Annotated in this window: 49 protein-coding genes, 1 pseudogene and 1 other annotated feature (2 of these 51 cut by a window edge); of the genes and pseudogenes, 18 read left to right on the top strand and 32 right to left on the bottom strand. The window is 56.3% G+C overall.

The window, feature by feature from the left end:
* Positions 1-538, top strand: partial view of a thiamine ABC transporter ATP-binding protein ThiQ gene (gene thiQ, locus IM314_RS09485; protein ID WP_041911253.1) — the 3' portion only. Its footprint begins 164 nt before the window's first position; the window shows 538 of its 702 coding nt (coding positions 165-702); the start codon falls outside the window, past its left edge; it ends in the stop codon at positions 536-538.
* Between the two features lie 43 nt (positions 539-581).
* Here the strand turns inward: thiQ and IM314_RS09480 are convergent, their stop codons facing one another.
* Together IM314_RS09480 and araC are read right to left on the bottom strand one after the other, a co-directional pair.
* Complete coding sequence (locus IM314_RS09480) at positions 582-1,349, bottom strand: DedA family protein (protein WP_060573309.1); 768 nt, start codon at positions 1,347-1,349, stop codon at positions 582-584.
* 118 nt (positions 1,350-1,467) lie between these two features.
* Positions 1,468-2,313, bottom strand: a complete 846-nt coding sequence (araC, locus tag IM314_RS09475) for an arabinose operon transcriptional regulator AraC (protein WP_028015490.1) — start codon at positions 2,311-2,313, stop codon at positions 1,468-1,470.
* Between the two features lie 335 nt (positions 2,314-2,648).
* On the opposite strand from araC, the gene araB reads away from it, so the two are divergent.
* From araB to rluA, 6 genes are all read left to right on the top strand, one after another.
* Entirely contained in the window at positions 2,649-4,358 is a 1,710-nt protein-coding gene (gene araB / locus IM314_RS09470; protein ID WP_193358525.1) for a ribulokinase, read from the top strand.
* 10 nt (positions 4,359-4,368) lie between these two features.
* Positions 4,369-5,871 carry an L-arabinose isomerase gene (araA, locus tag IM314_RS09465; protein WP_041911255.1) on the top strand — a complete coding sequence of 501 codons (1,503 nt, stop codon included), beginning with the start codon at positions 4,369-4,371 and terminating at the stop codon, positions 5,869-5,871.
* A 47-nt stretch (positions 5,872-5,918) separates the two neighbouring features.
* A complete protein-coding gene (gene araD / locus IM314_RS09460) occupies positions 5,919-6,614 on the top strand; it encodes an L-ribulose-5-phosphate 4-epimerase (protein ID WP_028015487.1) in 696 nt (231 codons plus the stop codon).
* A 74-nt stretch (positions 6,615-6,688) separates the two neighbouring features.
* Entirely contained in the window at positions 6,689-9,046 is a 2,358-nt protein-coding gene (gene polB / locus IM314_RS09455; RefSeq protein ID WP_193358526.1) for a DNA polymerase II, read from the top strand.
* Between the two features lie 128 nt (positions 9,047-9,174).
* A complete protein-coding gene (gene rapA, locus IM314_RS09450) occupies positions 9,175-12,081 on the top strand; it encodes an RNA polymerase-associated protein RapA (protein ID WP_028015485.1) in 2,907 nt (968 codons plus the stop codon).
* Positions 12,082-12,093: 12 nt separating this feature from the next.
* Positions 12,094-12,753, top strand: a complete 660-nt coding sequence (rluA, locus tag IM314_RS09445; RefSeq protein WP_028015484.1) for a bifunctional tRNA pseudouridine(32) synthase/23S rRNA pseudouridine(746) synthase RluA — start codon at positions 12,094-12,096, stop codon at positions 12,751-12,753.
* A gap of 30 nt (positions 12,754-12,783) precedes the next feature.
* Here rluA and djlA read toward each other — a convergent pair whose 3' ends face one another.
* Positions 12,784-13,599: a co-chaperone DjlA gene (gene djlA, locus IM314_RS09440; protein ID WP_028015483.1), complete on the bottom strand. Its 816-nt coding sequence runs from the start codon at positions 13,597-13,599 to the stop codon at positions 12,784-12,786.
* Between the two features lie 239 nt (positions 13,600-13,838).
* Here djlA and lptD point away from each other — a divergent pair, with 239 nt between their 5' ends.
* Genes lptD through apaH form a run of 6 tightly spaced genes read left to right on the top strand, consistent with a single transcriptional unit; the run spans position 13,839 to position 20,592 of the window.
* Positions 13,839-16,214 (top strand): LPS assembly protein LptD, encoded by a 2,376-nt coding sequence (gene lptD / locus IM314_RS09435; RefSeq protein WP_059357860.1) that lies wholly within the window; start codon positions 13,839-13,841, stop codon positions 16,212-16,214.
* Positions 16,215-16,267: 53 nt separating this feature from the next.
* Complete coding sequence (surA, locus tag IM314_RS09430) at positions 16,268-17,554, top strand: peptidylprolyl isomerase SurA (protein ID WP_028015481.1); 1,287 nt, start codon at positions 16,268-16,270, stop codon at positions 17,552-17,554.
* The gene (pdxA, locus tag IM314_RS09425; RefSeq protein WP_193358527.1) at positions 17,554-18,540 is read left to right on the top strand and encodes a 4-hydroxythreonine-4-phosphate dehydrogenase PdxA; all 987 of its coding nucleotides are present in this window, start codon (positions 17,554-17,556) and stop codon (positions 18,538-18,540) included. Before surA ends, pdxA begins: the two co-directional genes overlap by 1 nt.
* The gene (gene rsmA, locus IM314_RS09420) at positions 18,537-19,358 is read left to right on the top strand and encodes a 16S rRNA (adenine(1518)-N(6)/adenine(1519)-N(6))-dimethyltransferase RsmA (RefSeq protein WP_028015479.1); all 822 of its coding nucleotides are present in this window, start codon (positions 18,537-18,539) and stop codon (positions 19,356-19,358) included. Before pdxA ends, rsmA begins: the two co-directional genes overlap by 4 nt.
* A gap of 3 nt (positions 19,359-19,361) precedes the next feature.
* A complete protein-coding gene (gene apaG, locus IM314_RS09415) occupies positions 19,362-19,739 on the top strand; it encodes a Co2+/Mg2+ efflux protein ApaG (RefSeq protein ID WP_193358528.1) in 378 nt (125 codons plus the stop codon).
* A 4-nt stretch (positions 19,740-19,743) separates the two neighbouring features.
* Positions 19,744-20,592, top strand: coding sequence for a bis(5'-nucleosyl)-tetraphosphatase (symmetrical) ApaH (gene apaH / locus IM314_RS09410; protein WP_028015478.1), 849 nt, complete (start codon positions 19,744-19,746; stop codon positions 20,590-20,592).
* A gap of 35 nt (positions 20,593-20,627) precedes the next feature.
* On the opposite strand, the gene folA is transcribed toward apaH, so the two are convergent.
* The 13 genes and pseudogenes from folA to IM314_RS21975 all read right to left on the bottom strand — a co-directional run bounded on the left by folA (position 20,628) and on the right by IM314_RS21975 (position 35,934).
* Positions 20,628-21,107: a type 3 dihydrofolate reductase gene (gene folA / locus IM314_RS09405; RefSeq protein ID WP_006173915.1), complete on the bottom strand. Its 480-nt coding sequence runs from the start codon at positions 21,105-21,107 to the stop codon at positions 20,628-20,630.
* 114 nt (positions 21,108-21,221) lie between these two features.
* Positions 21,222-23,087, bottom strand: a complete 1,866-nt coding sequence (kefC, locus tag IM314_RS09400) for a glutathione-regulated potassium-efflux system protein KefC (protein WP_045631139.1) — start codon at positions 23,085-23,087, stop codon at positions 21,222-21,224.
* Positions 23,080-23,610, bottom strand: a complete 531-nt coding sequence (kefF, locus tag IM314_RS09395) for a glutathione-regulated potassium-efflux system oxidoreductase KefF (RefSeq protein ID WP_163332660.1) — start codon at positions 23,608-23,610, stop codon at positions 23,080-23,082. The genes kefC and kefF overlap by 8 nt, the downstream gene beginning before the upstream one ends.
* Before the next feature lie 103 nt (positions 23,611-23,713).
* A complete protein-coding gene (locus IM314_RS09390; protein WP_003856439.1) occupies positions 23,714-23,947 on the bottom strand; it encodes a YgdI/YgdR family lipoprotein in 234 nt (77 codons plus the stop codon).
* A gap of 140 nt (positions 23,948-24,087) precedes the next feature.
* Positions 24,088-27,312 (bottom strand): carbamoyl-phosphate synthase large subunit, encoded by a 3,225-nt coding sequence (gene carB / locus IM314_RS09385; protein WP_041911263.1) that lies wholly within the window; start codon positions 27,310-27,312, stop codon positions 24,088-24,090.
* A gap of 18 nt (positions 27,313-27,330) precedes the next feature.
* Positions 27,331-28,479, bottom strand: coding sequence for a glutamine-hydrolyzing carbamoyl-phosphate synthase small subunit (gene carA / locus IM314_RS09380; RefSeq protein WP_193358529.1), 1,149 nt, complete (start codon positions 28,477-28,479; stop codon positions 27,331-27,333).
* Between the two features lie 454 nt (positions 28,480-28,933).
* Positions 28,934-29,755, bottom strand: coding sequence for a 4-hydroxy-tetrahydrodipicolinate reductase (dapB, locus tag IM314_RS09375; RefSeq protein ID WP_028015472.1), 822 nt, complete (start codon positions 29,753-29,755; stop codon positions 28,934-28,936).
* Between the two features lie 205 nt (positions 29,756-29,960).
* Complete coding sequence (gene ispH, locus IM314_RS09370) at positions 29,961-30,911, bottom strand: 4-hydroxy-3-methylbut-2-enyl diphosphate reductase (protein ID WP_094085087.1); 951 nt, start codon at positions 30,909-30,911, stop codon at positions 29,961-29,963.
* On the bottom strand, positions 30,892-31,362 hold the full coding sequence (fkpB, locus tag IM314_RS09365; protein ID WP_193358530.1) for an FKBP-type peptidyl-prolyl cis-trans isomerase: 471 nt from the start codon (positions 31,360-31,362) through the stop codon (positions 30,892-30,894). The genes ispH and fkpB overlap by 20 nt, the downstream gene beginning before the upstream one ends.
* Positions 31,363-31,419: 57 nt before the next feature.
* Positions 31,420-31,920 (bottom strand): signal peptidase II, encoded by a 501-nt coding sequence (gene lspA, locus IM314_RS09360; protein ID WP_028015470.1) that lies wholly within the window; start codon positions 31,918-31,920, stop codon positions 31,420-31,422.
* Complete coding sequence (gene ileS, locus IM314_RS09355) at positions 31,920-34,736, bottom strand: isoleucine--tRNA ligase (RefSeq protein ID WP_193358531.1); 2,817 nt, start codon at positions 34,734-34,736, stop codon at positions 31,920-31,922. Before ileS ends, lspA begins: the two co-directional genes overlap by 1 nt.
* 45 nt (positions 34,737-34,781) lie before the next feature.
* Positions 34,782-35,708, bottom strand: a complete 927-nt coding sequence (gene ribF / locus IM314_RS09350) for a bifunctional riboflavin kinase/FAD synthetase (protein ID WP_028015468.1) — start codon at positions 35,706-35,708, stop codon at positions 34,782-34,784.
* A 7-nt stretch (positions 35,709-35,715) separates the two neighbouring features.
* Positions 35,716-35,934 (bottom strand): annotated as a pseudogene (locus tag IM314_RS21975) (DUF2575 domain-containing protein).
* Positions 35,935-36,035: 101 nt separating this feature from the next.
* On the opposite strand from IM314_RS21975, the gene rpsT reads away from it, so the two are divergent.
* The gene (gene rpsT / locus IM314_RS09345; RefSeq protein WP_003856458.1) at positions 36,036-36,299 is read left to right on the top strand and encodes a 30S ribosomal protein S20; all 264 of its coding nucleotides are present in this window, start codon (positions 36,036-36,038) and stop codon (positions 36,297-36,299) included.
* 57 nt (positions 36,300-36,356) lie between these two features.
* Here the strand turns inward: rpsT and nhaR are convergent, their stop codons facing one another.
* The 4 genes from nhaR to dnaK form a co-directional block, all read right to left on the bottom strand.
* Positions 36,357-37,256: a transcriptional activator NhaR gene (gene nhaR / locus IM314_RS09340; RefSeq protein WP_028015467.1), complete on the bottom strand. Its 900-nt coding sequence runs from the start codon at positions 37,254-37,256 to the stop codon at positions 36,357-36,359.
* A gap of 58 nt (positions 37,257-37,314) precedes the next feature.
* Positions 37,315-38,490: a Na+/H+ antiporter NhaA gene (gene nhaA / locus IM314_RS09335; RefSeq protein WP_041911268.1), complete on the bottom strand. Its 1,176-nt coding sequence runs from the start codon at positions 38,488-38,490 to the stop codon at positions 37,315-37,317.
* A 169-nt stretch (positions 38,491-38,659) separates the two neighbouring features.
* Positions 38,660-39,805, bottom strand: a complete 1,146-nt coding sequence (dnaJ, locus tag IM314_RS09330) for a molecular chaperone DnaJ (RefSeq protein ID WP_008502040.1) — start codon at positions 39,803-39,805, stop codon at positions 38,660-38,662.
* 87 nt (positions 39,806-39,892) lie between these two features.
* On the bottom strand, positions 39,893-41,806 hold the full coding sequence (dnaK, locus tag IM314_RS09325; RefSeq protein WP_193358532.1) for a molecular chaperone DnaK: 1,914 nt from the start codon (positions 41,804-41,806) through the stop codon (positions 39,893-39,895).
* A 297-nt stretch (positions 41,807-42,103) separates the two neighbouring features.
* On the opposite strand from dnaK, the gene satP reads away from it, so the two are divergent.
* Positions 42,104-42,670, top strand: coding sequence for an acetate uptake transporter (satP, locus tag IM314_RS09320; RefSeq protein ID WP_041911269.1), 567 nt, complete (start codon positions 42,104-42,106; stop codon positions 42,668-42,670).
* Here the strand turns inward: satP and IM314_RS09315 are convergent.
* From IM314_RS09315 to tal, 3 genes are all read right to left on the bottom strand, one after another.
* Complete coding sequence (locus tag IM314_RS09315) at positions 42,647-43,969, bottom strand: MFS transporter (protein WP_193358533.1); 1,323 nt, start codon at positions 43,967-43,969, stop codon at positions 42,647-42,649. The two genes, satP and IM314_RS09315, sit on opposite strands and share 24 nt — an antisense overlap.
* A gap of 122 nt (positions 43,970-44,091) precedes the next feature.
* Positions 44,092-44,679, bottom strand: a complete 588-nt coding sequence (gene mog / locus IM314_RS09310; protein ID WP_041911271.1) for a molybdopterin adenylyltransferase — start codon at positions 44,677-44,679, stop codon at positions 44,092-44,094.
* Positions 44,680-44,789: 110 nt separating this feature from the next.
* Positions 44,790-45,743, bottom strand: coding sequence for a transaldolase (gene tal, locus IM314_RS09305; protein ID WP_003856481.1), 954 nt, complete (start codon positions 45,741-45,743; stop codon positions 44,790-44,792).
* A gap of 262 nt (positions 45,744-46,005) precedes the next feature.
* Between tal and IM314_RS09300 the strand changes: the two genes are divergently transcribed.
* Both IM314_RS09300 and yaaA read left to right on the top strand, forming a co-directional pair.
* The gene (locus IM314_RS09300; RefSeq protein ID WP_047363408.1) at positions 46,006-47,436 is read left to right on the top strand and encodes a sodium:alanine symporter family protein; all 1,431 of its coding nucleotides are present in this window, start codon (positions 46,006-46,008) and stop codon (positions 47,434-47,436) included.
* Between the two features lie 66 nt (positions 47,437-47,502).
* Complete coding sequence (gene yaaA, locus IM314_RS09295; protein WP_028015460.1) at positions 47,503-48,276, top strand: peroxide stress protein YaaA; 774 nt, start codon at positions 47,503-47,505, stop codon at positions 48,274-48,276.
* 32 nt (positions 48,277-48,308) lie between these two features.
* On the opposite strand, the gene IM314_RS09290 is transcribed toward yaaA, so the two are convergent.
* The 7 genes from IM314_RS09290 to yjjY all read right to left on the bottom strand — a co-directional run bounded on the left by IM314_RS09290 (position 48,309) and on the right by yjjY (position 55,120).
* Positions 48,309-48,602 carry a DUF2502 domain-containing protein gene (locus tag IM314_RS09290; protein ID WP_028015459.1) on the bottom strand — a complete coding sequence of 98 codons (294 nt, stop codon included), beginning with the start codon at positions 48,600-48,602 and terminating at the stop codon, positions 48,309-48,311.
* Between the two features lie 247 nt (positions 48,603-48,849).
* Complete coding sequence (thrC, locus tag IM314_RS09285; protein ID WP_163332664.1) at positions 48,850-50,136, bottom strand: threonine synthase; 1,287 nt, start codon at positions 50,134-50,136, stop codon at positions 48,850-48,852.
* 3 nt (positions 50,137-50,139) lie between these two features.
* Positions 50,140-51,069, bottom strand: a complete 930-nt coding sequence (gene thrB / locus IM314_RS09280) for a homoserine kinase (RefSeq protein WP_041911275.1) — start codon at positions 51,067-51,069, stop codon at positions 50,140-50,142.
* A gap of 1 nt (position 51,070) precedes the next feature.
* A complete protein-coding gene (thrA, locus tag IM314_RS09275) occupies positions 51,071-53,533 on the bottom strand; it encodes a bifunctional aspartate kinase/homoserine dehydrogenase I (protein ID WP_193358534.1) in 2,463 nt (820 codons plus the stop codon).
* Positions 53,534-53,557: 24 nt separating this feature from the next.
* Positions 53,558-53,675 (bottom strand) — a sequence feature (Thr leader region).
* On the bottom strand, positions 53,614-53,682 hold the full coding sequence (thrL, locus tag IM314_RS09270; protein ID WP_015572623.1) for a thr operon leader peptide: 69 nt from the start codon (positions 53,680-53,682) through the stop codon (positions 53,614-53,616). (Overlaps the previous feature by 62 nt.)
* Positions 53,683-53,893: 211 nt before the next feature.
* Positions 53,894-54,580, bottom strand: coding sequence for a tRNA/rRNA methyltransferase (locus IM314_RS09265; protein ID WP_045259421.1), 687 nt, complete (start codon positions 54,578-54,580; stop codon positions 53,894-53,896).
* A gap of 399 nt (positions 54,581-54,979) precedes the next feature.
* Positions 54,980-55,120: a protein YjjY gene (yjjY, locus tag IM314_RS09260; protein WP_085928893.1), complete on the bottom strand. Its 141-nt coding sequence runs from the start codon at positions 55,118-55,120 to the stop codon at positions 54,980-54,982.
* Between the two features lie 95 nt (positions 55,121-55,215).
* Between yjjY and arcA the strand changes: the two genes are divergently transcribed.
* Positions 55,216-55,932, top strand: a complete 717-nt coding sequence (gene arcA / locus IM314_RS09255; RefSeq protein WP_003856501.1) for a two-component system response regulator ArcA — start codon at positions 55,216-55,218, stop codon at positions 55,930-55,932.
* Between the two features lie 45 nt (positions 55,933-55,977).
* Here arcA and creD read toward each other — a convergent pair whose 3' ends face one another.
* Positions 55,978-57,330 carry a cell envelope integrity protein CreD gene (gene creD / locus IM314_RS09250; RefSeq protein WP_041911278.1) on the bottom strand — a complete coding sequence of 451 codons (1,353 nt, stop codon included), beginning with the start codon at positions 57,328-57,330 and terminating at the stop codon, positions 55,978-55,980.
* 56 nt (positions 57,331-57,386) lie between these two features.
* Positions 57,387-57,671 carry the 3' portion of a two-component system sensor histidine kinase CreC gene (creC, locus tag IM314_RS09245; protein ID WP_193358535.1) on the bottom strand. Its footprint extends 1,140 nt past the window's final position, so the window shows 285 of its 1,425 coding nt (coding positions 1,141-1,425); its start codon lies off the right edge, out of view — the gene reads right to left on this strand; its stop codon occupies positions 57,387-57,389.

The raw sequence follows: 57,671 nt of genomic DNA, 5'->3' as shown, positions 1-57,671 counted from the left end.
GATAGTCATTGATAATGGCGAGTATACCTACGCTCCGCCGGCTAAGCGCCCGGTGTCGATGCTGTTTCAGGAAAACAATCTGTTTAATCACCTTACGGTGTGGCAGAACATCGCGCTGGGAATCGATCCGGGGTTAAAACTCAATGCTGCGCAGCGTCAGAAGCTGGAGGTGATTGCCGAACAAATGGGCCTGTCCGCGTTGATTTCAAGACTGCCCGGTGAGCTTTCCGGCGGCCAGCGTCAGCGCGTGGCGCTGGCACGTTGTCTGGTGCGCGAGCAGCCGCTGCTGCTGCTCGACGAACCCTTCTCGGCACTCGACCCGGCCCTGCGCCAGGAGATGCTCTCGCTGGTGGAAGAGGTTTGCCAGCGCCAGCAGATCACGATGCTGATGGTTTCGCACAGCATTGAAGATGCCGCACGCATTGCACCGCGATCGGTAGTGATCGCGGAGGGACGGATTTTGTGGGATGGAGAAACAGAAGAACTTCTGAGTGGTAACACGGGGGCGTCTTCATTGTTGGGCATTCGTGCGGTCTGACGCCTTCACCCTGCCCCTCTCCCACGGGGAGAGGGAAAACACCTTAACGGCTCACCACCTTCAACAGGATCTCGCCGTACACCGGCATCAGCGGGTGACGAATCAGCGCAACCAGCGCCACCACCGCCACGCCCAGCGTCAGCGGGGCCAGCCAGAGCAGGCGCGTGCGCGGGAGATAGTGCGTCAGGCGATCGACGCTGGCTTTCGCGCTGCGCCATAGCCGCCAGCAGAGCCAGACCGCCAGCCACAGCAGCACCGCCGTTCCCAGCAGCAGCCACTTGAACTCACCGCTTTGCATACCGTCAGGGATATCAATGGCCGCACCCGCGAGGATCCCCGGCAGGAAGTAAAACGGCGGCCAGAATACGCATCCGATAATGTTCGGCACCACGAATTTTGCGACGGGCAGATCCAGCATCCCCGCCACCATCGGCACCAGCGGACGCGTTGGCCCGACAAAGCGGCCTACCAGAATGGTGAACATGCTGTGCTGGTGCAGCGCATGTTCGGTTTTATCCAGCAGCGCTTTGTTCTTTTTCATGAACGACCAGCGGTGCAGCGGCTTCTTAAAGCGCCAGCCCAGCCAGAAGGAGATCCAGTCCCCCAGCAGGCAGCCGATAATCCCGGCCAGCCACGCCTGCCAGAAATTGACCTCACCGCTGCCAATAAGCGCCCCAAGCCCCGCCATCATCACGGTGCCGGGCAGGATCAGCCCAACCAGCGCCAGCGATTCCAGAAACGCCACCAGCGCCACGGCGATGAGCGAGTACATAACGGACTGGGTAATAAAGTGTTCCAGCAATGCCTGCATAACTATTCCGGTCAGAAAACGAATCAGCGATTCTGCTTAGCGCCCCGCACCGCGTCAAGGCATCAATTGTCTGAATAGTTTACAGGATGCTCCTGAAGTTCACCTGAATGTTTACCGTTTATTCACATCCCGCGCGGAATTCACTGGGACTGGCGCCGGTGCACTTCTTAAACACGCGAGAGAAATAGAGCTGATCTTCAAAGCCCACGTTGCGTCCGACGGTCGCGATAGGCATCCGGGTGGTGCTGAGCAATAGCTTTGCCTGGCTGATGCGCTGATCCTCACGCCAGCTCAGCACGCTCACGCCAAGCTGCTGGCGGAACAAGTGTGACAGGCGGGACGGCGAAAGACAGACGTGCTGGGCAACGCTGGCGATATCAAACTGGCTGTCGGCCAGATGGTCGCTGATGTACTGGCAGGCGTCGCGGACGCGGTTATCCAGCGGCGGGTTAAGCGACTCGTTGATCGCCTCCATGCGGCGCAGCAGCACCTGCTCAAGCAGGTTGATCGCCAGCAGTTCGGCATAGCGCCCGCCCGCCTGCCCCGCCTCAATAATTTGTGCGAACAGTTCACGAAACTGCGCCAGATGCGCCTCATCCGGACGATAAAAACCGGTTTGCGCGAAAATAGCCGGCCATGAGAGCCACTCCTGCCAGTAGGCGCGCGGGCGGAAATAGACCCACTGGTGATACCACTCTTTGGCGTCCGGGTGACGCCCGTAGTGGTGGATCTCCCCCGGCGGGAACAGCAGCATATCGCCCGGGCGGCAAACAAACTGCCGATCGCCGTTTTTTATCACCCCTTCCCCGCGTACGGTCAGGTTCAGAATATACCCTTTCATGCCGAGCGGCCGGTCGACGTAAAAATCGAGATACCCCTCGGCCTCAATTGGCGTCAGCCCCGCCACCAGATGGGCGTTGAATGAGTATCCCGGCAGCAGGGGATCGTTTTGCGGTTCGGCCATAGATTCAGTTCTCCCAAGGGTCCTGAAGGAAACCATTTGTCCATATCGTTAAAAGCAGTATAAAAATGGCCTGCGAAAAGATCCAAAAAGCATCACGCCTCTTTTACGTCCGCCATGTTTCAGCCTTTTCCCCTGATTTTTCTGCCGACACGGGCAGAGAAGCAGTAACAAAAGTGTCTATAAGTGCGGCAGAAATGTCCACATTGAATATTTGCACGGCGTCACACTTTCCGTCGTAACAGCAATTTAGTCCATAAGATTAGCGGATCCTGCCTGACGATTTTTATCCCCAGTCTCTAATGTTCTTCCATACCTGTTTCGGATGGAGCAACACCATGGCAATTGCAATTGGCCTCGATTTTGGCAGCGACTCGGTTCGCGCGCTGGCAGTGGACTGTACGACTGGCCAGGAGATAGCAACCAGCGTTGAGTGGTATCCGCGCTGGCAAGAGGGGCGCTACTGCGACGCGCCAAACAACCAGTTCCGTCACCACCCGCGCGATTACATTGAATCGATGGAAGCGGCGATCAAAACCGTGCTGGCTGAACTGGCTGACGCCCAGCGGGCCGACGTCGTGGGGATTGGCGTCGACAGCACCGGTTCAACGCCAGCCCCGGTGGACGCTGAAGGCCGCGTGCTGGCGCTGCGCCCGGAGTTTGCCGACAACCCGAACGCCATGTTCGTGCTTTGGAAAGACCATACCGCCGTGGAAGAGGCGGAAGCCATCACCCGCTTATGCCATCAGCCGGGAAAAACCGACTACTCGCGCTACATCGGCGGCATCTACTCCAGCGAATGGTTCTGGGCCAAAATCCTGCACGTTACCCGCGCGGACGCTTCGGTCGCCCAGGCCGCGGCATCCTGGATTGAGCTGTGCGACTGGGTTCCCGCCCTGCTCTCCGGCACCACTCGCCCGCAGGATATCCGCCGCGGCCGCTGCAGCGCCGGGCATAAATCCCTGTGGCATGAAGGCTGGGGCGGTCTTCCTCCGGCAGCGTTCTTCGATGAACTTGACCCGATCATCAACAAAAACCTGAAATACCCGCTCTTTACCGACACCTTCACCGCCGATATTCCGGTCGGCACGCTCTGCGAAGAGTGGGCGACGCGTCTCGGCCTGCCGCAAAACGTGACCATTTCCGGCGGCGCGTTCGACTGCCACATGGGTGCCGTGGGTGCGGGTGCGCAGCCTAACACGCTGGTGAAAGTGATCGGCACCTCCACCTGCGACATCCTGACGGCAGATAAAGCCAGCGTCGGCGACCGCGCGGTGAAAGGGATCTGCGGCCAGGTTGACGGCAGCGTGGTGCCAGATTTTATCGGCCTCGAAGCGGGGCAGTCCGCGTTTGGCGATATCTACGCCTGGTTTGGCCGGGTGCTCGGCTGGCCGCTGGATCAGCTGGCTGCCGCGCATCCTGAGCTGAAAACGCAGATTACCGCGAGCAAAAAACAGCTCCTGCCGCAGCTCACCGAAGCCTGGGCAAAAAATCCGTCCCTCGACCACCTGCCGGTGGTGCTGGACTGGTTTAACGGTCGCCGCACGCCGTTTGCCAACCAGCGCCTGAAAGGGGTGATTACCGATCTCAACCTGGCGGCCGATGCCCCGGCGCTGTTCGGCGGTCTTATTGCCGCCACCGCGTTCGGCGCGCGCGCCATTATGGAGTGCTTCACCGAACAGGGCATCGACGTGAACAACGTGATGGCGCTGGGCGGTATCGCCCGTAAAAACCCGGTGATTATGCAGGCCTGCTGCGACGTGCTGAACCGTCCGCTGCAGATTGTGGCCTCCGATCAGTGCTGCGCGCTGGGCGCCGCGATTTTCGCTGCCGTGGCCGCAGGCGTTCATGCGGATATCCCGACCGCGCAGCAGCACATGGCAAGCGCCGTCGAAAACACGCTCCAGCCGCGTGTCCAGCAGGCACAACGCTTTGAACAGCTTTATCAGCGCTACCAGCAATGGGCAAAAAGCGCCGAGCTTCACTATCTCCCTGTCGCCGCCCCGGCCAAAAGCACCGCGGACACTACGGCAACCCTGACCCATTAAGGACACGATGATGACCATTTTTAATAATTATGAAGTGTGGTTTGTGATTGGCAGCCAGCATCTGTACGGACCGGAAGCGCTGCAGCAGGTAACGAAACACGCGGAGCACGTGGTTAACGCGCTGAACGCGGAAGCCAAACTGCCGTGCAAACTGGTGCTGAAGCCGCTGGGTACGACGCCGGACGAAATCACCAATATCTGCCGTGACGCCAACTACGACGACAAATGCGCCGGCCTGGTCGTGTGGCTGCACACCTTCTCACCGGCCAAAATGTGGATCAACGGCCTGGCAATCCTCAACAAACCGCTGCTGCAGTTCCACACTCAGTTCAATGCCTCCCTGCCGTGGGACAGCATCGACATGGACTTCATGAACCTGAACCAGACCGCGCACGGCGGCCGCGAGTTCGGCTTCATCGGCGCGCGCATGCGCCAGCAGCACGCTGTGGTCACCGGCCACTGGCAGGACGGCAAGGCGCAACAGCGTATCGGCTCCTGGATGCGTCAGGCGGTCTCTAAGCAGGATACCCGCCACCTGAAAGTGGTGCGTTTCGGTGACAACATGCGTGAAGTGGCGGTGACCGACGGCGATAAAGTCGCGGCGCAGATCAAGTTCGGCTTCTCCGTGAATACCTGGGCGGTGGGCGACCTGGTGCAGGTGGTGAATGAAATCAGCGACGGCGACGTGAGCGCGCTGGTGGACGAGTACGAAAGCAGCTACCGCCTGACGCCTGCGGCGCAAATCAACGGCGACAAGCGCCAGAACGTGCTGGATGCAGCGCGCATTGAGCTGGGCATGAAGCGTTTTCTGGAACAGGGCGGCTTCCACGCCTTTACCACTACATTTGAAGACCTGCACGGCCTGAAACAGCTGCCGGGTCTGGCCGTACAACGTCTGATGCAGCAGGGCTACGGCTTTGCGGGTGAAGGCGACTGGAAAACTGCCGCTCTGCTTCGCATCATGAAGGTGATGTCGACCGGTCTGCAGGGCGGCACCTCCTTTATGGAGGACTACACCTACCACTTCGAGAACGGCAACGATCTGGTGCTCGGTTCGCACATGCTGGAAGTGTGTCCCTCCATCGCGGTTGAAGAGAAACCGATCCTTGACGTGCAGTACCTCGGCATCGGCGGCAAAGCGGATCCGGCCCGTCTGATCTTCAACACCCGTACCGGTCCGGCCATCAACGCCAGCCTGATCGACCTCGGCGACCGTTTCCGCCTGCTGGTGAACTGCGTCGATGCGGTTGAAACCCCGCACTCTCTGCCGAAGCTGCCGGTTGCCAATGCCCTGTGGAAAGCGCAGCCGGACCTGCCAACCGCGTCAGAGGCGTGGATCCTGGCGGGTGGCGCGCACCACACCGTCTTCAGCCACGCGCTGGACCTGAACGATATGCGCCAGTTTGCCGAGCTGCACGATATCGAGCTGACCGTGATTGATAACGACACCCGTCTGCCAGCCTTTAAAGACGCGCTGCGCTGGAACGAAGTCTATTACGGTTCAAAACGCTAAGTACGTAATGCCCGGTGGCGCTGCGCTCGCCGGGCAGGGAGACAACGATGTTAGAAGATCTCAAACGTCAGGTACTTGAAGCCAACCTGGCGCTGCCAAAACATAACCTGGTGACCCTGACCTGGGGCAACGTCAGCGCCGTTGACCGGGAAAAAGGGGTATTCGTGATCAAGCCTTCGGGCGTGGATTACACGGTGATGACCGCAGAGGATATGGTCGTGGTCAGCATCGAAACGGGTGAAGTGGTGGAAGGTAACAAAAAACCGTCGTCCGATACGCCCACCCACCGTCTGCTGTATCAGTCCTTCCCGACTATCGGCGGCATCGTGCATACCCATTCGCGTCACGCGACCATCTGGGCGCAGGCGGGCCAGTCCATTCCGGCCACCGGCACCACCCACGCGGACTACTTTTACGGCACCATTCCCTGCACGCGTCTGATGACCGATGCGGAGATTAACGGTGAGTACGAATGGGAAACCGGGAACGTGATCGTCGAAACCTTTGAAAAACAGGGGATCGACGCGGCGCAAATGCCCGGCGTACTGGTGCATTCCCACGGCCCGTTTGCCTGGGGTAAAAACGCGCAAGACGCAGTGCATAACGCGATAGTGCTGGAGGAAATCGCCTACATGGGGATCTTCTGCCGCCAGCTGGCACCGCAGTTGCCGGATATGCAGCAAACCCTGCTGGATAAACACTACCTGCGCAAGCACGGCGCGAAGGCCTATTACGGACAATAAACTGTATATATCCCCAGCATAAAACATTCAACCAGGCTATAATCAGGCCTGGTTTTGTTTTATGGGATGGCGGCGTGGCACAGGCGCAAGAAGGCTTTTTACTGACCCGACACTGGCGGGATACCCCTCAGGGCACCGAGGTTGCGTTCTGGCTGGCGACAGATAACGGCCCGCTGCACGTTACGCTTCCTCCTCAGGAATCCGTGGCATTTATCCCTGAACATTACGTCGAGAAGGTAAAACAACTGCTGCGCGATGAGAACGGCTGGCGCCTCACTCCTCTTGAGCTAAAAGATTTCCATCGTCAGCCGGTGTATGGCCTATACTGCCGCGCCCATCGCCAGCTGATGCGCTACGAAAAATTACTACGCGAAGCGGGCGTGACGCTCTACGAAGCGGACATTCGTCCGCCGGAACGCTTTCTGATGGAGCGGTTTATTACCGCCCCCGTCTGGGTTGACGGCGCTGAGCAAAACGGCACCCTTATCAACGCTCGCCTGAAGCCTAATCCGCATTATCGCCCCCCGCTAAAGTGGGTTTCCCTGGATATCGAAACCACCCGTCACGGCGAGCTATACTGCATCGGCCTGGAAGGCTGCGGGCAGCGGGTTGTCTATATGCTCGGGCCGCCGAACGGCGATGCGTCCGCGCTCGATTTTCAGCTTGAGTACGTCAACAGCCGACCGCAGCTGCTGGAGAAGCTTAACCAGTGGTTTGCCGAGCACGACCCGGACGTGCTGATCGGCTGGAACGTGGTGCAGTTTGACCTGCGCGTACTGCAAAAACACGCAGAGCGGTATCGCATCCCACTGATGCTCGGGCGCGGAAATACGGAGCTGGAGTGGCGCGAGCACGGCTTTAAGAACGGCGTGTTCTTTGCGCAGGCCAACGGCCGCCTGATTATCGACGGCATCGAGGCGCTGAAATCCGCGTTCTGGAATTTCTCCTCCTTCTCTCTGGAAGCGGTAGCGCAGGAATTGCTCGGTGAAGGCAAATCCATCGACAATCCGTGGGACCGCATGGACGAGATTGACCGGCGCTTCAACGAAGACAAACCGGCGCTCGCCACCTATAACCTGAAAGACTGCGAGCTGGTGACGCAGATATTCCACAAAACCGAGATCATGCCGTTCCTGCTGGAGCGCGCGACGGTAAATGGCCTCGCGGCTGACAGGCACGGCGGCTCGGTAGCCGCCTTTAGCCACCTCTATTTCCCACGAATGCACCGTGCGGGCTATGTTGCGCCCAACCTCGGGGACGTACCGCCGCAGGCCAGCCCCGGCGGCTACGTGATGGACTCCCGCCCAGGACTGTATGATTCGGTTCTGGTGCTGGACTACAAAAGCCTCTACCCGTCAATTATCCGCACTTTCCTTATTGACCCGGTGGGGCTGGTGGAGGGGATGGCGCAGCCAGACGATACGCACAGCACCGAAGGTTTTCTCGGGGCACGCTTCTCGCGCGAAAAACACTGTCTGCCGGAGATTGTGGGGAACATCTGGCACGGCCGCGACGAGGCGAAACGTAATGGCAACAAGCCGCTCTCGCAGGCCCTGAAAATTATTATGAACGCTTTCTACGGCGTGCTGGGTACCAGCGCCTGCCGCTTCTTCGATCCGCGTCTGGCGTCGTCCATCACCATGCGCGGACACGACATCATGCGTCAGACCAAAGCGCTGATTGAATCCCGGGGCTATGACGTTATCTACGGCGACACGGATTCAACCTTTGTGTGGCTTAAGGGCGCACATTCAGAAGATGACGCCTCACGAATCGGCAAAGAACTGGTGGCCTTCGTAAACGACTGGTGGCAGGAACATTTGCAAAAAGAGCGGTTAACCAGCGCATTAGAACTGGAATTTGAAACCCATTTTGCCCGTTTTTTAATGCCCACCATCCGCGGAACCGACCAGGGCAGCAAGAAGCGCTACGCCGGGCTGATCCAGGAGGGTGAAAAGCAGAGAATGGTCTTTAAAGGCCTGGAGACGGTGCGCACTGACTGGACGCCGCTGGCACAGCAGTTCCAGCAGACGCTCTATCTGCGGATCTTCCGCAACGAGCCCTATCAGGACTACATCCGCGAAACCATCGCCAGCCTGATGGCCGGCGAGCTGGATGACCAACTGGTATATCGCAAGCGCCTGCGCCGCCCGCTGGCGGAGTACCAGCGCAACGTCCCGCCCCACGTGCGCGCCGCGCGCCTGGCGGACGAAGAGAATGTACGCCGGGGACGCGCGCCGCAGTATCAGAACCGGGGGACGATAAAATACGTCTGGACAACGAACGGGCCGGAGCCCGTTGATTACCAGCAGTCGCCTCTCGATTACGATCACTACCTGACCCGCCAGCTTCAGCCGGTTGCGGAGGGAATTTTACCGTTCATCGACGACGATTTTGCTACACTTGTGACAGGGCAACTTGGCCTATTTTGACGCGTGACGAAATGGCTGCCATCCAGTACCATAGCGCCCTTTCCATTCCCGGACCCATTTTTCGATGACCGTCATTTTTGACGGGGGTCGAACTATTGCCTGCAATTAAAGATTAGAGCCGAACAACTATGCCTTTTACACTTGGTCAACGCTGGATCAGCGATACAGAAAGCGAACTTGGATTAGGAACCGTCGTTGCCGTTGATGCGCGCATGGTTACCCTCCTCTTCCCTGCTACCGGTGAAAACCGCCTGTACGCTCGCAATGACTCCCCTGTGACCCGCGTAATGTTCAATCCGGGCGACACCGTGACCAGCCACGAAGGCTGGCAGCTAAAGGTTGAAGACGTAAAAGAAGAGAATGGACTGCTCGCCTACATCGGAACGCGTCTTGATACCGAAGAGACGAACGTCATCCTGCGTGAAGTACTGCTCGACAGCAAACTGGTGTTCAGCAAGCCGCAGGACCGTCTGTTTGCCGGGCAAATCGACCGTATGGATCGCTTCTCCCTGCGCTACCGCGCGCGTAAGTTCCAGAGCGAACAGTACCGCATGCCGTGGAGTGGCCTGCGCGGTCAGCGCACCAGCCTGATCCCCCACCAGCTGAATATCGCCCATGACGTGGGCCGTCGCCATGCGCCCCGCGTGCTGCTTGCTGACGAAGTGGGCCTGGGTAAAACCATCGAAGCGGGCATGATCCTGCACCAGCAATTGCTCTCTGGCGCTGCCGAGCGCGTGCTGATTGTCGTGCCTGAAACCCTCCAGCACCAGTGGCTGGTGGAGATGCTGCGCCGCTTTAACCTGCGCTTCTCCCTGTTCGACGACGAGCGCTATGCCGAAGCGCAGCACGACGCGGACAACCCGTTTGAAACCGAACAGCTGGTAATCTGCTCGCTGGATTTCGTGCGCCGCAGCAAGCAGCGTCTTGAGCATCTGTGCGATGCCGAATGGGACCTGATGGTCGTCGACGAAGCACACCACCTGGTGTGGAGCGAAGATGCCCCAAGCCGCGAATATATGGCGATTGAACAGCTTGCCGAGCGCGTGCCCGGCGTCCTGCTGCTGACCGCAACGCCGGAGCAGCTCGGTCTGGAAAGTCACTTCGCCCGTCTGCGCCTGCTCGATCCAAACCGTTTCCACGACTTCGCTCAGTTCGTGGAAGAGCAGAACAACTACCGTCCGGTTGCGGATGCCGTCGCGCTGCTGCTGGCGGGTAAACGTCTCTCAAACGATGAACTCAACACCCTGAGCGATCTGATTGGCGAGCAGGATATCGAGCCGCTTCTGCAGGCTGCGAACAGCGACAGCGAGAATGCGGGATCCGCGCGTAAAGAGCTGATCGACATGCTGATGGACCGTCACGGCACCAGCCGCGTGCTGTTCCGCAACACCCGTAACGGCGTGAAAGGGTTCCCAAAACGCGAACTGCACACCATCAAGCTCCCGCTGCCGACGCAGTATCAGACGGCGATTAAAGTCTCCGGCATTATGGGGGCGCGCAAAACCCAGGAAGAGCGCGCGCGTGACATGCTCTACCCGGAACAGATTTATCAGGAATTTGAAGGGGATACCGGCACCTGGTGGAACTTCGACCCGCGCGTGGAGTGGCTGATGGGCTACCTGACCGCGCACCGCTCCCAGAAAGTGCTGGTAATCTGCGCCAAAGCCGCCACCGCGCTGCAGCTGGAACAAGTTCTGCGCGAGCGCGAAGGCATTCGTGCCGCCGTGTTCCACGAAGGCATGTCCATCGTCGAGCGCGACCGCGCGGCGGCGTGGTTCAGTGAAGAGGACAGCGGCGCGCAGGTGATGCTGTGCTCCGAAATCGGTTCTGAAGGGCGTAACTTCCAGTTCGCCAGCAATCTGGTGATGTTCGATCTGCCGTTCAACCCGGATCTGCTGGAGCAGCGTATCGGACGTCTGGATCGCATCGGCCAGGCGCATGATATTCAGATCCACGTGCCGTACCTGGAAAAAACCGCTCAGTCGGTACTGGTGCGCTGGTTCCACGAAGGTCTGGATGCGTTTGAGCATACCTGCCCAACGGGCCGCACCATTTATGACCAGGTGCATGGCGATCTGATCGGTTACCTGGCCGCGCCGGAAAATACCGACGGTTTTGACGATCTGATTAAATCCTGCCGCGAGAAACATGAAGCGCTGAAGGCGCAGCTTGAACAGGGGCGCGACCGCCTGCTGGAGATCCACTCCAACGGTGGCGAAAAAGCGCAGGCGCTTGCCGAGAGCATTGAAGAACAAGATGACGACACCAGCCTGATCGGCTTCTCCATGAACCTGTTCGACATTGTCGGGATTAACCAGGACGATCGTGGCGAGAACCTGATCGTGTTAACCCCATCAGACCACATGCTGGTGCCCGATTTCCCGGGCCTGCCGGAAGATGGCTGTACCATCACCTTCGAGCGTGACGTGGCGCTGTCCCGCGAAGATGCTCAATTCATCACCTGGGAACACCCGCTGATCCGCAACGGGCTGGATCTGATCCTCTCCGGAGATACCGGCAGCAGCACCATCTCCCTGTTGAAAAACAAGGCGCTGCCCGTAGGCACGCTGTTGCTGGAGCTGATCTATGTTGTGGAAGCGCAAGCGCCGAAACAGCTGCAGCTCAACCGCTTCCTGCCGCCAACGCCGGTGCGTTTGCTGCTGGATAAAAACGGTACGAACCTGGCAGGACAGGTGGAGTTCGAAAGCTTCAACCGCCAGCTAAGCGCGGTGAACCGCCATACCGGCAGCAAGTTGGTGAACGCGGTCCAGCAGGACGTGCACGCCATTCTCCAGCAGGGCGAAATCCAGATTGAAAAAGCGGCCCGAGACCTGATTGACGCCGCGCGCAATGAAGCCGACGAGAAACTGTCTGCCGAGCTGTCCCGTCTGGAAGCGTTAAAAGCGGTCAATCCGAACATCCGCGACGACGAACTGGCGGCAATTGAAAGCAACCGTCAGCAGGTGCTGGAAAGCCTGAATCAGGCGGGATGGCGTCTTGACGCCCTGCGTCTTATCGTTGTGACGCATCAGTAAACGGAGCGCAAGATGGTGATGGAGCCGTATAATCCGCCGCAGGATCCCTGGCTGGTCATTCTGTATCAGGATGAACACATTATGGTGGTCAACAAGCCGAGCGGCCTGTTGTCCGTGCCGGGCCGTCTGGATGAGCACAAGGACAGCGTGATGACGCGCATTCAGCGCGATTATCCGCAGGCCGAGTCCGTCCATCGCCTGGACATGGCCACCAGCGGCGTGATTGTGGTGGCGCTGAATAAAGCGGCGGAGCGCGAACTGAAGCGTCAGTTCCGCGAGCGCGAGCCGAAGAAGCAGTATGTTGCCCGCGTCTGGGGCCACCCGGCGCAGGCGGAAGGGCTGGTGGATTTACCGCTGATTTGCGACTGGCCGAACAGGCCAAAGCAGAAGGTGTGTTATGAAACCGGCAAGGCTGCGCAAACCGAATATGAAGTGCTGGAGTACGCGCCGGATAACACCGCGCGCGTCCTGCTTAAGCCGATTACCGGACGTTCACACCAGCTGCGCGTGCATATGCTTGCGCTGGGTCACCCGATTCTGGGTGACCGCTTCTACGCCCCGCCAGAGGCCCTGGCGTTAGCGCCACGCCTGCAGCTCCATGCGCAGACGCTCACCATCACCCACCCTACTTTCGGTAACGCGATGACGTTTAAAGCCCCGGTGGACTTCTGAAAAAAAAGCCCGACATTGTCGGGCTTTTTCTTATTTGAAACCTTTCTTCTCTTTAATGAGCTCGTACGCCTTCTGGATTTCCTGCGCTTTTTGCTTCGCCATCTCCATCATTTCCGGCGGTAAACCTTTCGCCACCAGCTTGTCAGGATGATGCTCGCTCATCAGCTTACGGTAGGCACGTTTAATCGTGGTTTGATCGTCCGTGGGCTTCACGCCAAGCACGTTGCAGGCATCTTCCAGCGTCGGGCCACGCTGCGCCTGCTGCCATGCACCGCCGGAAGACTGCTGGTGATAGCCGCCGCCAAACTGGGCGCCGCCCTGCATCATGCGCAGGAACTGATCAAACTGCATACGGGAGATACCCAGTTCTTCCGCAATAACGTACAGGACATCGCGTTCATTGGGGTGAAGCGAGCCGTCGGCAAACGCCGCCTGGATTTGGATTTCCAGAAACATCCGAATTAAATCAAAACGTCCGAAGCAGATGCTGCGGAACTGGCGCATCTTTTCACGCAGCGGATAGTTATCCGATTTACCTATGCGAAACGCATTCTGCGCCGCCAGGCGGGACTCACCATGCAGGTTCATGCGATCCATAAAAACGCTGGCAATCTGAATATCCGCTTCGGTCACGCGTCCTTTGGATTTGGTTAAGTGCCCCATGACCTCAAAGGTGGTGGAGAAAAAGAGCGACTGGCGCTCGCGCTGATTGGCAAACCAGGCCATTTTGCGGCTGCGTGCCTTATCAAACATATGGCCAATGATAAGCCCAAGCACAATTCCCCAGAACCCGGCACCCATGATGATGGCGAACGCAACGCCGATTATTTTACCCCAATACTGCATATACTCCCCGGATAGTCATATTCCCTGCCGACGCAACGTCATCATCACAGTGTTCAAGCCACGGTCAATTGAAGGACATCGCCTATAATTTGCTTTATCATACTCGTCATTCGATAGCGAGCCTAACACTCTGGCGCGCAAACGGGCAGGATTAACGCTGGTACTGCGCTGATGAGTAAGATAGTCTCTGAGCGTTTGTAAGCCGTAGCCACTGATGACGGAACAATAAAATATAACGTATGAAAAAACGTATCCCCACCCTCCTGGCCACAATGATTGGCTCCGCCCTGTACAGTCAACAGGGGCTGGCGGCCGATCTCGCCTCGCAGTGTATGCTTGGCGTCCCAAGTTATAATCGCCCACTGGTGGAGGGCGATACAAATAGCTTGCCGGTAACCATTACTGCCGATAGCTCCAAAGGTACTTATCCTGACAATGCCACGTTTACGGGCAATGTGGATATTAACCAGGGCAATAGCCGCCTGCAGGCTGATGAAGTGCAGTTGCACCAGAAGCAGCCGGAAGGCGCGGTCGAGCCGGTACGAACGGTGGATGCGCTGGGTAATGTGCACTATGACGACAATCAGGTCATCCTGAAAGGTCCGAAAGCCTGGTCAAACCTGAATACCAAAGATACTAACGTCTGGGAAGGTGATTACCAGATGGTGGGTCGCCAGGGACGCGGTAAAGCGGACCTGATGAAACAGCGCGGTGAAAACCGCTATACGATTCTGGAGAATGGCTCCTTTACATCATGTCTGCCGGGTTCAAATACCTGGAGCGTGGTCGGGAGCGAAGTTATCCATGACCGTGAAGAGCAGGTCGCAGAGATCTGGAACGCACGCTTTAAGCTGGGTCCGGTGCCGGTATTCTACAGCCCTTATCTCCAGCTTCCCGTGGGTGACAAGCGTCGCTCGGGCTTCCTGATCCCGAATGCTAAATACAGCACCTCGAACTACTTTGAGTTCTACCTGCCGTATTACTGGAACATCGCGCCCAACATGGACGCCACGATCACGCCGCACTATATTCACAAGCGCGGCAACATCATGTGGGAAAACGAGTTCCGCTATCTGACTCAGGCCGGTGCTGGCCTGATGGAGCTGGATTATCTGCCGTCGGATAAGGTCTTCCAGGATGAGCATCCTACAGAAGGCGATAAACACCGCTGGCTATTCTACTGGCAGCATGCCGGAGTGATGGATCAGGTGTGGCGCTTTAACGTTGACTATACCAAAGTCAGCGACTCATCTTATTTTAACGACTTCTCGTCTAAATACGGTTCGAGCACGGATGGCTATGCCACGCAGAAGTTCAGCGTAGGCTATGCGGTGCAGAACTTTGATGCAACCGTCTCAACCAAGCAGTTCCAGGTATTCTCTGACCAGTCCACGCCTACCTATGGTGCAGAGCCGCAGCTGGACGTTAACTGGTATCAGAATAACGTAGGTCCATTCGACACCCGGGTTTACGCTCAGGCGGTACATTTCGTGAACACGGATTCGGACATGCCGGAAGCTACGCGTGTTCACCTGGAGCCGACGATCAATCTGCCGTGGTCTAACGACTGGGCAAGCCTGAATACCGAAGCCAAGCTGATGGCGACGCACTATCAGCAAAAAAATGTTGATAATTACAACACCACGAACAATGCGCATCTGGAAGAGTCGGTTAACCGAACGCTCCCGCAGTTCAAAATGGACGGGAAGCTGATCTTCGAGCGTGATATGGGCCTGCTGGCGGATGGTTATACCCAGACGCTTGAGCCGCGTATGCAGTATTTGTACGTGCCGTATCGCGATCAGAGCAATATTCAAAACTACGACTCGTCTTTGCTGCAGTCTGACTACAGCGGCCTGTTCCGCGATCGTACTTACGGCGGTCTGGACCGTATCGCCTCCGCTAACCAGTTAACGACCGGCGTCACAACACGCGTTTATGATGATGCCGCCGTTGAACGTTTTAACGTTTCTGTTGGTCAAATCTACTATTTCACCGAGTCTCGCACCGGCGATGACAACATTCAGTGGGAGAAAGACAACAAAACGGGATCGCTGGTATGGGCGGGAGATACCTACTGGCGTATGACGGATCGCTGGGGTCTGCGTGGCGGAGTGCAATATGATACTCGTCTCGACAATATTGCTAATAGTAGTGCGGCTATAGAGTATCGTCGTGATGAAGATCGTATGATTCAACTCAGCTATCGCTACGCTAGTCCGGAATACATTCAGGCGACGCTTCCGAAGAGTAACGATCAGAACAGCATTAATTACTGGAAACTACCGCAATATTCAGACGGAATTTCTCAGGTTGGTGCGGTAGCAAGCTGGCCTATCGCCGACCGCTGGTCAATCGTAGGCGCTTACTACTTTGACACCAACGCGAATAAGCCAGCGGACCAGATGGTAGGTCTGCAATATAACTCCTGCTGTTACGCGCTGCGCGTCGGTTACGAGCGTAAGCTTAACGGCTGGGACAGTGAAAACAATCAGAGCAAATACGATAACGTGATTGGCTTTAATGTCGAACTGCGCGGCCTGAGCTCCAACTACGGCCTGGGCACGCATCAGATGCTGCGTTCGAACATTCTGCCGTACAGTAGTTCTTTGTAATGTGCTTGATTTACAACGTAATCCGCTTTGCGGTTAATTGAAATGGAAAAAGTATGAAGAACTGGAAAACGCTGCTGCTTGGTGTCGCTATGGTTGCGAATACCAGCTTCGCGGCCCCCCAGGTTGTTGATAAGGTCGCCGCTGTCGTTAACAACGGCGTCGTGCTCGAAAGTGACGTTGATGGTCTGATGAAATCCGTGAAGCTCAATTCGGGCGAAGCGGGTCAGCAACTTCCGGATGACGCCACGCTGCGCCACCAGATCCTGGAGCGTCTGATCATGGATCAGATTATCCTGCAGATGGGTCAGAAAATGGGCGTGAAGGTGACCGACGAGCAGCTCGATCAGGCTATCGCTAACATTGCAAAGCAGAACAACATGTCGCCGGACCAGATGCGCAGCCGTCTGGCCTATGACGGCATCAGCTACGCTACCTACCGTAACCAGATCCGTAAAGAGATGCTGATCTCGGAAGTGCGTAATAATGAAGTCCGTCGCCGCGTTACCATCCTGCCTCAGGAAGTGGATGCGCTGGCAAAACAGGTGGGCAACCAGAACGATGCGAGCACAGAGCTGAACCTGAGCCACATTCTGATCCCACTGCCAGAGAACCCAACGTCAGATCAGGCTGCTGAAGCAGAAAGTCAGGCACGTTCAATTGTCGACCAGGCGCGTAACGGCGGCGACTTTGGCAAGCTGGCTATCACCTACTCTGCTGACCAACAGGCCCTGAAAGGCGGCCAGATGGGCTGGGGACGTATCCAGGAGCTGCCATCTATCTTTGCTCAGGCGCTGAGCACGGCGAAGAAAGGCGATATCGTCGGTCCAATCCGTTCAGGGGTGGGCTTCCACATTCTGAAAGTGAACGATCTGCGCGGTCAGAGCCAGAATATCTCCGTGACTGAAGTTCACGCTCGCCACATTCTGCTGAAGCCGTCACCGATCATGACTGACGATCAGGCGCGTGCGAAGCTGGAGCAAATTGCCGCAGATATTAAGAGCGGTAAAACGTCGTTTGCCAATGCAGCGAAAGAGTTCTCTCAGGATCCTGGCTCTGCGAACCAGGGCGGCGATCTGGGCTGGGCGGCTGCGGACATTTACGATCCTGCCTTCCGCGATGCGCTGATGAAGCTGAATAAAGGCCAGATCAGTGCCCCGGTTCACTCTTCATTTGGCTGGCATCTGATCGAGCTGATGGACACCCGCAACGTGGACAAAACGGATGCGGCGCAGAAAGACAGAGCCTACCGTATGCTGTTTAACCGTAAGTTCTCCGAAGAAGCGGCAACCTGGATGCAGGAACAGCGCGCCAGTGCTTACGTGAAAGTCCTGAGCAACTAATGAAACAGCATCGTGTTGTTATCACTCCCGGCGAACCCGCCGGGATTGGGCCTGACCTCGTTGTCCAGCTCGCCCAGCGCAGCTGGCCAGTAGAATTGGTTGTCTGCGCGGATGCAACACTGTTACAAGACCGGGCGAATCTGCTCGGTCTGCCCTTAACGCTCATCCCCTACGTTGAAGGCCAACAGCCCGCACCACAGCAGGCTGGTACGCTCACTCTTCTTTCTGTTCCCCTTCGTACTCCCGTTGTTCCAGGCCAGCTCAGCACGGAAAATGGCCACTACGTCGTGGAAACCCTTGCCCGCGCCTGCGACGGTTGCCTGAAGGGCGAATTTGCCGCTCTGATTACCGGCCCCGTGCATAAGGGCGTCATCAACGAAGCGGGCATCCCTTTTACCGGGCATACGGAGTTCTTCGAAGAGCGCTCGCACAGCCCGAAAGTGGTGATGATGCTGGCGACGGAAGCGATGCGCGTTGCTCTCGTGACCACCCATCTACCGATCAAGGCCATTCCTGATGCCATCACCCCGGAACTGCTGCGGGAGATCATCGGGATCCTGCATCACGATCTGCAGACAAAATTCGGGATCCCGAAGCCGCATGTGCTGGTCTGCGGCCTCAATCCGCACGCCGGCGAAGGCGGGCACATGGGCACCGAAGAGATCGACACCATTATTCCGGTGCTTGAAGAAATGCGCGCCAAAGGGATGAATCTCAGCGGGCCGCTGCCTGCGGACACCCTTTTCCAGCCAAAATACCTGGATAATGCCGACGCCGTCCTCGCGATGTACCACGATCAGGGTCTGCCCGTGCTAAAATATCAGGGTTTTGGCCGCGGGGTGAATATCACCCTCGGTTTACCCTTTATTCGAACGTCCGTTGACCACGGCACTGCGCTGGATCTGGCAGGCCAGGGGAAAGCGGATGTCGGCAGTTTTATTACGGCGCTTAATCTCGCCATCAAAATGATTGTTAATACTCAATGACTAATCGAGTCCATCAGGGCCACTTAGCCCGTAAACGCTTCGGGCAAAACTTTCTCAACGATCAGTTCGTGATCGACAGCATCGTCTCTGCTATTAATCCGCAGAAGGGTCAGGCTATGGTCGAAATCGGCCCGGGCCTTGCCGCACTGACCGAGCCGGTAGGCGAACGCCTCGACGAGCTGACCGTTATCGAACTGGACCGCGACCTGGCCGCACGCCTGCAAACGCACCCGTTCCTCGGACCAAAGCTGACCATCTATCAGCAGGATGCCATGACCATGAACTTTGGCGAACTGTCGGAAAAAATGGGTCAGCCGCTGCGCGTGTTCGGCAACCTGCCGTATAACATCTCCACGCCGCTAATGTTCCACCTCTTTAGCTATACTGATGCCATTGCCGACATGCACTTCATGTTGCAAAAAGAGGTTGTTAACCGTCTGGTTGCAGGGCCGAACAGTAAAGCGTATGGTCGTTTAAGCGTGATGGCACAATATTACTGCAACGTGATCCCGGTACTCGAAGTACCGCCATCAGCGTTCACGCCGCCACCGAAAGTAGATTCTGCGGTTGTGCGCCTTGTGCCGCACAAAACGAAACCGTATCCGGTTAAAGATCTGCGTGTACTGAGCCGCATCACCACGGAAGCCTTTAACCAGCGCCGTAAAACGATCCGTAACAGTCTGAGCAATTCGTTTACCGTTGAGGTGTTAGCAGAGCTGGGGATCGACCCGGCAATGCGTGCGGAAAACATTTCTGTAGAGCAGTACTGCAAGCTGGCTAATTACATCAGCGAAAATGCGCCGCCGAAGGAGAGTTAAGCCATGATTGATTCGCCCCGCGTATGTGTCCATGTACAAAGCGTCTATGTTGAATCGCAATCCTCGCCGGATGAAGATCGTTTTGTCTTTGCTTACACCGTGACCATTCGCAATCTGGGGCGGATGCCCGTGCAGCTGCGCGGGCGCTACTGGCTTATCACCAACGGCAATGGCCGCGAAATCGAAGTTCAGGGGGAAGGTGTGGTCGGTGAACAGCCTCATATCGCCCCTGGCGAAGAGTATCAGTACACCAGCGGCGCGGTAATTGAAACGCCGCTGGGTACCATGCAAGGCCATTACGAAATGGTCGACGTCGATGGCAATGTGTTCCGCGTTGCTATTCCTGTGTTCCGTCTCGCCGTAACCACACTCATTCATTAATATAATGTCTACATATCTGATTGGCGACGTTCACGGTTGCTACGATGAACTGATCGCATTGTTAAAACAGGTCGACTTTACGCCAGGACAGGACACGCTCTGGCTGACGGGCGATTTAGTCGCGCGTGGCCCGGGCTCGCTTGAGGTTTTACGTTTCGTCAAATCTCTGGGCGACAGCGTGCGCATGGTGCTGGGCAATCACGATCTTCACCTGTTGGCCGTATTTGCCGGGATCAGCCGCAACAAACCTAAAGATCGCCTCTCTCCCCTGCTGGATGCGCCAGACGCGGACGAACTGATTAACTGGCTGCGCCGCCAGCCTTTACTGCAGGTCGATGAGGAGAAAAAGCTGGTTATGGCTCATGCCGGGATCACCCCGCAATGGGATCTTGAGACGGCTAAAACCTGCGCGCGTGACGTTGAGGCGGTGCTGGCGAGCGACTCGTACCCCTTCTTCCTTGATGCCATGTACGGCGATATGCCGAATCACTGGAGCGAGGATCTCAGCGGTCTGGCCCGCCTGCGCTTTATTACCAACGCTTTTACGCGCATGCGTTTCTGCTTCCCGAACGGGCAGCTGGACATGTATTCCAAAGAGACACCGGAAAGCGCGCCTGCCCCGCTCAAACCGTGGTTTGCCATTCCTGGACCCGTGACAAGCGAGTACAACGTCGTCTTTGGCCACTGGGCTGCGCTGGAAGGAAAAGGCACGCCGGACGGGATCTACGGTCTGGATACCGGATGCTGCTGGGGCGGAGAGTTGACCTGCTTACGCTGGGAAGATAAAACTTACTTTGTTCAGCCGTCCAACCGACAGCTGGACTTAGGGGAAAGTGAGGCCGTTGCCTCCTGAATCATTCCCTCTCCCGGGCGGGAGAGGGACATCACTTAACGACGTTCCAGAATCTCGAAGCAGTAGCTGTGGGAGTTCTGTGCATCCGCGTCGTGGAACTCGCTGAATACCGATTCCCACTCGTCCGGATCGTAATCCGGGAAATGGGTGTCCCCTTCCACTTCCGCATCAATGTGGGTCAGATACAGCTTCTGCGCTTTTGGCAGGAACTGCTCATACACGCGGCCGCCGCCGATCACCATGATCTCTTCGGCGTCACCGCAGGCGGCAATCGCTTCATCAACGGACTTAACCCATTCGACGCGATCGTCAGTGCCCGGCTGGCTACTGATAACGATATTCTTACGGCCCGGCAATGGACGACCAATCGACTCCCAGGTCAGGCGGCCCATCACTACCGGCTTGTTTAACGTAGTACGTTTAAACCATGCGAGATCGGCAGGCAGGTTCCACGGCATGGCATTTTCCATACCGATAACGCGGTCCACCGCCAGCGCTGCAATCAGACTGATCATTGAAAATTTCCCGGATGCAAAAAATTGCCGCCACTATACGGAAAGCTTAATCTTTCGTCGACTGGCGGCAGAGTAAAGATACAGAAATTTTTTATTATTGCTGGCAACTCCACTTCACGCGGAAGGTTTACTCTCGGGCTCGTCAGCCGGATCGCCGGTATGCTTGCCCTCTTCCGTGCCCTGCCAGCCATGACGTTGGATCAGCGACAGGTGATTGCGGTCCTCGTTAATGATTTCTGTAAGCATTGCGCTGGTGCGTTTAAACACCGCCGCACGCTCCGTGGCCGTACTGCCCGCCATCGCCGCCATCTCTTCCACCATCTCAGTATTAAAGCGACGGAACAGGTCCGCACGCTCGCGCGCTTCGTACGCGCCGAGCCCCAGATTTTCCAGCGCCATACGGCCGGATTTCAGCGCGCCTTCAAAGGTTTCACGCTCCGGAGCTTCTACCCCCGCCTGCCGCAGCCGGATATAGTGATCCACATCGCGGGCGCGGGAAATGATGGTCAGATTCGGGAAATGTTCTTTCGCCATTTCCACCATCTGCATGCTGGTCTCCGGATCGTCAATGGCGTTAATCAACACCTCCGCTTTTGCCGCCCCGGCAGATTCCAGCAGATCGACGCGGGTCGCATCGCCGTAAAACACCTTCATATCAAATTTTCGCAGGGTGTCGACATGGTCGGGGTCGTGATCGAGGATAACCATTTTCACCCCGCTGGACAGCAGCAGACGGCCAACGATCTGCCCGTAGCGGCCAAATCCGGCAATGATGACGCGCGGCTGCTCTTCGTCAATTTCATCGGCTTCGCGCTCCTGCTCGCTACCCGATTTTTCCAGACGCGTCAGCACCACCAGCAGAATAGGCGTCGCCGCCATCGACAGCGCGACCGCGAGCGTCAGCGCTTTCGCCCATTCCGGGTCGAGGACGTTTGCCATCTGTGCTGCGCCAAAGACCACAAACGCAAATTCGCTCCCCTGCCCCAGCAGAACCGCAAACCAGCTGCGCTGCTTATTTGGCACCTTGAGCGGACGCGCAATCAGCCACAGCATCGCCATTTTAATGATCAGGAAGCCGACCAGCAGGACGACGATCCGCAGCGGGTGCGTCACCAGCGTGCCGAAGTCGACGGACATCCCCACGCCGATGAAAAACAGCCCCAGCAGCAAGCCTTTAAACGGCTCGATATCGCTTTCCAGCGCGTGACGGTATTCAGAACTCGCCAGCAGAACGCCTGCGAGGAACGCCCCCATCGCCATCGACAGCCCGGCTTCCTCCAGCAGCAAACCAAAGCCAAACACCAGGAACAGCGCCACGGCGCTGAACACTTCGCGCAGGCCTGAACGGGCAACAAACCGCAGTAACGGGCGGGTCACGTAGCGGCCAAGCAGGACCACCAGCGCTAGCGCCCCCACGACTTTTAATGCCGACAGCGCAAACGCCCCCAGCGTCGTGGACGAGCCGCTTGCCGCCAGCAGCGGGATCATCGCCACCAGCGGAATAGCGGCAATATCCTGGAACAGCAGCACCGAAAACGCGCTGCGTCCCATCTGCGAGACCGTCAGATTTCGCTCGTTCATCGCCTGCATGGCGATGGCCGTCGAGGAGAGCGCCAGCGTCATGCCGATAAGCTCCGCCACTTTCCAGTCCATGCCCAACAGGATGCAGAACCCACCGAGCAGCAGGCCGCAGGCCACCATCTGCAGCGCGCCTCCGCCAAATACCGAGGCGCGAAGTTTCCATAACCTCTGCGGATCCAGCTCCAGACCAATCACAAAGAGCATCAGCACGACGCCAATTTCAGCGAAATGGAGGATCGCCTCCGCATCCGTTACCAGTCGAAAGCCCCAGGGCCCAATGACGCAGCCCGCAATCAGGTAGCCAAGAACCGACCCCAGCCCCAGACGTACCGCCACCGGCACAATCAGCGCCGCCGCGCCGAGATAAATCAGCGCCTGTATCAGCGTATGGCTATCCATGATGCGTCTCCTGCCACTCAAGCAAGCGTTGTTTATAATGGCGAGCCTGCGCCTGCAGCGTTTCATCGTCGCAAACAAAGGTGCAATGCATCGCAAAAGGCGGGAGCCAGTTCAGCCCGCAGTAAAGCGCCGTAGCCTGCAGCGGCTGCGCCAGGACGTCAAACCCCGGGAAGGCACCAATATCAAAGTGGCTTTCCCCACCGCCGGTGGTAACCGCCCACATCAGGCTTTTGCCTTTTAGCGCATTGCCGTTGTGGCCATACGCCCAGCCGTGGGAGAAGACTTTATCAATCCACAGCTTCAGGAGCGGCGGCGTGCTGTACCACTGCATCGGGTGCTGCCAGACGATCAGATCGGCACGGGAGAGCGCCTCCTGTTCGGCGGCGATATCGATATTAAAATCGGGATAGAGTTGATAGAGGGAACGTATCTCTACGTTTTCTAGCGTCCTTGCCTGCTCAAGCATCCGCTTATTCGCATGCGAGTGCTGCGGATAAGGGTGCGCATAAATTATCAGAATCATTGAGTAGCCTGTTGTTACTGCCTTCTTTTAACAAAAGAGTGTAGTCAGTAATTCAACAGGCTAATAGTGAATATTATTGACGGGCTTACGTCAGAATTCTGAATTAGTTATCCAGCTCGCCCATGGATTTCACCTGGTCGCGATTAATCTGTTCAGTTTGACCGGTTTCGGCGTTTTTGTACGACACCAGGCCGGTATCGTCATCCACCTGCGGTTTCCCGTCAGTCACGATGGTTTTACCATCGGTGGTTTTTACGGCCTGATTGGACGAACAGCCCGCGACGGTGAACATTGCGGTGGCAGCCAGAACGGAAGCGATCAGTAGTTTATTTTGCATGGTGTTTTCCCCTGCTCTCAGTTGAATTTTCGTTATCGACCTAACCATTTTAGGCTAACTGACTGAAAGCGGATGAAAAACCAGAAGGTTCTTAAGATGGGAAAATTGCCCGGTAACCGAACGGTACCGGGCAATGGGGGTTACTTGCTAATCTGCGCGTGCATTTCCTGCACCGAAATCACCTTCTCGGTGGCATCCGCATTCAGCGCCATCGCTGTTGCGAAACCGCCGTTCAGGGTGGTGTCGTAGTGCACCTTGTATTGCAGCGCGCTGCGGCGAATCAGCTTGGAGTCTTCAATCGCCTGGCGTCCTGCGGTGGTGTTGATGATGTAGGTATATTCGCCATTCTTGATACGATCCTGAATGTGCGGACGGCCTTCATGCACCTTGTTCACCAGACGCGGGTTAATACCGGCTTCACCCAGCACAATCGCCGTACCGTGGGTTGCGTCCAGCTCGAAGCCCTGTTTCAGCAGCTTGGCGGCCAGGTCAACCACGCGCTCTTTATCGCCTTCGCGAACGGAGAGCAGCGCACGGCCCGATTTTCTCATGGTAGAGCTGCTGCCCAGCTGCGCCTTGGCAAACGCTTCTGCGAAGGTGCGGCCCACGCCCATTACTTCCCCGGTCGAGCGCATCTCTGGCCCTAACAGCGGGTCAACGCCCGGGAATTTGTTGAACGGCAGCACCACCTCTTTCACCGAGTAATACGGCGGGATAATCTCTTTGGTTACGCCCTGCTGAGCCAGCGTCTGGCCAGCCATCACGCGCGCCGCCACTTTCGCCAGCGGAATACCGGTCGCTTTAGAGACGAACGGTACGGTACGCGCCGCACGCGGGTTGACTTCAATCAGATAAACTTCGTTGTCTTTCACCGCGAACTGAACGTTCATCAGGCCACGAACCTGCAACTCAAAGGCCAGCTTCTGCACCTGCTGGCGCATCACGTCCTGAATTTCCTGGCTCAGCGTGTAGGCTGGCAGAGAACAGGCGGAGTCGCCGGAGTGCACGCCAGCCTGCTCGATGTGCTCCATGATGCCGCCAATCAGCACCATTTCGCCGTCGCAGATGGCGTCAACGTCCACTTCCACCGCGTCGTCGAGGAAACGGTCGAGCAGCACTGGCGCATCGTTGGACACGCTCACCGCAGTCTGGAAGTAGCGGCGCAGGTCGGCTTCGTCGTAGACGATTTCCATCGCGCGGCCGCCCAGTACGTAGGAAGGACGCACCACCAGCGGGTAGCCAATCTCTTTCGCCTTCTCAACAGCCATCTCAATGGCGGTCACGGTGGCGTTCGCAGGCTGTTTCAGCTTCAGACGGTCAACCGCCTGCTGGAAACGCTCGCGGTCTTCCGCACGGTCAATCGCATCCGGGCTGGTGCCGATAACCGGCACGCCTGCTGCTTCCAGCGCGCGCGCCAGCTTCAGCGGGGTCTGGCCGCCGTACTGCACGATAACGCCCTTCGGCTTCTCGATGCGCACGATTTCCAGCACGTCTTCCAGGGTAACCGGCTCGAAGTAGAGACGGTCAGAGGTGTCGTAGTCGGTAGAAACGGTTTCCGGGTTACAGTTGACCATGATGGTCTCGTACCCGTCTTCGCGCAGCGCCAGCGAGGCGTGTACGCAGCAGTAGTCGAACTCAATGCCCTGGCCGATACGGTTTGGACCGCCGCCCAGCACCATAATCTTGTCGCGGTCGACGGACGGATTCGCTTCGCACTCGTCTTCATAGGTGGAGTACATGTACGCGGTATCGGTCGAGAACTCGGCCGCGCAGGTGTCCACGCGCTTGTAAACCGGGTGCAGGTCATACTGGTCGCGCAGCTTGCGGATTTCCGCTTCGCGCACGCCCGCCAGCTTAGCCAGACGCGCATCGGCGAAGCCTTTACGCTTCAGCATGCGCAGGAAGTCTGCATCCAGGCCGTTGATACCCAGCTCCGCCACTTTCTCTTCCAGACGCACCAGCTCTTCAATCTGCACCAGGAACCAGCGGTCAATGTTGGTCAGGTTAAATACGCCGTCGACGGACAGGCCCGCGCGGAAGGCATCGGCGATGTACCAGATACGCTCTGCGCCCGCGTCTTTCAGCTCGCGGCGGATTTTGGTCAGCGCTTCCGGATCGTCCAGGCTCACTTTCGGGTCAAAGCCGGTGGCGCCCACTTCCAGACCGCGCAGCGCTTTTTGCAGGGATTCCTGCTGCGTGCGGCCAATCGCCATCACTTCACCCACAGATTTCATCTGGGTCGTCAGACGGTCGTTCGCGCCCGCGAATTTCTCGAAGTTAAAGCGAGGAATTTTAGTCACAACGTAGTCGATGGACGGCTCGAAGGACGCAGGGGTGCGGCCACCGGTGATGTCGTTCATCAGCTCGTCGAGGGTATAACCCACCGCCAGCTTCGCCGCCACTTTCGCAATCGGGAAGCCGGTGGCTTTGGAGGCCAGCGCGGAGGAGCGGGAGACGCGCGGGTTCATTTCGATAACAATCAGGCGGCCGGTTTTCGGGTTAACGGAGAACTGCACGTTAGAGCCGCCGGTTTCCACGCCGATTTCACGCAGTACCGCCATCGAGGCGTTACGCATGATTTGATACTCTTTGTCGGTCAGCGTCTGGGCTGGCGCAACGGTGATGGAGTCGCCGGTGTGGATACCCATCGCATCGAAGTTTTCGATGGAGCAGACGATGATGCAGTTGTCGTTTTTATCACGCACCACTTCCATCTCGTACTCTTTCCAGCCAATCAGCGATTCATCAATCAGCAGCTCTTTGGTTGGGGAGAGATCCAGACCGCGCTCGCAAATCTCTTCGAACTCTTCGCGGTTGTAGGCGATACCGCCACCGGTGCCGCCCATGGTGAACGATGGACGGATGATGCACGGATAGCCCACTTCTGCCGCAACGGCCAGCGCCTCTTCCATGTTATGCGCAATACCGGAACGCGCGGTGTCGAGGCCGATTTTCTTCATCGCCACGTCAAAGCGGCGACGGTCTTCTGCTTTATCAATCGCATCGGCGGTCGCACCAATCATGGTGACGCCAAATTCAGCCAGCACGCCCTGACGCTCCAGCTCCAGCGCGCAGTTCAGCGCCGTCTGGCCGCCCATGGTTGGCAGCACCGCGTCCGGGCGCTCTTTTTCGATGATTTTACGCACCACTTCCCAGTGAATCGGCTCGATGTAGGTGGCATCCGCCATTTCCGGGTCGGTCATGATGGTCGCCGGGTTAGAGTTAACCAGGATAACGCGGTAACCCTCTTCGCGCAGCGCTTTACACGCCTGCGCGCCGGAGTAGTCGAATTCGCAGGCCTGGCCGATGACGATCGGGCCAGCGCCAAGGATCAGGATGCTTTTTATGTCTGTACGTTTTGGCATGGTCTTCTCGGCTCCTGATTATTTAGCGGTCTTACGGTATTGCTCGATAAGTTCGATGAAGTGATCGAACAGCGGCGCGGCGTCGTGCGGGCCCGGGCTCGCTTCCGGGTGGCCCTGGAAGCTGAACGCTGGCTTATCGGTACGGTGGATACCCTGCAGGGTGCCATCGAACAGCGACTTATGGGTCACGCGCAGGTTAGCCGGCATTGAGGCTTCATCGACGGCGAAGCCGTGGTTTTGCGCGGTGATCATCACCGTATTGTTATCAATGTCTTTCACCGGGTGGTTACCACCGTGGTGGCCGAACTTCATCTTGACGGTGTTCGCACCGCTCGCCAGCGCCAGCAGCTGATGGCCGAGACAGATGCCGAATACCGGGATATCGGTTTCCAGGAAGGACTTGATGGCAGCGATGGCATAATCGCACGGCGCCGGGTCGCCAGGGCCGTTGGACAGGAAAATGCCGTCCGGATTCATCTTCAACACGTCTTCGGCAGACGTTTGTGCAGGCACTACCGTCAGGCGGCAGCCGCGGTCAACCAGCATGCGCAGAATGTTGCGCTTGGCGCCGAAATCGTAGGCCACCACGTGCAACGGCAGCTCGCTCTCTTTTTTCGCTTCCGGCAGGTCGCCTTCGAGCGTCCAGCTACCCTGCGTCCAGCTGTAGGCTTCAGCGGTAGTCACTTCTTTCGCCAGGTCCATGCCGTTCAGGCCCGGGAAGGCTTTTGCTTTTTCCAGCGCCAGCGTCGCATCGAGGTTATCACCCGCGATGATGCAGCCGTTCTGTGCACCCTTCTCGCGCAGCAGGCGCGTTAACTTACGGGTATCGATATCGGCAATCGCCACGATGTTATGGCGCTTCAGGTAAGAAGAGAGGTCTTCAGTGTTGCGGAAGTTGCTGGCAATCAACGGCAGGTCGCGAATGACCAGGCCTTGCGCATGTACCTGAGAGGATTCTTCGTCAGCCACATTGGTGCCGACATTGCCGATATGAGGATAAGTAAGAGTAACGATTTGGCGAGAATAGGAAGGATCAGTGAGGATTTCTTGATAACCGGTCATTGAAGTATTGAAAACGACTTCCCCAACCGCCGAACCCGTTGCCCCTATGGCCCGACCGATAAACTGGGTTCCGTCTTCCAGAACCAATAGCGCTGACTTAATCAAAACACCCTCCAGAGAATATGCACTCACTTTATTTGCATATTAATTCACAACCATGTCATAAATCAATGCAAATGTGTTGCCAGCGGATTTTTGGCAAACGGCGGCATTCTGGGGATTTGGTGGGTAAAAGTCAACTCAAAACGGATATTTTGTTTATTCTTTTGCAGGACTGGCAGCTTGAATGGGATTTAACGGGCAAAAAGATCAGGTAAATCATCCTGGAAAACGCTTGCGCGGTAGGTTTTATGGAAATTAAGAGACGAGAGCGACAAAAAGTGGACCAAATGGTCAAAATTTACATTCAATTCACATAATAATTGCATAAAACTCAGATTTATGACGATTAACAATCAAAATCCATCTAAAACAAATAAAATAAGAGGGCAATAAATTATTGCCCTATGCAATCAATACATTACGACTGCAATAACCACATCACGATGGGTAATAAAGCTTACAAATTGTTGAGATCCAGCACATCTCGCATATCAAAAAGACCCTTTTCTTTCGATTTCAGCCACAATGCGGAGCGTACTGCGCCATTGGCGAACGTCATGCGGCTTGACGCTTTGTGTGTAATCTCAACACGTTCGCCAATATCGGCGAACATCGCCGTGTGTTCGCCGACGATATCGCCCGCCCGGACGGTTGCGAAACCAATGGTGCCCGGCACGCGTTCTCCGGTATGCCCTTCACGGGAATAGACTGCGATGTCTTTTAAATCTTTATCCATTGCATAAGCAATCGCTTCGCCCATCGCCAGCGCCGTGCCTGATGGAGCATCAACTTTATGGCGGTGGTGCGCTTCAATAATCTCAATGTCGGTGTAGTCGCCCATCACCTTCGCCGCTTTTTCCAGCAGCTTCAGCATGACGTTAACGCCTACGCTAAAGTTCGCGGCAAAGACAATCGCAATGTCGGTGGCTGCATCCTGAATGGCCTGTTTACCCGCATCATCGAAGCCGGTGGTGCCAATCACCATCCCTTTACCGTGCTGGCGGCAAAACGCCAGGTGAGTCAGGGTGCCTTCGGGACGGGTAAAGTCGATGAACACGTCAAAGTCATCTTTGACCGCATCAAGGCTGCTCTGAACGGTAACACCTGTCTTGCCCGCGCCGGCCAGTTCACCCGCATCGGATCCCAGCAGGGATGAACCTTCACGCTCCAGCGCCGCGCCGAGTGCCACGCCATCCATTTGTATTGCCGCCTGAATCAGCTGGCGACCCATACGTCCACCCGCGCCCGCAATGGCGACACGGATCTGTGCATCATGCATAGTTATTCTCTTACGTTAAAATGATGTAAACCGTTTTCAGATTAACCAGCCTTCGTAAAGGCTGCCAACTGAAAACACCAATAATTAGAATTTAACGTGAAACCGACTCAGATATCAGTAAAAGACATGATTTTGTCGTAACGATAAAGTCCGGAGCAAAAAAAAGGCCAGCACAGGAGGTGCTGGCCTTTCATCAGAAAAGAAATTATTCCACTTCGCGGGCGTCGATACGCAGCTCTTTCGGCACTTCGAAGACGATATTCTCTTCGCGTCCTTCCAGCGGCACCGCTTCGCCCCCGCCCAGCTCCTGCAGACGAGCAATCACGTTCTGCACCAGGATATCCGGCGCGGAAGCGCCTGCGGTAACGCCAACGCAGGCCGCATTTTTCACCCACGCTTCCTGGATGTCCGTCGCGTCGTCGATTAAAAACGCCGCTTTCCCCATACGCTGCGCCAGTTCGGCCAGACGGTTGGAGTTAGAGGAGTTTTTAGAGCCGACAACCAGCACCACGTCCGCCTGTTCAGCCAGCGCGCGCACCGCTTCCTGACGGTTAGTGGTGGCGTAGCAGATATCATCCTTACGCGGCCCGACGATTTTCGGGAAGCGCTGGCGCAGGGCGTCAATCACGTCAGAGGTGTCGTCTACGGAGAGCGTGGTCTGGGTCATAAACGACAGACGCGCTTCGTTTTTCACGTTCAGCGTCAGTACATCTTCCGGTGACTCCACCAGGTACATTCCCCCTTCCGGGTTGCTGTACTGGCCCATGGTGCCTTCAACTTCCGGGTGACCGGCGTGGCCAATCAGAATCGACTCTTCACCGCGACGGCTGGCGCGCGCCACTTCCATATGCACTTTTGTCACTAATGGACAGGTGGCATCGAATACGGTCAGATCGCGGTTTTTCGCTTCGTTACGGACCGCCTGAGAGACGCCGTGCGCAGAGAAGATCAGGATCGCACCGTCCGGCACTTCGCTGATCTGCTCGATGAAAATAGCACCGCGCTCGCGCAGGCTGTCGACCACGTAGCGGTTATGCACCACTTCGTGACGCACGTAAATCGGCGCGCCGTAAATCTCCAGCGCGTTTTCAACAATGCTGATAGCGCGGTCTACACCGGCGCAGAAGCCACGCGGGTTAGCCAACAGGATCTGCATTTCTGGCCTCCAGTGCCGGATCAATCTCCAGCACTTCAACATCAAAATGAACGGTACGCCCGGCAAGCGGATGGTTGAAGTCAACGGTGATAGAGTCGCCGTTAATCTCGCGGATCACGCCAGGCATTTCGCTGCCGTCCATAGCGGTAAAGAGCATAATCGCCCCGATTTCCGGTTCACCCGCGTCCATAAACTCGCGGCGCGAGAAATACTGAATCAGGTCCGGGCTTGGCACGCCAAACGCGGCATCCGGCTCCAGCGAGAACGCTTTTTTCTCACCCTCTTTCAGGCCCAGGAGCTGCTGCTCAAGACCTTCAGACAGGGAGGTATCGCCGAGACGAAACAGGGCAGGTTTGCCGTTATTGCGGGTGGATTCAGCCGTGGAGCCGTCATCCAGCTTCAGCGTGAAGTGAACGAGAACCGCGCTGTTGCTCTGTACGGATTTAGACATACACATTGCTCTTTAATGTTGTGCCGGGTGGCGCAGCGCATCACCCGGCATTGACAATTACGCCTGCTCTTTCGCTGCGGGTTTAGGCAAGAAGCCTTCCAGCACGATTAACGCCGCACCGATGCAGATGGCGGTGTCGGCCAGGTTAAAGGTCGCGAAGTGCCAGTCGCCGACGTAGAAGTCGATCATATCGACCACAAAGCCGTGCCACAGGCGGTCAAACAGGTTGCCCAGCGCGCCGCCAATGATCAGCGCGTAGGCGATGTTATTCAGCTTTTGCGTGGCCTTCGAGCGGTACATCAGCACAGCCAGTACCACGCAGATACCGAGAGCGATACCCGCGAAGAACCAGCGCTGCCAGCCACCGCTGTCGGCAAGGAAGCTAAACGCCGCGCCGTAGTTGCGCGCATAGTGCAGGTTAAGCGACGGGAACAGCGAAACCGTCTCCCCCAGAGCGAAATTCTGGAGGATCAGGAACTTGCTGCCCAGATCGATAATCAGCACCACCACAACCAGCCACAGCCAGCGCAGTCCTGTTGAACAGAGAGTTTTACTCATCAGGCAAACTTACGTTTTTCGCCGTCACCGGCGACGTTGCTTACACAGCGTCCGCAGATGTCTGCGTGTTCCGCCACCTGGCCGATATCGGTAGTGTAATGCCAGCAGCGCGGGCACTTCTCACCTTCGGCTTTGCTCAGTGCGACTTTCAGGCCTTTGAGCAACTCGCTCTGCTGAGCATCAGCAGAAGCCTCGGCATAATCCGCAACTTTTGCACCGGAGGTCAACAGGACAAATCGTAATTCATCGCCCAGCGCGGTCAGCTTCGCCGCCAGCTCCGGTTCGGCGTACAGGGTCACTGCCGCTTCCAGAGAGCCACCGACTTTTTTATCCGCACGCGCCTGCTCGATCACTTTGTTCACTTCGCCACGCACTTTCAGCAGCTCGTCCCAGAAGGCATCGTTCATTGCTTCGGTGCTGGAGAGATCGAACAGACCTTCATACCACTCGCCGGTGAAGACATACTTCTCACGGTCGCCCGGCAGATAACCCCAGATTTCATCCGCGGTGAAGGACATGATCGGCGCCATCCAGCGCACCAGCGCTTCTGCGATGTGGAACAGCGCGGACTGGCAGCTACGGCGAGCCACGCTGTCCGCCTTCGCGGTGTACTGGCGATCTTTGATGATGTCGAGGTAGAACGAGCCCATCTCGATGGAGCAGAAGCGCATCAGGCGCTGCACCACTTCGTGGAAGTCGTAAGACTCATAGGCTTTCAGGATATCTTCCTGCGCCGCTTTCGCGCAGCCTACCGCCCAGCGGTCCAGCACGACCATCTCTTCCGGTTTCACCATGTCTTTCACTGGATCGAACCCGTTCAGGTTCGCCAGCAGGAAGCGCGCGGTGTTACGGATACGACGATAGCTGTCGGCAGCACGCTTCAGGATCTCGTCAGACACCGCCATTTCGCCAGTGTAGTCGGTTGAGGCTACCCACAGACGCAGGATGTCCGCGCCCAGCTTGTTCATCACGTCCTGCGGCGAAACGGTGTTGCCGATAGATTTAGACATCTTACGGCCCTGACCATCCACGGTGAAGCCGTGGGTCAGTACCTGACGGTAAGGCGCTTTACCTTTCATCGCGGTGGAGATCATCAGGGATGACATGAACCAGCCGCGGTGTTGGTCGGAACCTTCCAGATACATGTCGGCAGCGTGACCGGCAAACTCCGGACGCACGTCAACTACGGAGGCGTGAGTCGACCCGGAGTCGAACCACACGTCCAGGGTGTCTGGCACTTTCTCATAGTTGTCCGCGTCCGCGCCCAGGATGTCACGGGCGTCGAGATCCCACCACGCCTGAATGCCGTCAACTTCGACGCGCTTCGCCACTTCTTCCATCAGTTCCAGGGTGTTCGGGTGCAGCTCATGCGTCTCTTTATGCACGAACAGCGACATCGGCACGCCCCAGGTACGCTGACGAGAGATACACCAGTCAGGACGGTTAGCCACCATGGATTCGATACGCGCCTGGCCCCAGTCCGGGATCCACTGCACGCCTTTGATCTCTTTCAGAGACTGCTCGCGCAGGCCTTTCTGATCCATGCTGACGAACCACTGCGGGGTCGCACGGAAGATGATCGGCGTCTTGTGGCGCCAGCAGCACGGATAGCTGTGCTGCATTTTCTCAACGTGCAGCAGCGCGCCGCTGGTGCGCAGCATCTCAACGATGATGTCGTTGGCTTTGAAGACGTTGATACCATCCAGCGCCGGGTAGGTGCCAGGCAGGTAAGAACCGTCCGGGCCTACCGGGTTGGCAATTTCCAGGCCGTATTTCAGGCTGATGTTGTAGTCGTCAGGACCGTGGCCACCGGCGGTATGTACCGCACCGGTACCCGCGTCCAGCGTGACGTGGTCGCCCAGGATCGCCGGAACGTCGAAGTCCAGGAACGGGTGTTTAAAGCGCATCAGCTCCAGCGCGTCGCCTTTTACGGTGCCCAGCACGGTGTAGTCGGTGATATTCGCGCGTTTCAGCACGCTTTCAACCAGATCTTTCGCCAGGATTACCGCGCGGCCATCAATCTGCACCAGCGCATATTCGAACTCGCCGGAAAGAGAGATTGCACGGTTGGCTGGCAGCGTCCACGGGGTAGTGGTCCAGATCACCAGAGAGATCGGGCCGCTAACGCCAGGCAGACCGAATTTACCTTTAATGGCATCCTGATCGACCGCTTCGAAGGCCACGTCGATAGAAGGTGAAGTTTTGTCGTAATATTCCACTTCCGCTTCTGCCAGCGCAGAACGGCAGTCCACGCACCAGTGCACAGGCTTTGCGCCTTTATGCAGGTGGCCGTTACCGATGATTTTGCCCAGCGCACGGATGATGTTGGCTTCGGTTTTGAAGTCCATGGTCAGGTACGGGTGCGACCAGTCGCCCAGCACGCCCAGACGGATAAAGTCAGCACGCTGGCCTTCAACCTGGGTGGCCGCGTATTCGCGGCACTTCGCGCGGAACTCTGCAGCGGTGAATTTCTCACCTGGCTTGCCAAACTCTTGCTCCACTTTCAGCTCGATCGGCAGACCGTGGCAGTCCCAGCCCGGCACGTAAGGCGAGTCAAATCCCGCGAGTCCTTTGGACTTCACGATAATATCTTTCAGAATCTTGTTTACGGAGTGACCAATATGAATGCTGCCATTCGCATATGGAGGGCCATCATGCAGAATGAAGGTTTTTTTGCCTTTTTTGGCTGCACGAATGATGCCGTACAGGTCATCATCGGTCCAACGCGCCAGCATTCCCGGTTCACGCTTGGCGAGATCGCCGCGCATCGGGAACCCTGTTTCCGGCAAATTCAGGGTTGATTTATAGTCACTCATCAGATTCTCGGTTCCGTATTTATCACGTAGGCAGTTAAGCCGGTTCTAAAGCCCAAAAAACTCGCGGGCCGTTAATTCATCTCGCGCGATTTGCGCCTTAAGTTCATCCAGCGAAGCAAATCGCTGCTCGTTGCGTATTTTTTTACGCAGTATTACATCTATATGGCGACCATAAAGGTCCATTACAACGTCCAGCAGGTGCACTTCTAGCTGTTGACGCACACCGGCAACGGTAGGACGCGTGCCAATGTTGGCAACGCCGTAAAACGACTTATCGCCCAGTCCTGCCACTTCCACCGCATAGACCCCTTTAACCGGGGAAACCTGACGACGCAGCGGTATATTCGCCGTCGGGAAACCAATCGTGCGGCCCAGCGCATCGCCATGAACCACGCGGCCAGAGATGGTGAACGGATGGCCCAGCAAATTTTCTGCCGTCTCCAGTTCATCATTAGCCAGCGCCTGCCGCACCGCCGTGCTGCTGACGCGCACGCCGCCTTCACAGAAGGTCATCGCGCTGGTGACGTCAAAACCGTACTCCAGACCAGCCTTCTGTAATAGCAAGAAATCGCCCTGACGACCAGCGCCAAAGCGGAAATCATCCCCTACGGCGAGAAACTGAACGCCAAGACGCTTAACCAGCAGGTCGCTGACAAAATTTTGTGCTGTCAGTGCGGCAAAGCGGCGATCGAAACGCACACACAATACGTAGTCCACGCCGGACTCCGCCAGGTAGCGCAACTTTTCGCGCAGGCGAGTTAGCCGAGCGGGAGATTTATCGCCCGCGAACAGCTCCAGCGGCTGTGGCTCGAAAATCATCACCACAACCGGCAGGCCACGGGCCTCCCCTTCTTTACGCAATCCCTGCAACAGCGCCTGATGACCACGATGCACGCCGTCGAAATTACCAATGGTCAGCACGCACCCGTGTGGCGCTCTGCTGAGATTATGTATGCCGCGTATCAGCTTCATGTCTGGCTCAAAACAGTGAAAATCGCCAAAGTATACCTTGTACAGCGGTTAAGGTTAACCGGCGATTGTTCGCGCAAAACAGAAAGCCGTAATGATTTCATCAGGCTGACCTTTCACAGCGAAAAAATCTGCCCGTGAACTGCGATTTTTACGCCGAAAGGCTGTATTCACGAAAGACAAGCTGGTAGAATCCTGCGCCATCACTACGTAACGAAGCGTCGCTAATTAACGGCGCTTATTTGCACAAATCCATTGACAAAAGAAGGCAAAGAGGGCATATTCCTCGGCCTTTGAATTGTCCACATAGAACATATTTGGGAGTTGGACTTGGCTAATATCAAATCAGCTAAGAAACGTGCCGTTCAGTCTGAAAAGGCTCGTAAGCACAACGCAAGCCGTCGCTCTATGATGCGTACTTTCATCAAGAAAGTATACGCAGCAATCGAAGCTGGCGACAAAGCTGCAGCGCAGAACGCATTTAACGAAATGCAACCAATCGTGGATCGTCAGGCTGCTAAAGGTCTGATCCACAAAAACAAAGCAGCGCGTCATAAAGCAAACCTGACCGCGCAGATCAACAAACTGGCTTAATCGCTACTTGTTGTTGCTTGTTTAAAGAACCCGCTTAACGCGGGTTTTTTTATGTCTTCAGAATGCCGGTGGCGTAAACAGCGCCGAGTAGTCACGGTTGCAGATTCGCTGCACCGCCGGGTGTTGAATCATCCTTTCGGCGAAAATGGCGTGGTACTCCTCCATCACGTTATCTACTCTGCCAATCTCCGTAATCTTATCGTCTGAATAGAGATCGTGCGCGTAGAGCGTTGGCGCCACGAAGATCGCATTATGCGCTTCGCCAAAGGCTTTCATCAACGCCGCATCGTCGAACTCGCCGAGGATCTCCACGTTCAACCCCTGCGAATTAAACCAGTTCAGCAGCTTGCGTCCGAGCATGGAACGCCTGCCCGGCACCAGCAGGCGACGCTCTTCCAGACAGGCCGGGAAAGGTTTCTCCGGCGGTGGATTGATGCACCAGAAGCTGACGCCGCATTCGCCAATTTTCACCGAGAACAGCCCCTCCTGCTGCGTGGAGTCGATGGGGCAATCCGAGATAATCATGTCCAGCTTGTGCTGGCTCAGCTGCTCCAGCAGCATCTCGTGGGTGGATTCAAAGCAGCGCAGATGGATTTGTTCATCCTCTACCACGGCGGCATCCAGCACGCCGCTTACCAGCCGTTTGGACAGTGCATCCGCGACCCCCACGTCAAAGAGCAGGTTCGACTCTTTGCGGTAGTTGACGATATCCAGCATCTCCTGGCTCAGGGTAAACATTTTGTCCGCATAGCGGAAAACCAGTTCACCCAGTTCGCTGGGCTCAATCCCACGGCCCTTGCGCTTGAAGAGCTTACCCTGCAGCCGTTCTTCAAGGGCTTTGATTTGCCCGGTGATGGTTTGCGGCGTCAGGTAAAGCGCCTCTGCAGCCCCCACGACCGAGCCCTGTTTGTAAACGTGCCAGAAGTAGTAAAGATGGTTGTAATTCAAATGAGGCATCGCGTCTTCGCTCCCTGAGTGTGTATCGGGAGAAGAGTGACCTTCTCCCGGTGTTCCGTTATGCCTGGACGGCCTGTCCGGACAACTTCACCTTCAACAAAGTATACCCAATCACTGCCGCCAGTAATGACCCAATGAGAATGCCGAGTTTCGCCCAGACGATGAGCTCTGGCGCGTTTGCACCAAACGCCAGCGTCGAGATAAAGATCGACATGGTGAATCCAATACCGCACAGTATGCCGACGGCCATGATCTGACTAAAGGTTGTACCGTTCGGCAACGATGCCAGCTTCATCTTCAGCGCCAGCCAGCAGAAGAGGCTGATCCCCAGCGGCTTACCGATAAACAGCCCGGCAATAATCCCCAGCGGCAGGACAGACGTCAGCCCGTCCAGCGTGACCCCCTGCAGGGAAACGCCCGCGTTGGCAAACGCAAACAGCGGCAGGATCATAAAGGCGACCCACGGGTGCAGCACGTGTTCCAGCTGTTTAGCGGGTGACTTACCGTCCTGCGGCTTAAGCGGCACGAAGAAGCCCACAATCACGCCGGCCAGCGTGGCGTGCACGCCGGATTTCAGCACCGCCGTCCACAGCACCATCCCCACCAGGATATAGATACCGATGCGGCGAACGTTGAAGATGTTCAGCACCGCCAACACCGCAATCGCCCCGGCGGCCACGCTCAGGGACAGGATCGACAGATCGCTGGTGTAGAACAGCGCGATAATCACAATGGCGCCCAGGTCATCAATGATCGCCAGCGCCATCAGGAAGATTTTCAGCGCAACCGGCACGCGGCTGCCGAGCAGAGCTAAGACACCGAGCGCAAAGGCGATATCCGTTGCGGCCGGGATCGCCCAGCCGTCACGCGCGACAGGATCCTGCCAGGTAAATGCGAGGAAGAGCAGCGCTGGAACGACCATCCCACCGAGCGCGGCAATAACCGGGAACGCCGCACGCTGGCGGCTGGCTAGCGAACCTAGCACCAGCTCGCGCTTAACCTCAAGACCAACGAGCAGGAAGAACACCGCCATTAGCGCATCGTTGATCCACAGCAGCATGTTCTTGTTAATTTCCAGCGCCCCGACCTTCAGCTCGACGGGCGTTTCCAGAAATGCGTGATAGAGATCGCGGGTCATGCCCAGGTTAGCCAGCACCATCGCGGCGGCCGCGGCAATAATCAGGATCACACCACCGGACGCCTCACTGCTAAAGAAACGGTGTAGTAATTTCATTTATGTTCTCTCTTTTACAACGATACCTCGATAAAACCATAATACCAAGCCAAATAGCTCGGCAAAAACAGATTAATATTGGGTATAGACTCAGTTTTACCGATCTATAACTGCGAAAAAAAGCCCGGAATCGCTTCCGGGCTTTTTGAAGTTAGACACAGCTAACGAATTAGCGGGTCAAATCATCGAAGAATTTTTTGACGCCATCAAAGAAGCTTTTGGAGCGCGGGCTGTTTTTCTCACCCGTTGGGCCGCCAAAGCTCTCCTGAAGCTCTTTCAACAGCTGTTTCTGCTTGTCGTTCAGGCCAACCGGCGTTTCCACGACGACGCGGCACAGCAGGTCGCCCTGCGCACCACCGCGAACGGATTTCACGCCTTTGCCGCGCATGCGGAACAGCTTGCCGGTCTGGGTTTCACCAGGGATTTTCAGATTGACGCGACCGTCCAGCGTCGGCACTTCGATTTCACCGCCGAGAGCCGCCATCGCGAAGTTGATCGGCACTTCACAGTACAGGTTATTGCCTTCACGCTCGAAGATGGCGTGCTGCTTCACCTGAACCTGAACGTACAGATCGCCTGCCGGCGCGCCGTGCTCGCCTGCTTCGCCCTCACCCGCCAGACGGATGCGGTCGCCCGTATCAACGCCAGCCGGGATCTTAACGGACAGGGTTTTGGTTTTCTCAACGCGACCGTGGCCGTGACACTTGGTGCACGGATCTTTAATCAGCGTACCGCGACCGTGACAGTGCGGACAGGCCTGCTGTACCGCGAAGAAGCCCTGGCGCATCTGTACCTGGCCGGAGCCATGACAGGTTGGACAGGTCTGTGGCTGGGTACCCGCTTTCGCGCCGCTGCCGTGGCAAACGTCACACTCTTCCAGCGTCGGGATACGGATCTCTTTCGTGACGCCACGAACGGCCTCTTCAAGAGTGAGATCCATGTTGTAACGCAGGTCTGCGCCGCGCGCTGCGCGCTGACGACCACGACCGCCGCCGAAGATATCGCCGAACACGTCGCCAAAGATGTCGCTGAAATCCGCACCGCCGCCAAAGCCGCCGCCACCGAATCCACCGCCGCCCATGCCGCCCTGTTCAAAGGCCGCGTGGCCGTACTGGTCATAGGCCGCACGTTTTTGTGCATCAGTCAGGACTTCGTAGGCTTCTTTGATCTCTTTAAATTTTGCTTCAGCCTCTTTGTCACCCTGGTTACGGTCCGGGTGGAATTTCATGGCCAGGCGCTTATACGCCTTTTTGATTTCACGCTCTTCCGCAGTTTTCGGAACGCCTAAAATCTCGTAATAGTCTTGCTTTGCCATTGGTTTTTTTAAGCCCCTTAACATGCGAGCACGGGCGTGGAGAGTTCTCCTACGCCCGTGCCGATTAATTACCCTGCATCAGGGCGATTATTTTTTGTCTTTAACTTCTTCGAACTCAGCGTCGACAACGTCGTCGTCTTTCGCGTTGTTCGCAGAAGCGTCAGCGCCTGCCTGCTGCTGTGCATGCTGCTGCTGAGCGATTTCCATCAGCTTCTGGGAAGCCTGTGCCAGCTCCTGCATCTTCGCTTCGATATCCGCTTTGTCTTCGCCTTTCAGAGACGTTTCAAGCGCGGTCAGTGCAGCTTCGATAGCAGTTTTGTCTTCCGCTGGCAGTTTATCGCCCGCTTCTTCAACCTGCTTACGGGTGCTGTGCAGCAGATGGTCACCCTGGTTACGGGTCTGAACCAGCTCTTCGAACTTACGGTCGGATTCCGCGTTAGCTTCGGCATCGCGAACCATTTTTTCGATTTCCGCTTCATTCAGGCCAGAAGATGCCTTGATGGTGATCTTCTGCTCTTTACCGCTGTTTTTGTCTTTCGCAGACACGTGCAGGATACCGTCAGCATCGATGTCGAAGGTAACTTCGATTTGCGGCATGCCGCGCGGTGCCGGGTTGATGCCGTCCAGGTTAAACTGACCCAGGGACTTGTTATCAGACGCACGCTTACGCTCACCCTGCAGCACATGGATGGTTACCGCAGACTGGTTGTCTTCAGCGGTAGAGAACACCTGGCTGTGCTTGGTTGGGATGGTGGTGTTTTTGTTGATGAGCGCAGTCATCACACCGCCCATGGTTTCGATACCCAGAGACAGCGGGGTAACGTCCAGCAGCAGTACGTCTTTCACTTCACCAGTCAATACACCACCCTGAACCGCCGCACCGATAGCTACCGCTTCGTCCGGGTTCACGTCTTTACGTGGCTCTTTACCAAAGAATTCAGCCACTTTCTTCTGAACCATTGGCATACGGGTCTGACCACCCACCAGGATAACGTCCTGGATGTCAGATACAGACAGGCCAGCATCCTGCAGTGCAACTTTCAGCGGCTCGATAGAACGGTTCACCAGGTCTTCTACCAGGCTTTCCAATTTCGCACGGGTCACTTTGATGTTCATGTGTTTAGGACCGGTCGCGTCTGCGGTGATGTACGGCAGGTTCACATCGGTCTGCTGAGCAGAAGACAGTTCGATCTTCGCTTTCTCAGCGGCTTCTTTCAGGCGCTGCATCGCCAGCGGGTCGTTACGCAGGTCAATGCCCTGATCTTTCTTGAACTCGTCAACGAGGTAGTTGATCAGACGGGTATCAAAGTCTTCACCACCCAGGTGGGTATCACCATTGGTTGCCAGAACTTCGAAGGTTTTTTCGCCGTCAACGTCGTCGATTTCGATAATAGAGATATCGAAGGTACCACCACCCAGGTCGTAAACCGCGATAGTACGGTTGCCGACTTCTTTATCCAGACCGTAAGCCAGTGCAGCCGCGGTTGGTTCGTTGATGATACGTTTTACTTCCAGACCTGCGATACGGCCAGCATCTTTGGTTGCCTGACGCTGAGCATCGTTGAAGTAAGCAGGAACGGTGATAACAGCTTCAGTTACCGGCTCACCCAGGTAATCTTCAGCGGTTTTCTTCATTTTTTTCAGCACTTCAGCAGAGATCTGCGGTGGTGCCGTTTTGGTGCCTTTCACATCAAGCCACGCATCGCCGTTATCTGCTGCGATGATTTTGTAAGGCATGATAGAAACGTCACGCTGAACTTCTTCGTCCTGGAAGCGGCGGCCAATCAGGCGTTTGATCGCAAACAGGGTGTTTTGCGGGTTTGTCACTGCCTGACGTTTAGCCGGCTGACCAACCAGAGTTTCACCATCCTGGGTATAAGCAATGATAGAAGGCGTGGTGCGATCGCCCTCGGCGTTCTCCAGCACGCGTGCAGTAGTGCCGTCCATAATCGCTACACAAGAGTTGGTAGTACCCAGGTCGATACCAATAATTTTACCCATCTAAACGTCTCCACTAAAAATTCAGTCAACATGTGGTTGTGTACCTGTAATAAGGGCAGAACGTGCTTTTTCAACTGCCCAGATTTGATTTTTTTCAGGTCCACACACTGCGGTTGACTACAAGATGGGGTCGCGACGGCATCCATCAAGGGGCAAGCATAAAAAAAATTTTAATTTCACCCTGATGAGATCATAGACGGCGCCGATGCCGCCCATTATGATGCCGCGCCCCGTCAGGGAGTATTGACGCGGGTTTAACCATTTCACCATTTTAATGATGATTTTTTTTGAGGACTTATGGGCAACACTAAGTTGGCTAATCCGGCTCCGCTGGGCCTGATGGGTTTTGGCATGACCACCATTCTGCTGAACCTGCACAACATCGGGATGTTCCCGATGGACGGCGTAATCCTGGCGATGGGCATTTTTTACGGCGGTATCGCGCAAATCTTCGCGGGCCTGCTGGAATATAAGAAAGGCAACACCTTCGGCTTAACCGCCTTCACCTCTTACGGCTCGTTCTGGCTGACCCTGGTCGCCATCCTGCTGATGCCTAAAATGGGCCTGGCAGACGCGGCAAACGCCCACTTCCTGGGCGTCTATCTGGGCCTGTGGGGCGTCTTTACCCTGTTCATGTTCTTCGGCACCCTGAAAGGCAACCGCGCGCTGCAGTTCGTCTTCCTGAGCCTGACCGTACTGTTCGCCCTGCTGGCAATTGGCCACCTGGCGGATAACGAAGGCATCGTTCACGTAGCAGGCTGGATTGGCCTGGTGTGCGGCGCAAGCGCTATCTACCTGGCAATGGGTGAAGTGCTGAACGAACAGTTTGACCGCACCATTTTACCTATTGGTGAAAAACACTGATCCCTCTGTCGTGCCCGCCTCGCGGGCACGATATTCCCCCGCCTGACGAAGCCAAACCCCTAATCCCAGCCCCATCAGCGAGAGCGCGAGTACATACCAGGCAGGCGCCATCGGCGACACCCCCATCATCACCGTGACCACTATCGGCGTCAGCCCGCCGAAAATGGCATACGCGACGTTATAAGAGAACGATATCCCGGTGAAGCGAACCTCCGGCGGGAAGGCGCGCACCATGACGTAAGGCACAGCCCCCACGACGCCCACGCACAGTCCGACCACGCCGTACAGCAGGAACAGCTGTTCAGGATGGCTGCCCGCAAGATGGTAAAACGCCCAGCTCGACGCGGCCAGCAGCAGGCTGCCGACAATAAAGGTCAGGCTGGCACCGAAACGATCCGCCGCCAGCCCGGCGGCCAGACAGCCAAAGCAGAGCATAATTGTCGCAATACTGTTTGCCTGTAAGGTCACGGCTGGGGCGAAACCGTACTGTTTCTGCAGCCACACCGGCGACATCAAAATCACCACCACGATGCCCGCCGACAGCAGCCAGGTGAGCAGCATCGACACCACCACCGCTTTTTTATGACGCACCACAACGGCTTTGACCGGCAACTCCTGCGCCAGCGCTTTACGCTGCTGCATTTCGAGAAAAATCGGCGTCTCCTGCAGCCAGCGGCGCAGGTACATTGCCACCAGGCCAAACGCCCCGCCCAGCAGGAACGGAATACGCCAGCCCCAGTCGTGCACGGCCTGCTGCGTCATGCTGGTGTTAACTATCGTCGCCACCACCGACCCCAACAGGATCCCGACGGTCAGCCCCGCCGTTAACGTTCCGCAGGCGATCCCGATGCGGCGGGCAGGAACGTGCTCCGCCACAAACACCCAGGCCCCCGGCACTTCCCCGCCGATGGCCGCGCCCTGAAGAATGCGCATCAGCAGCAGCAATAGCGGGGCGAGAATGCCCATGGAGGCATAGTTGGGCAGCAGGCCGATGGCCAGCGTCGGCACCGCCATCAGCAGGATGCTCAGGGTAAACATCTTCTTACGCCCGACAAGATCGCCAAAGTGGGCCATGACGATGCCGCCCAGCGGACGTGCCAGATACCCGGCAGCAAAGATGCCGAAGGTTTGCACCTGACGCAGCCATTCTGGAATATCCGCCGGGAAGAAGAGCGCCCCCACCACGGCGGCGAAGAAGACAAAGATGATGAAGTCGTAAAACTCCAGCGCGCCACCTAAGGCGGCGAGCGTAAGCGTTTTGTAGTCCTGTCGATTCAGAGGTCGGGTGTTATGTGACATAGCGAACCATTGTGCATGTGTTGTGGATTATTTTTTACAGCAATCGTAAAGAAAAAATTACTATATCGTAAATCCATTTACACGCTACTGCAGCTGGCGCTAATGTCACATTTTAGTAAATTTCAGGAGATTGTCTCGCGGCGTGCGCTTTTAGGACGAAATGCTGCTACCACTTTGTCGTCAGTTTCCACGTACGGCCCGTCAAGCAGCTGTATACAATACGGTACACTTGCAAATATGCCGTGCACGATGACGCTACCGTCCTCGGCTTTTAATCCTTCCAGCGTCTCTTTGATCGACTTTGGCTGCCCCGGCAGGTTCAGTATCAGCGCCTGTTTGCGGATCACCCCCACCTGGCGGGAAAGGATTGCCGTCGGGACAAAGTGTAGACTGATCTGGCGCATCTGTTCGCCGAAGCCCGGCATTTCACGGTCGGCGATAGCCAGCGTCGCGTCCGGCGTCACATCACGACGCGCGGGGCCGGTTCCACCCGTGGTGAGCACAAGGTGACAGCTCATCTCATCCACCAGCTCACACAGGGTCTGCTCAATGATCGGCTGTTCGTCGGGGATAAGGCGAGTCTGGATCTCAAACGGGGTGGTCAGCGCGCTTGCCAGCCACTCTTCCAGAGCAGGGATGCCTTTATCCTGGTAAACGCCGCTGGAGGCGCGGTCAGAAATCGACACTAAGCCGATGCGTAAGGTATTCATATCCATTCCATTCAAAAAGTACTGATTAAAGGGAATGATACACGCAGAGGGAAAATTCAGACAGAGGACAGAAGAAGACGCGTGACCGGGAGCCCGGTCACGCAGAATGATTACAGCAGGTCGCCGATCATTTTTTCCAGTTTTTCCTGGTCGATAGCAAACTTACGGATACCGTCCGCCAGTTTGTCTACAGCCATTGGATCCTGGTTGTGCTGCCACAGGAACTCGGATTCGGTGATGCGCTCCGGGCGCGCCTTCACTTCGCCGGTGTAAGACAGCTTACGCTCGATAGCACCTTCGCTTTCTGCCAGCTCTTTCAGCAGCGCAGGGGCGATGGTCAGACGATCACAGCCAGCCAGCTCAATGATTTCGCCCACGTTACGGAAGCTTGCACCCATAACCACGGTCTCATAGCCATGCTGTTTGTAGTATTCGTAGATTTCAGTCACGGAAATCACGCCTGGATCTTCAGACGCCGCGTACTCTTTCTTGTCGGTGTTGGCTTTGTACCAGTCCAGAATACGGCCCACGAACGGAGAGATCAGGTACACGCCTGCTTCCGCACATGCACGCGCCTGCGCGAAGGAGAACAGCAGGGTCAGGTTACAGTTGATGCCTTCTTTTTCCAGCTGCTCGGCAGCGCGAATGCCCTGCCAGGTCGACGCCAGTTTGATCAGGATACGGTCGTTGCTGATGCCCGCGTCGTTGTACAGTTTGATCAGGCGTTTTGCTTTCGCGATTGACGCTTCGGTGTCGTAGGAGAGACGTGCATCCACTTCGGTAGAGATGCGGCCCGGAACCAGCTTCAGGATTTCCAGACCGATGTTCACTGCCAGTTTATCGGTAGCATCCACAACCTGCTGCGCACGGTCATTGCTCTGTGCTTTCGCCCAGGTCACAGCCTCGTCAATCAGTTTGCGATACTCAGGGATCTGTGCGGCGTTAAGGATCAGAGAAGGGTTAGTTGTGGCATCCTGCGGCTGGTACAGCTTCATTGCCGCGATATCTCCGGTGTCAGCTACGACAGTGGTGAACTGACGAAGGGAGGTCAATTTATCCGTCATGATAGTGTTTCTCTTTTAACGTGCCCTGGATAATTCACGCTACCGACAGCATGCCTGCAGCGGAAAAATGACAGGTTTACTTGTTAGGGGGATGTAACCGGTCTGCCCTGATGATAACACGACGGAGGGGTAGCGCAACCGCAGACAGTGCGCTTAGGCAGAGTATGATAAACTCAAAATATTAACAGGCTGCTAAGCAACAGCATGCCCAATCAGTGGTAGCGCTTACATATTCACGTTGGCATCAACAAGAGGGACGTTAATGCCTGATTTCCTTTTCTTTATTAACGAAGTCCTCTGGGGTTCGATAATGATCTACCTGCTTCTGGGAGCAGGTATCTGGTTTACGCTACGCAGTGGGTTTATCCAGTTTCGCTATATTCGCAAGTTTGGCAGAAGTCTGAAAAACAGCGTCACGCCCCAGCCGGGCGGATTAACGTCGTTTCAGGCGCTGTGTACCAGCCTGGCTGCCCGCCTCGGTAGCGGAAACCTGGCGGGCGTTGCGCTGGCCATCAGCGCCGGTGGGCCAGGCGCGGTGTTCTGGATGTGGGTCACGGCGCTTCTCGGAATGGCTACCTCTTTTGCCGAAAGTTCACTGGCGCAGCTCTACAAAGAGAAAGACAGAAACGGGCAGTTTCGCGGCGGTCCGGCCTGGTATATGGCGCGTGGCTTAGGAATGCGCTGGATGGGCGTTCTGTTCTCGCTTTTTTTACTGCTCGCGTACGGTCTTATTTTTAATACCGTGCAGTCAAACTCCGTCGCCCATGCCCTGCGCTATACCTTCTCCTGCCCGGAGTGGATCACCGGCATCGGTTTAGCCCTCTTTGTTTTGCTCACCATTTCTGCCGGCCTGAAAGGCGTTGCCCGCCTGATGCAGTGGCTGGTTCCCATCATGGCGCTGCTCTGGGTTGCCGCGAGCCTGGTCGTCGCTGCGCTGCATGCCGACCAGGTTCCGGGCGTGATTGCGACCATCTTTAAAAGCGCCTTTGGCTGGCGTGAGGTGGCGTCAGGCGCGCTGGGTTACACCCTGAGCCAGGCGCTGATGGCAGGTTTTCAGCGAGGCATGTTCTCCAATGAAGCCGGGATGGGCTCCACTCCCAACGCCGCCGCGGCCGCCTCTTCCTGGCCGCCGCACCCGGCAGCGCAGGGTATCGTGCAGATGATAGGCGTGTTTATGGATACCGTTATTATCTGTTCCGCCAGCGCCATGATCCTCCTGCTGGCCGGTCCTGTGGCGCATGACTCGGATATCGACGGAATACAGCTTCTCCAGCAGGCGCTGGTGAACCTGACCGGCGGCTGGGGTTCGGGATTTGTCTCGCTCATTCTGATGCTGTTCGCCTTCAGTTCGATTGTGGTGAATTACCTGTACGCCGAAAATAACCTTATCTTCCTGAAATACGACTCTCGTCCTGCCATCCTCCTGCTTCGCCTGGGCGTAGTACTGATGGTGATCGCGGGCTCCCTTCTGAATATGCCGCTGGTCTGGCAGCTGGCGGATGTCATTATGGCGCTAATGGCAATCACTAACCTGACGGCGATCCTGCTGCTCTCGCCCGTTGTGAACCTTATTGCCAGGGATTATCTTCGCCAGCGCAAGCTGGGCGTTCCCCCGGTATTTGATGCCGCACGCTATCCCGAAATTCAGTCACAGCTTGCCCCCGGCACCTGGGATGATTTGCCCCGGCGATAACAGCTATCGATCAATTCAGGGCGATTTTTTGTTAAAGTCGCTCTAAATTTCCTGCAAGGACTGGATATGCTGATTCTGATTTCACCTGCAAAAACGCTCGACTACCAGAGCCCGCTCGCCACCGAGCGTTATACCCAGCCAGAACTGCTGGACTATTCGCAACAGCTGATCCGCGAAGCGCGCAAGCTCTCTGCGCCACAAATCGCCTCGCTGATGAGCATCAGCGACAAGCTGGCAGACCTGAACGCGACCCGGTTCCACGAGTGGCACCCGGATTTCACCCCCGCCAACGCGCGCCAGGCGATCCTGGCGTTTAAGGGCGATGTTTACACCGGCCTGCAGGCGGAAGATTTTAGCGAAGCCGACTTTGATTTTGCCCAGCAGCATCTGCGCATGCTGTCGGGCCTGTATGGCGTACTGCGCCCGCTGGATCTGATGCAGCCATATCGTCTGGAGATGGGGATTCGCCTGGAAAACGCCAAAGGCAAAGACCTTTACCATTTCTGGGGCGACATCATCACCGACAAGCTGAACGCGGCGCTGCATGCTCAGGGTGATAACGTGGTGGTTAACCTGGCATCCGATGAGTACTACAAGTCGGTGAAGCCGAAAAAGCTGAACGCGGAGATCGTTAAGCCGGTCTTCCTTGATGAGAAGAACGGCAAGTTCAAGGTCATCAGCTTCTATGCGAAAAAAGCGCGTGGCCTGATGAGCCGCTACATCATTCAGAACCGCTTGACGAAGCCGGAGCAGTTAACGGGATTCAACACCGACGGCTATTTCTTTGACGAGGCGTCGTCAGGGAAAGGTGAGCTGGTATTTAAGCGCCACGAGCAGTAAAACTAAACCCCGCCATCTGGCGGGGTTTTGCGTTAATGGTGCTTCCAGTCCGGGCCCGGACGGTGGTCGTCGTGATGATGGTCGTGTCGGTCATCACGATCGCGATGCTCGTCATGCGGACGCCAGTGGTTATCGCGCCAGTCATAATGCGCCTTCCACCAGTCGTGGTCGCGCCAGCGGCCGCCATCCCAGTAATGCCCGCTATTGTCCCGATCGCCAATCTGCAGTTTTACCGCAGGTACGAGAGTAATTTCAGATGCCTGTACCGCCATGGGGGCGACCAGCACCAGAGAAAGCGCAATGAGTGCAGGTTTTAGTGTAGACACAGGTGACTCCTTATTCTTCTTGCCCAACGTGGGCCGATGTAAGGAGAGTACGCGAGGGGAACGGTGGATGTTATTCTCTGCAATCCTAAACGCTAAGTGACCGCATTTATTGGGAATTTCTGCTTTTTTCCTGCAATTTTTCTCCTTAATTTCTTCATAAAAAAGCCGGGTGGCGCTGCGCTTACCCGGCCTACGGTCATCTCGTCGTTGTAGGCCCGGTAAGGCGTAGCGCCACCGGGCAACAAAATCACGCGCGCGTCATCATCAGATTCCGCAGTGCCGCGAAATCCGCCGGCAGCTCATGAGACAGCAGCGGCAGGTCGGCGCGCTCGGCCAGCTCTTTTGGCAGCGGCAGCGTTTCGCCCAGAATATCTTCCACGCTCTCTTTGAACTTCGCCGGATGCGCGGTGCCCAGGAACAGGCCATATTCACCCGGGTTAAGCTGGTCGCGCAGCGCGCGGTATGCAATTGCCGCGTGCGGCTCAGAGGTGTAGCCCACCGCTTTCAGCTCGCGCATGGTGGCTTTGGTGGTTTCGTCCGTCACCGCAGCGTAGCCCAGGTCACCCAGACGCCACACCTTGCGGCGGAACAGCTCTTCCACGCGCGGCCAGTTGTTCGGCTGCGACACGTCCATGGCATTGGAGAGCGTCGCCTGCGTAGCGTTAGGCGCCCATTTGCCGTCTTTCAGGAAGCGCGGCACGGTATCGTTGGCGTTGGTGGCAGCGATAAAGCGTTTCACCGGCAGACCGAGAGATTTCGCCAGTAGCCCCGCCGTCAGGTCGCCGAAGTTGCCGCTTGGTACGGAAACTACCAGCTGATTGCGCGCTTCCTGCGGCAGCTGAGCCACCGCTTCGAAGTAGTAGCAGATCTGCGCCAGCAGGCGGCTGATGTTGATGGAGTTCGCCGAGTTCAGCCCCAGCGCGGCCTTCAGCTCTTCATCATCGAACGCCTGCTTGACCAGCGCCTGGCAGGCATCGAAATCGCCGTCGATCGCCACGGTTTCAATGTTGCCGCCGAGGGTGCAGAACAGTTTTTCCTGCAACGGGCTGATCTTGCCTTTCGGATAGAGGATCACCACGCGGACGTTTTTCAGGCCGTAGAACGCGTGTGCCACCGCCGCACCGGTATCACCGGAGGTGGCGGTCAGGATGGTCACCGGCTTGTCGCCGCTGATGTGGGTCAGCATCTGCGCCATAAAGCGGCCGCCGAAGTCTTTAAACGCCAGGGTCGGGCCGTGGAACAGCTCCAGACAACCGACGTCAGGCTCCACCTGCTTAACCGGAGCCGGGAAAGCAAACGCCGCACGCACGCGCTCTTCCAGCAGCGCCTGCGGGATTTCATCGCCAATAAACGCAGACAGAATTTTGGTGCTGCGGGTGACAAAGTCCAGCTTCAGCAGCTCATCGATTTCGGTCAGCTGAAATTCCGGCAGGTCGTGCGGGAAAAACAGCCCCTGATTTTTGCCCAGCCCCTGAGTCACCGCCTGCGCGAAGCTGACCTGCTCGTTATGATCTTTAAGGTTGTAGAGTTTCATTCGTTATCCCAGTACTCGTGCGCCAGCCGTGTCCAGACGGCAAATATGAACAAAGCCTTCCTGATTTTGCAGGTAGTGTTTAGAGAGCCAGTCCGCCACGCGCTGCGCGGTGTCTGGCTTATCGCACAGGGCGAACAGCGTCGGGCCGGAGCCGGAGATGCCGCACGCCTGCGCGCCGATATCCATTGAAGCCTGTCGCGCCTCGTTAAAGCCGGGCAGCAGCTTCGTACGGTACGGCTCGGCAATGACGTCTTTCATCAGCTTCGCCGCCAGCTGCGGCTGGCGGGTGTAGCAGGCGTGAATAAAGCCCGCCAGGTGACGCCCGTGGGCGATACAGTCCTGGCGACGATACTGCGCCGGCAGGATGGCACGCGCTTCCGCGGTAGAGACCTTGATGCCCGGATACGCCAGCACCCACAGCCATTCATCAAACCCTGGCACCTGCTGGCTGATGATGCCATTTTCTTCAATCATCAGCTGCATGCCGCCGAGGAAGCACGGCGCCACGTTATCGTAATGAATACTGCCGGAGATGCGTCCTTCCAGCTCGCCCATCAGCGCCAGCAGACGGCTATTGTTCAGCGGCTTGCCGCAGTGCTCGTTCATCGCCACCAGCGCGGCGACAACCGAACACGCGCTGGAGCCCAGGCCCGAGCCAATCGGCATGCTTTTTTCCAGCGTCATGGCGACCGGCACGTTTTTGCCGATCTCCTGACAGAAGCGCTCCCAGCACTGATAAACGATATTCTCGCGTGGTTCAGGCGGCAGCTTACTGGCGAAACGGCCGACGTTATTCAGGCTGAAGCTTTCTGCCGCCTCAACCGTTACCGTATCGCCCAGCAGCGAACCGTCCACCGGCGTCACCGCCGCACCCAGCACGTCAAATCCGACGCTCATATTGGCGCTGGAAGCTGGGGCATATACTTTAACCATCTTAAACTCCTAACTTCCATGACAGGGTACGCAGCAGGTCGGCAAACACGCCCGCCGCCGTCACATCATTCCCTGCGCCATAGCCGCGAAGCACCAGCGGCAATGGCTGATAATAGTGGCTGTAAAACGCGAGGGCGTTTTCGCCGTTTTTGACTTTATAAAGCGGGTCGTTACCATCCACTTCGGCAATCTTCACCCGGCATACGCCGTCCTCTTCAATGTTGCCAACATAGCGCAATACCTTACCTTCATCACGGGCTTTCGCAACGCGTGCGGCAAAGGCATCGTCAAGCTGAGGTAAATTCGCCATAAAGGTGCTGACATCGCCGCTGTTGTCAAACTCGGCTGGCAGCACCGGTTCAATCACGATATCCGAAAGCTCCAGCTCGCGGCCCGTTTCGCGCACCAGGATCAGCAGCTTGCGCGCCACGTCCATCCCGGAGAGATCGTCGCGCGGATCTGGCTCGGTGTAGCCCAGCTCGCGCGCGGCACGGGTGGCTTCCGACAGGCTCATCCCTTCATCCAGCTTGCCGAAGATAAACGACAGGGAGCCGGAGAGGATGCCGGAGAAACGCTGCAATTCGTCGCCCGCGTTCAGCAGGTTTTGCAGGTTCTCGATGACCGGCAGGCCGGCACCGACATTGGTGTCGTACAGGAACTTGCGGCGCGACTTGCTCGCCGCCAGGCGCAGCTGGTGATAGTAATCCATCGACGAGGTGTTGGCCTTTTTGTTCGGCGTCACCACGTGGAAGCCTTCGCGCAGGAAGTCGGCGTACTGGTCGGCCACCGCCTGGTTCGAGGTACAGTCAACGATAACCGGGTTAAGCAGGTGATACTCTTTTACCAGACGGATCAGGCGCCCCAGGTTGAACGGCTCTTTCGCCTCTTCCAGCTCCGCCTGCCAGTTCTCCAGGTTCAGACCGTGAACGTTAGTAAGCAGCGCTTTCGAGTTCGCAATTCCGCAGACGCGCAGATCGATGTGCTTTTTCTTGAGCCACTCCTGCTGGCGCTTCACCTGCTCCAGCAGCGCACCGCCGACGCCGCCCACGCCAATCAGGAATAGCTCGATAACCTGATCGGTGTTGAACAGCATCTGGTGAACCACGCGCACGCCGGTAGTGGCGTCATCGTTATCCACCACCACGGAGATTGAACGCTCGGACGAGCCCTGGGCAATCGCCACGATGTTGATATTGGCTCGCGCCAGCGCGGCAAAGAATTTGGCGGAGATACCGCGCAGCGTGCGCATACCGTCGCCAACCACGGAAATCACCGCCAGGCGCTCCTGAATGGAGAGCGGCTCCAGCAGTTCCTCTTTCAACTCCAGATAGAACTCTTCTTCCAGCGCGCGGCGGGCGCGCAGACAGTCGACCTGAGGCACGCAGAAGCTGATGCTGTACTCGGAAGAGGACTGGGTGATCAGCACCACCGAGATACCGTTGCGTGACATGGCCGCAAAAACGCGCGCCGCCATGCCGACCATCCCCTTCATCCCCGGACCGGAGACGCTGAACATTGCCATATTATTCAGGTTGGAAATGCCTTTCACCGGCAGACCATCTTCATCGCTGCTGGCACCAATCAGCGTGCCTGGCGCCTGTGGGTTACCGGTGTTTTTAATCAGGCATGGGATCTGGAACTGGGCAATCGGGGAGATGGTACGCGGGTGAAGCACTTTGGCGCCGAAGTAGGAAAGCTCCATCGCTTCCTGGTAGGACATCGACTTCAGCAGCCTGGCGTCCGGCACCTGGCGCGGATCGCAGGTATAGACGCCGTCGACGTCAGTCCAGATCTCACAGCAGTCTGCGCGTAAACAGGCGGCCAGCACGGCGGCAGAGTAGTCGGAGCCGTTACGGCCCAGCACTACCAGCTCGCCCTTCTCGTTCCCGGCGGTAAAGCCCGCCATCAGGATCATATGGTCAGAGGGGATTTTGCTCGCGGCAATACGGCGGGTTGATTCGGCAATATCAACGGTAGATTCGAGGTAGTGGCCCGCTGCCAGTAATTTCTCAACCGGATTGATCACGGTAACGTTGTGGCCGCGCGCTTCCAGCACGCCCGCCATGATGGCGATGGAAAGTTTTTCGCCCCGGCAGATCAGCGCCGCGTTGACGCTGTCCGGGCACTGGCCCAGCAGGCTGATGCCGTGCAGCACATGTTTGATCTGAGCAAACTCCTGCTCAACGAAAGACTTCAGCTGCGCGAGCGGGAAACCAGGCTGTTCCTCTGCCAGCCCCTGCAGCAGCTCGGCGAAGATACGCTCGGCATCGCTGATGTTCGGGAGTGCATCCTGGCCACCGATGGTCTTTTCAATCATCGCCACCAGATGGTTTGTGATTTTTGCCGGGGCAGAGAGCACGGTCGCAACCTGCCCCTGCCTGGCGTTGCTCTCCAGGATATCGGCAACACGCAGAAAACGTTCTGCATTTGCCACTGATGTACCGCCGAACTTCAACACTCGCATGGTTCTACCTCGTTTCCTTTAGCCGAAAAAAAAGCCCGCACTGTTCAGGTGCGGGCTTTTTTCTGTTTTTCCTGTACGCGTCAGCCCGCATCGTTACCTGTGGTAATGATGATGGTTGTGGTAATGGTGGTGATGCTGATGCGTTTCATGGATGTTGTGTACTCTGTCATTATTATCTGTCTGTGCTGTATTCTTTTAGGGTTAAAGGATCGGGCACCTTAAGTCAATGAATTTTTAATTTGATCACAATTCCGCGGACGTTCACGTCACGCTGCGTGACGTTTTATTTTCATCCGAATCCCCCAGCCGCAACCCTCCACGACAGACCATTTCGCCATAGTAAAAACTTATGACAGCATTTTACTCGGCCAATTTTTTTTCAATATCGTGCAGCAAACGGTGCAACATGGCGGTGTCCCGCTGCTCAAGACGTCCAAGGCGCTGCTGTAGCCAGTCGGCCATTTTTTGATCGTCCGCAACGCCAAGGCTCGATAAAAGACGCTCTACGCGAGCACGAAGCGCGGCCAGCTGATTTTCATTGGCGGCTTCTGTCTGGGGTTGAGGGATTTGCATTAGGGAAGCTAATTGATAGCAATAGACCATTACCGCCTGGCCTAAATTCAGGGAAGGATAATCGGCTACCATCGGCGCACCGGTGAGAACGTCCGCCAGCTCAAGCTCTTCGTTGGTGAGCCCGGAATCTTCACGACCAAATACCAGCGCGGCTTTCTCAAGCCACTGGCTTTTCTCTTCCAGCATGGGCACCAGTTCAGCAGGCGTGGCGTAGTAGTGAAACTTCGCCCGGCTGCGTGCTGTGGTGGCAACGGTAAATGAAATGTCATGCAGCGCGTCGGCAAGCGTAGCGTAAGTCGTTATATTATCGAGAATATCCCCCGAACCGTGCGCCACCCAGCGGGCGGCAGGCTCCAGGTGCGCAGTGCTGTCCACAATACGTAAATCGGTAAAACCCATGGTCTTCATGGCACGCGCCGCAGCGCCTATATTTTCGGCTCTGGCTGGAGCGACCAGTACAATCGACAGATGCATTTATGCTCTCTTTTTAATCATTTAGCGGAGAAAAGTGTGATGCACTTCAACATATTACGCAGCACGAATTTACAAATTTGCAACACAAATCACCGAAATAGCGTTTCATAACAAATTAAAGACGCTAAACTATTTTGTGTCTGAACAATCAGTTAGAATGTTAACAGAAGCCTATTATCCCTATGTTTTATAATGATAATGGCAACGTGAATACCCTGTTCTGATTGGATTCGCTTTGTTTATAAATCAATCTCCGCAACTAGTTGGTTTATTGAAAAATTGTGACAAAGGCTAGCATTCGGCTACGATGATTTCATCAAACTGTTAACGTGCTACAATTGAACTTGATATATGTCAACGAAGCGTAGTTTTATTGGGTGTCTGGTGTCACTTAGCCTGTTATGTTGCTGTTAAAATGGTTAGGATGACAGCCGTTTTTGACACTGTCGGGTCCAAAGGGAAAGTACCCAAGACCAAGCTAATGATGTTGTTGACGTTGATGGAAAGTGCATCAAGAACGCAATTACGTACTTTAGTCACGTTAAGCCGATCATGTTAATTTGCGACATGTATCAGGCAGGTCAGGGACTTTTGTACTTCCTGTTTCGATTTAGTTGGCAATTTAGGTAGCAAACATGCAGACCCCGCACATTCTTATCGTTGAAGACGAGTTGGTAACACGCAACACGTTAAAGAGCATTTTCGAAGCAGAAGGCTACGATGTCTTTGAAGCGACCGATGGCGCAGAGATGCATCAGATCCTTTCTGAAAATGATATCAACCTGGTGATCATGGATATCAACCTGCCGGGCAAAAACGGTCTTCTGCTGGCGCGCGAACTGCGTGAACAGGCGAACGTCGCGTTAATGTTCCTGACGGGCCGTGATAACGAAGTTGATAAAATTCTTGGCCTGGAGATCGGTGCGGATGACTACATCACCAAACCGTTCAACCCTCGTGAGTTAACCATTCGTGCACGCAACCTGCTGTCCCGCACCATGAACCTGGGCACGGTCAGCGAAGAGCGTCGTAGCGTCGACAGCTACAAATTCAACGGCTGGGAACTTGATATCAATAGCCGTTCGCTGATTAGCCCGAACGGTGAGCAGTATAAGCTGCCGCGCAGCGAATTCCGCGCGATGCTGCACTTCTGCGAAAATCCGGGCAAAATTCAATCCCGTGCAGAACTGCTGAAGAAAATGACTGGTCGTGAGCTGAAGCCTCATGACCGTACCGTAGACGTGACCATCCGTCGTATTCGTAAGCATTTCGAATCGACGCCTGATACGCCGGAAATCATCGCCACCATCCACGGCGAAGGGTACCGTTTCTGCGGTGATCTGCAGGAATAATCCCGCAGTTAACGCATGAAAAACGGCGCATTTGCGCCGTTTTTTTTATTTCCAGATCCGCATTGTGTCGTTATCAGGCTCTGCGGGCGGTGCAGGTCGCTTCGGCTGTGAAAGCGAATACCAGTCGAAATGACGAGTCAGGTACATGACGGCGAACAGCGCCAGCGCGAGAACCGCAGACCCCAACAGCAGTGCGCTATCCTCCGAGCGCAGCAGGAACCACATCACCACGTCCAGCCCCAGCAAGGCCAGCACAAACAGTCCGCTGCGCTTCCAGCTTTTCAGCACGGCCTGCAGGTACATTCCGTTCATCGCCGCACCAACCAAGCTTGCAACTACCCAGGCTGGGGTAAACCCGACATGTTCTGATAGCGCCAACAGCACCAGATAGAACAGCACCAGCGACAGCCCCACCAGCAGATACTGCATCGGGTGCAGGCGCAGCCCGGTTAAGGTCTCGAAAACAAAGAAGGCCATAAACGTCAGCGCAATCAGCAAAATGGCGTACTTGATCGCCCGATCAGTCAGTTGATACTGATCGGCGGGCGTGGCTACCGTAACGCTGAAGGCGGGGATTGACTCCCATGACGGCGACTCACTTCCGTTGAACCAGCTCTCAAGATTGTTCGCAAACCAGCTGCTCTGCCAGTTCGCCTGAAAACCGGCGTCACCAATTTTATGCTTCACCGGCAGATAATTACCCATAAAGCCAGGATGCGGCCAGTTGCTGTTCAGCGCCATTTCACTGCTACGTCCTACAGGTACCACGGCAAAACTTCCTGTTCCCGTCAGATTCAGCGAAATATCCATAGCAAACGTTTTTAATTCCAGCGCTTTGTCAGTCAGCGGGATATGGATACCGGAAAGCGCGCCATACACGCCTGTACCCGGCTCCACACTTAGCGTCTCGCCGTTGATACTGGAGACTTTCACCGTGCCAATGCCTCGAGCATCGCCCACGCCAACAACGATAAACGGCTGCCCCAGGGTCATCGACTCCCCTTTCAGCTGCGTCATTTTTTCCGTGTTGAACCGGGCTTTTATGTTGAGGTCGGTATTCCAGATCTGTCCGTCATAGATGCCGATATTTCGCGACTCAACGCGCTGGTTACCCTCAACGCGCAGAGACTCCGGCAGGATAAAATGCATATAGCTTTTCTTGTACTCGACTTTTTTCTCATCCTCTAACTTGTAAAAAACCTCGGTTACCGGGATCGCAATCAGCGGGCCGACCAATTTTTGCGGCCCGCTGGTGCTCTGGCGAAGCGTATTTTCGACATCGTTGCGGTAGCTTTCACGCTCTGAAATGAGGTTACTCACCATAAACAGTGGAACTAACAACAGCAGGATGCACCCCAGCAGGGTGCTTACTTTCCAGAACAGGGGGGATTTCATCATTACGTCTCCTTTGTGATGTGGAGAGCGTAACCAGGCTGTGTGGGGCCAGTTTGAAGTTATGTGAAGGGACTGTGAAGTGTCAGCGTGGCTATCACGCCACCTTCATCACGATTACGCAATGTAATTTCTCCGTGGTGCAAACGCGCCACCTCCTGAACAAACGCCAGCCCGAGTCCGCTACTTTTCAACCCGTTCTCGCGCGGCAGGGAATAAAAGCGCTCAAAAATACGCTCCAGCGCATAATCCGGGATCCCACTTCCGCTGTCGGTGACGCTCAGCCGTATCTGCCCCTGCTCTTCCCGGGCCGCCAGTTCAATGGCACCGCCCTGTGGGGTAAAATC

The sequence above is a fragment of the Enterobacter cloacae complex sp. P42RS genome (assembly GCF_014930595.1).
GTDB classification, from domain to species: Bacteria; Pseudomonadota; Gammaproteobacteria; order Enterobacterales; family Enterobacteriaceae; genus Enterobacter; species Enterobacter bugandensis.
Note: the sequence above shows the minus strand (reverse complement) of the source record. Positions and strands in the feature narration are given on the sequence as shown.

What these genes read in the sequence shown, in the direction of transcription:
- IM314_RS09480 (WP_060573309.1), bottom strand. Translation starts at nt 1,349, where the DNA reads ATGCAGGCATTGCTGGAACACTTTATTACCCAGTCCGTTATGTACTCG.
- araC (WP_028015490.1), bottom strand. Translation starts at nt 2,313, where the DNA reads ATGGCCGAACCGCAAAACGATCCCCTGCTGCCGGGATACTCATTCAAC.
- araB (WP_193358525.1), top strand. Translation starts at nt 2,649, where the DNA reads ATGGCAATTGCAATTGGCCTCGATTTTGGCAGCGACTCGGTTCGCGCG.
- araA (WP_041911255.1), top strand. Translation starts at nt 4,369, where the DNA reads ATGACCATTTTTAATAATTATGAAGTGTGGTTTGTGATTGGCAGCCAG.
- araD (WP_028015487.1), top strand. Translation starts at nt 5,919, where the DNA reads ATGTTAGAAGATCTCAAACGTCAGGTACTTGAAGCCAACCTGGCGCTG.
- rapA (WP_028015485.1), top strand. Translation starts at nt 9,175, where the DNA reads ATGCCTTTTACACTTGGTCAACGCTGGATCAGCGATACAGAAAGCGAA.
- rluA (WP_028015484.1), top strand. Translation starts at nt 12,094, where the DNA reads ATGGTGATGGAGCCGTATAATCCGCCGCAGGATCCCTGGCTGGTCATT.
- djlA (WP_028015483.1), bottom strand. Translation starts at nt 13,599, where the DNA reads ATGCAGTATTGGGGTAAAATAATCGGCGTTGCGTTCGCCATCATCATG.
- lptD (WP_059357860.1), top strand. Translation starts at nt 13,839, where the DNA reads ATGAAAAAACGTATCCCCACCCTCCTGGCCACAATGATTGGCTCCGCC.
- surA (WP_028015481.1), top strand. Translation starts at nt 16,268, where the DNA reads ATGAAGAACTGGAAAACGCTGCTGCTTGGTGTCGCTATGGTTGCGAAT.
- pdxA (WP_193358527.1), top strand. Translation starts at nt 17,554, where the DNA reads ATGAAACAGCATCGTGTTGTTATCACTCCCGGCGAACCCGCCGGGATT.
- rsmA (WP_028015479.1), top strand. Translation starts at nt 18,537, where the DNA reads ATGACTAATCGAGTCCATCAGGGCCACTTAGCCCGTAAACGCTTCGGG.
- apaG (WP_193358528.1), top strand. Translation starts at nt 19,362, where the DNA reads ATGATTGATTCGCCCCGCGTATGTGTCCATGTACAAAGCGTCTATGTT.
- apaH (WP_028015478.1), top strand. Translation starts at nt 19,744, where the DNA reads ATGTCTACATATCTGATTGGCGACGTTCACGGTTGCTACGATGAACTG.
- folA (WP_006173915.1), bottom strand. Translation starts at nt 21,107, where the DNA reads ATGATCAGTCTGATTGCAGCGCTGGCGGTGGACCGCGTTATCGGTATG.
- kefC (WP_045631139.1), bottom strand. Translation starts at nt 23,087, where the DNA reads ATGGATAGCCATACGCTGATACAGGCGCTGATTTATCTCGGCGCGGCG.
- kefF (WP_163332660.1), bottom strand. Translation starts at nt 23,610, where the DNA reads ATGATTCTGATAATTTATGCGCACCCTTATCCGCAGCACTCGCATGCG.
- IM314_RS09390 (WP_003856439.1), bottom strand. Translation starts at nt 23,947, where the DNA reads ATGCAAAATAAACTACTGATCGCTTCCGTTCTGGCTGCCACCGCAATG.
- carB (WP_041911263.1), bottom strand. Translation starts at nt 27,312, where the DNA reads ATGCCAAAACGTACAGACATAAAAAGCATCCTGATCCTTGGCGCTGGC.
- dapB (WP_028015472.1), bottom strand. Translation starts at nt 29,755, where the DNA reads ATGCATGATGCACAGATCCGTGTCGCCATTGCGGGCGCGGGTGGACGT.
- ispH (WP_094085087.1), bottom strand. Translation starts at nt 30,911, where the DNA reads ATGCAGATCCTGTTGGCTAACCCGCGTGGCTTCTGCGCCGGTGTAGAC.
- fkpB (WP_193358530.1), bottom strand. Translation starts at nt 31,362, where the DNA reads ATGTCTAAATCCGTACAGAGCAACAGCGCGGTTCTCGTTCACTTCACG.
- lspA (WP_028015470.1), bottom strand. Translation starts at nt 31,920, where the DNA reads ATGAGTAAAACTCTCTGTTCAACAGGACTGCGCTGGCTGTGGCTGGTT.
- ileS (WP_193358531.1), bottom strand. Translation starts at nt 34,736, where the DNA reads ATGAGTGACTATAAATCAACCCTGAATTTGCCGGAAACAGGGTTCCCG.
- ribF (WP_028015468.1), bottom strand. Translation starts at nt 35,708, where the DNA reads ATGAAGCTGATACGCGGCATACATAATCTCAGCAGAGCGCCACACGGG.
- nhaR (WP_028015467.1), bottom strand. Translation starts at nt 37,256, where the DNA reads ATGCCTCATTTGAATTACAACCATCTTTACTACTTCTGGCACGTTTAC.
- nhaA (WP_041911268.1), bottom strand. Translation starts at nt 38,490, where the DNA reads ATGAAATTACTACACCGTTTCTTTAGCAGTGAGGCGTCCGGTGGTGTG.
- dnaJ (WP_008502040.1), bottom strand. Translation starts at nt 39,805, where the DNA reads ATGGCAAAGCAAGACTATTACGAGATTTTAGGCGTTCCGAAAACTGCG.
- dnaK (WP_193358532.1), bottom strand. Translation starts at nt 41,806, where the DNA reads ATGGGTAAAATTATTGGTATCGACCTGGGTACTACCAACTCTTGTGTA.
- satP (WP_041911269.1), top strand. Translation starts at nt 42,104, where the DNA reads ATGGGCAACACTAAGTTGGCTAATCCGGCTCCGCTGGGCCTGATGGGT.
- IM314_RS09315 (WP_193358533.1), bottom strand. Translation starts at nt 43,969, where the DNA reads ATGTCACATAACACCCGACCTCTGAATCGACAGGACTACAAAACGCTT.
- mog (WP_041911271.1), bottom strand. Translation starts at nt 44,679, where the DNA reads ATGAATACCTTACGCATCGGCTTAGTGTCGATTTCTGACCGCGCCTCC.
- tal (WP_003856481.1), bottom strand. Translation starts at nt 45,743, where the DNA reads ATGACGGATAAATTGACCTCCCTTCGTCAGTTCACCACTGTCGTAGCT.
- IM314_RS09300 (WP_047363408.1), top strand. Translation starts at nt 46,006, where the DNA reads ATGCCTGATTTCCTTTTCTTTATTAACGAAGTCCTCTGGGGTTCGATA.
- yaaA (WP_028015460.1), top strand. Translation starts at nt 47,503, where the DNA reads ATGCTGATTCTGATTTCACCTGCAAAAACGCTCGACTACCAGAGCCCG.
- thrC (WP_163332664.1), bottom strand. Translation starts at nt 50,136, where the DNA reads ATGAAACTCTACAACCTTAAAGATCATAACGAGCAGGTCAGCTTCGCG.
- thrB (WP_041911275.1), bottom strand. Translation starts at nt 51,069, where the DNA reads ATGGTTAAAGTATATGCCCCAGCTTCCAGCGCCAATATGAGCGTCGGA.
- thrA (WP_193358534.1), bottom strand. Translation starts at nt 53,533, where the DNA reads ATGCGAGTGTTGAAGTTCGGCGGTACATCAGTGGCAAATGCAGAACGT.
- IM314_RS09265 (WP_045259421.1), bottom strand. Translation starts at nt 54,580, where the DNA reads ATGCATCTGTCGATTGTACTGGTCGCTCCAGCCAGAGCCGAAAATATA.
- arcA (WP_003856501.1), top strand. Translation starts at nt 55,216, where the DNA reads ATGCAGACCCCGCACATTCTTATCGTTGAAGACGAGTTGGTAACACGC.
- creD (WP_041911278.1), bottom strand. Translation starts at nt 57,330, where the DNA reads ATGATGAAATCCCCCCTGTTCTGGAAAGTAAGCACCCTGCTGGGGTGC.